54 protein-coding genes and 2 pseudogenes (1 of these 56 running past the window's edge) are annotated in these 56,120 nt (G+C 66.8%); 23 read left to right on the forward strand and 33 right to left on the reverse strand.

Translation table 11 applies throughout. The features are described from left to right. On the reverse strand, positions 1 to 430 hold the 5' portion of the coding sequence (locus AB0269_RS07730) for a hypothetical protein (protein WP_366210663.1). 617 nt of this gene lie to the left of the window's left edge; only the first 430 of its 1,047 coding nucleotides appear in the window; its start codon is at positions 428 to 430; its stop codon lies off the left edge, out of view. 101 nt (positions 431 to 531) lie between these two features. Between AB0269_RS07730 and AB0269_RS07735 the strand changes: the two genes are divergently transcribed. Next, positions 532 to 1,305, forward strand: coding sequence for a hypothetical protein (locus AB0269_RS07735; protein ID WP_366210664.1), 774 nt, complete (start codon positions 532 to 534; stop codon positions 1,303 to 1,305). 190 nt (positions 1,306 to 1,495) lie between these two features. On the opposite strand, the gene cydC is transcribed toward AB0269_RS07735, so the two are convergent. The 5 genes from cydC to AB0269_RS07760 are packed head-to-tail and all read right to left on the reverse strand — an operon-like array spanning position 1,496 to position 7,952. After that, on the reverse strand, positions 1,496 to 3,211 hold the full coding sequence (gene cydC, locus AB0269_RS07740; RefSeq protein WP_366210665.1) for a thiol reductant ABC exporter subunit CydC: 1,716 nt from the start codon (positions 3,209 to 3,211) through the stop codon (positions 1,496 to 1,498). Next, the gene (cydD, locus tag AB0269_RS07745; RefSeq protein WP_366210666.1) at positions 3,208 to 4,836 is read right to left on the reverse strand and encodes a thiol reductant ABC exporter subunit CydD; all 1,629 of its coding nucleotides are present in this window, start codon (positions 4,834 to 4,836) and stop codon (positions 3,208 to 3,210) included. The genes cydC and cydD overlap by 4 nt, the downstream gene beginning before the upstream one ends. After that, complete coding sequence (gene cydB / locus AB0269_RS07750; protein WP_366210667.1) at positions 4,833 to 5,858, reverse strand: cytochrome d ubiquinol oxidase subunit II; 1,026 nt, start codon at positions 5,856 to 5,858, stop codon at positions 4,833 to 4,835. Before cydB ends, cydD begins: the two co-directional genes overlap by 4 nt. Positions 5,859 to 5,874: 16 nt before the next feature. After that, a complete protein-coding gene (locus AB0269_RS07755) occupies positions 5,875 to 7,290 on the reverse strand; it encodes a cytochrome ubiquinol oxidase subunit I (protein WP_366210668.1) in 1,416 nt (471 codons plus the stop codon). Between the two features lie 44 nt (positions 7,291 to 7,334). Further along, positions 7,335 to 7,952 carry an ArsR family transcriptional regulator gene (locus AB0269_RS07760; RefSeq protein WP_366210669.1) on the reverse strand — a complete coding sequence of 206 codons (618 nt, stop codon included), beginning with the start codon at positions 7,950 to 7,952 and terminating at the stop codon, positions 7,335 to 7,337. A gap of 101 nt (positions 7,953 to 8,053) precedes the next feature. On the opposite strand from AB0269_RS07760, the gene radA reads away from it, so the two are divergent. Beyond that, positions 8,054 to 9,433 (forward strand): DNA repair protein RadA, encoded by a 1,380-nt coding sequence (radA, locus tag AB0269_RS07765; protein WP_366210670.1) that lies wholly within the window; start codon positions 8,054 to 8,056, stop codon positions 9,431 to 9,433. A gap of 75 nt (positions 9,434 to 9,508) precedes the next feature. On the opposite strand, the gene AB0269_RS07770 is transcribed toward radA, so the two are convergent. The 4 genes from AB0269_RS07770 to AB0269_RS07785 form a co-directional block, all read right to left on the reverse strand. After that, positions 9,509 to 9,910, reverse strand: a complete 402-nt coding sequence (locus AB0269_RS07770) for a dehydrogenase (RefSeq protein ID WP_366210671.1) — start codon at positions 9,908 to 9,910, stop codon at positions 9,509 to 9,511. Positions 9,911 to 10,097: 187 nt separating this feature from the next. Further along, positions 10,098 to 10,745: a hypothetical protein gene (locus AB0269_RS07775; RefSeq protein ID WP_366210672.1), complete on the reverse strand. Its 648-nt coding sequence runs from the start codon at positions 10,743 to 10,745 to the stop codon at positions 10,098 to 10,100. 13 nt (positions 10,746 to 10,758) lie between these two features. Beyond that, on the reverse strand, positions 10,759 to 11,256 hold the full coding sequence (locus AB0269_RS07780; RefSeq protein WP_366210673.1) for an amino-acid N-acetyltransferase: 498 nt from the start codon (positions 11,254 to 11,256) through the stop codon (positions 10,759 to 10,761). A gap of 211 nt (positions 11,257 to 11,467) precedes the next feature. Continuing rightward, on the reverse strand, positions 11,468 to 14,002 hold the full coding sequence (locus AB0269_RS07785; protein ID WP_366210674.1) for an ATP-dependent Clp protease ATP-binding subunit: 2,535 nt from the start codon (positions 14,000 to 14,002) through the stop codon (positions 11,468 to 11,470). Positions 14,003 to 14,175: 173 nt separating this feature from the next. Between AB0269_RS07785 and AB0269_RS07790 the strand changes: the two genes are divergently transcribed. From AB0269_RS07790 to AB0269_RS07805, 4 genes are read left to right on the forward strand one after another with little or no spacing between them, the layout of a single operon-like run. Then, positions 14,176 to 14,937 (forward strand): hypothetical protein, encoded by a 762-nt coding sequence (locus AB0269_RS07790; protein WP_366210675.1) that lies wholly within the window; start codon positions 14,176 to 14,178, stop codon positions 14,935 to 14,937. Next, on the forward strand, positions 14,937 to 15,611 hold the full coding sequence (locus AB0269_RS07795) for a hypothetical protein (RefSeq protein ID WP_366210676.1): 675 nt from the start codon (positions 14,937 to 14,939) through the stop codon (positions 15,609 to 15,611). Before AB0269_RS07790 ends, AB0269_RS07795 begins: the two co-directional genes overlap by 1 nt. After that, positions 15,608 to 15,868 (forward strand): helix-turn-helix transcriptional regulator, encoded by a 261-nt coding sequence (locus AB0269_RS07800; protein ID WP_366210677.1) that lies wholly within the window; start codon positions 15,608 to 15,610, stop codon positions 15,866 to 15,868. Before AB0269_RS07795 ends, AB0269_RS07800 begins: the two co-directional genes overlap by 4 nt. After that, positions 15,868 to 16,086, forward strand: a complete 219-nt coding sequence (locus AB0269_RS07805; protein WP_366210678.1) for a hypothetical protein — start codon at positions 15,868 to 15,870, stop codon at positions 16,084 to 16,086. Before AB0269_RS07800 ends, AB0269_RS07805 begins: the two co-directional genes overlap by 1 nt. 1 nt (position 16,087) lies before the next feature. On the opposite strand, the gene AB0269_RS07810 is transcribed toward AB0269_RS07805, so the two are convergent. The 12 genes from AB0269_RS07810 to AB0269_RS07865 all read right to left on the reverse strand — a co-directional run bounded on the left by AB0269_RS07810 (position 16,088) and on the right by AB0269_RS07865 (position 31,199). Next, positions 16,088 to 17,599: an HNH endonuclease signature motif containing protein gene (locus AB0269_RS07810; RefSeq protein WP_366210679.1), complete on the reverse strand. Its 1,512-nt coding sequence runs from the start codon at positions 17,597 to 17,599 to the stop codon at positions 16,088 to 16,090. Between the two features lie 59 nt (positions 17,600 to 17,658). Beyond that, positions 17,659 to 18,813 (reverse strand): Wadjet anti-phage system protein JetD domain-containing protein, encoded by a 1,155-nt coding sequence (locus tag AB0269_RS07815; protein WP_366210680.1) that lies wholly within the window; start codon positions 18,811 to 18,813, stop codon positions 17,659 to 17,661. After that, positions 18,813 to 22,136, reverse strand: a complete 3,324-nt coding sequence (locus tag AB0269_RS07820) for an ATP-binding protein (RefSeq protein ID WP_366210681.1) — start codon at positions 22,134 to 22,136, stop codon at positions 18,813 to 18,815. The genes AB0269_RS07815 and AB0269_RS07820 overlap by 1 nt, the downstream gene beginning before the upstream one ends. Next, positions 22,123 to 22,815, reverse strand: coding sequence for a DUF4194 domain-containing protein (locus AB0269_RS07825; RefSeq protein WP_366210682.1), 693 nt, complete (start codon positions 22,813 to 22,815; stop codon positions 22,123 to 22,125). Before AB0269_RS07825 ends, AB0269_RS07820 begins: the two co-directional genes overlap by 14 nt. Then, positions 22,812 to 24,260 (reverse strand): DUF3375 domain-containing protein, encoded by a 1,449-nt coding sequence (locus AB0269_RS07830; RefSeq protein WP_366210683.1) that lies wholly within the window; start codon positions 24,258 to 24,260, stop codon positions 22,812 to 22,814. Before AB0269_RS07830 ends, AB0269_RS07825 begins: the two co-directional genes overlap by 4 nt. A 119-nt stretch (positions 24,261 to 24,379) precedes the next feature. Next, positions 24,380 to 24,733, reverse strand: a complete 354-nt coding sequence (locus tag AB0269_RS07835; protein WP_227529444.1) for a HepT-like ribonuclease domain-containing protein — start codon at positions 24,731 to 24,733, stop codon at positions 24,380 to 24,382. Then, positions 24,723 to 25,028: a nucleotidyltransferase domain-containing protein gene (locus AB0269_RS07840; protein ID WP_175985033.1), complete on the reverse strand. Its 306-nt coding sequence runs from the start codon at positions 25,026 to 25,028 to the stop codon at positions 24,723 to 24,725. The genes AB0269_RS07835 and AB0269_RS07840 overlap by 11 nt, the downstream gene beginning before the upstream one ends. 144 nt (positions 25,029 to 25,172) lie before the next feature. Continuing rightward, a complete protein-coding gene (locus tag AB0269_RS07845; protein ID WP_366210684.1) occupies positions 25,173 to 25,421 on the reverse strand; it encodes a hypothetical protein in 249 nt (82 codons plus the stop codon). A gap of 92 nt (positions 25,422 to 25,513) precedes the next feature. After that, positions 25,514 to 26,686 carry an ATP/GTP-binding protein gene (locus AB0269_RS07850; RefSeq protein WP_366210685.1) on the reverse strand — a complete coding sequence of 391 codons (1,173 nt, stop codon included), beginning with the start codon at positions 26,684 to 26,686 and terminating at the stop codon, positions 25,514 to 25,516. Between the two features lie 22 nt (positions 26,687 to 26,708). Then, a complete protein-coding gene (locus AB0269_RS07855; RefSeq protein ID WP_366210686.1) occupies positions 26,709 to 29,261 on the reverse strand; it encodes a GIY-YIG nuclease family protein in 2,553 nt (850 codons plus the stop codon). Next, positions 29,248 to 30,870, reverse strand: a complete 1,623-nt coding sequence (locus AB0269_RS07860; protein ID WP_366210687.1) for an Eco57I restriction-modification methylase domain-containing protein — start codon at positions 30,868 to 30,870, stop codon at positions 29,248 to 29,250. Before AB0269_RS07860 ends, AB0269_RS07855 begins: the two co-directional genes overlap by 14 nt. Then, a complete protein-coding gene (locus AB0269_RS07865; protein ID WP_366210688.1) occupies positions 30,867 to 31,199 on the reverse strand; it encodes a hypothetical protein in 333 nt (110 codons plus the stop codon). Before AB0269_RS07865 ends, AB0269_RS07860 begins: the two co-directional genes overlap by 4 nt. A 249-nt stretch (positions 31,200 to 31,448) precedes the next feature. Here AB0269_RS07865 and AB0269_RS07870 point away from each other — a divergent pair, with 249 nt between their 5' ends. Genes AB0269_RS07870 through AB0269_RS07885 form a run of 4 tightly spaced genes read left to right on the forward strand, consistent with a single transcriptional unit; the run spans position 31,449 to position 37,186 of the window. Next, positions 31,449 to 32,864 (forward strand): tyrosine-type recombinase/integrase, encoded by a 1,416-nt coding sequence (locus AB0269_RS07870; RefSeq protein WP_195692253.1) that lies wholly within the window; start codon positions 31,449 to 31,451, stop codon positions 32,862 to 32,864. Continuing rightward, positions 32,861 to 34,675 carry a hypothetical protein gene (locus tag AB0269_RS07875; RefSeq protein WP_195692254.1) on the forward strand — a complete coding sequence of 605 codons (1,815 nt, stop codon included), beginning with the start codon at positions 32,861 to 32,863 and terminating at the stop codon, positions 34,673 to 34,675. Before AB0269_RS07870 ends, AB0269_RS07875 begins: the two co-directional genes overlap by 4 nt. Then, positions 34,672 to 36,777, forward strand: a complete 2,106-nt coding sequence (locus tag AB0269_RS07880) for a hypothetical protein (RefSeq protein ID WP_195692255.1) — start codon at positions 34,672 to 34,674, stop codon at positions 36,775 to 36,777. The genes AB0269_RS07875 and AB0269_RS07880 overlap by 4 nt, the downstream gene beginning before the upstream one ends. Then, entirely contained in the window at positions 36,770 to 37,186 is a 417-nt protein-coding gene (locus AB0269_RS07885; protein ID WP_195692256.1) for a hypothetical protein, read from the forward strand. The genes AB0269_RS07880 and AB0269_RS07885 overlap by 8 nt, the downstream gene beginning before the upstream one ends. Before the next feature lie 21 nt (positions 37,187 to 37,207). Here the strand turns inward: AB0269_RS07885 and AB0269_RS07890 are convergent, their stop codons facing one another. Continuing rightward, the gene (locus tag AB0269_RS07890) at positions 37,208 to 37,849 is read right to left on the reverse strand and encodes an NYN domain-containing protein (protein WP_036295197.1); all 642 of its coding nucleotides are present in this window, start codon (positions 37,847 to 37,849) and stop codon (positions 37,208 to 37,210) included. A 213-nt stretch (positions 37,850 to 38,062) separates the two neighbouring features. Between AB0269_RS07890 and AB0269_RS07895 the strand changes: the two genes are divergently transcribed. The 6 genes from AB0269_RS07895 (at position 38,063) to AB0269_RS07920 (ending at position 42,137) form a co-directional block, all read left to right on the forward strand. Continuing rightward, entirely contained in the window at positions 38,063 to 38,344 is a 282-nt protein-coding gene (locus tag AB0269_RS07895) for a helix-turn-helix domain-containing protein (protein ID WP_036295200.1), read from the forward strand. A gap of 18 nt (positions 38,345 to 38,362) precedes the next feature. After that, the gene (locus AB0269_RS07900; RefSeq protein ID WP_292873472.1) at positions 38,363 to 38,797 is read left to right on the forward strand and encodes a hypothetical protein; all 435 of its coding nucleotides are present in this window, start codon (positions 38,363 to 38,365) and stop codon (positions 38,795 to 38,797) included. Positions 38,798 to 38,844: 47 nt separating this feature from the next. Further along, positions 38,845 to 39,252 (forward strand): hypothetical protein, encoded by a 408-nt coding sequence (locus AB0269_RS07905; RefSeq protein WP_195692258.1) that lies wholly within the window; start codon positions 38,845 to 38,847, stop codon positions 39,250 to 39,252. Continuing rightward, a complete protein-coding gene (locus AB0269_RS07910) occupies positions 39,245 to 40,054 on the forward strand; it encodes a hypothetical protein (protein WP_195692259.1) in 810 nt (269 codons plus the stop codon). The genes AB0269_RS07905 and AB0269_RS07910 overlap by 8 nt, the downstream gene beginning before the upstream one ends. 48 nt (positions 40,055 to 40,102) lie before the next feature. Continuing rightward, positions 40,103 to 40,285 (forward strand): helix-turn-helix domain-containing protein, encoded by a 183-nt coding sequence (locus AB0269_RS07915; protein WP_036294314.1) that lies wholly within the window; start codon positions 40,103 to 40,105, stop codon positions 40,283 to 40,285. A 367-nt stretch (positions 40,286 to 40,652) separates the two neighbouring features. After that, complete coding sequence (locus AB0269_RS07920; RefSeq protein ID WP_366211444.1) at positions 40,653 to 42,137, forward strand: DEAD/DEAH box helicase; 1,485 nt, start codon at positions 40,653 to 40,655, stop codon at positions 42,135 to 42,137. Here the strand turns inward: AB0269_RS07920 and AB0269_RS07925 are convergent. Both AB0269_RS07925 and AB0269_RS07930 read right to left on the reverse strand, forming a co-directional pair. Then, a pseudogene (locus AB0269_RS07925) lies at positions 42,089 to 42,262 on the reverse strand (zinc-binding alcohol dehydrogenase family protein); the annotation flags it as partial. The gene AB0269_RS07920 and the pseudogene AB0269_RS07925 sit on opposite strands and share 49 nt — an antisense overlap. Then, the gene (locus AB0269_RS07930) at positions 42,217 to 43,023 is read right to left on the reverse strand and encodes a zinc-binding dehydrogenase (RefSeq protein WP_366210689.1); all 807 of its coding nucleotides are present in this window, start codon (positions 43,021 to 43,023) and stop codon (positions 42,217 to 42,219) included. The gene AB0269_RS07930 and the pseudogene AB0269_RS07925, both read right to left, overlap by 46 nt. Positions 43,024 to 43,094: 71 nt before the next feature. On the opposite strand from AB0269_RS07930, the gene AB0269_RS07935 reads away from it, so the two are divergent. Beyond that, on the forward strand, positions 43,095 to 43,445 hold the full coding sequence (locus tag AB0269_RS07935) for a helix-turn-helix domain-containing protein (protein WP_024476679.1): 351 nt from the start codon (positions 43,095 to 43,097) through the stop codon (positions 43,443 to 43,445). Positions 43,446 to 44,482: 1,037 nt separating this feature from the next. Here AB0269_RS07935 and AB0269_RS07940 read toward each other — a convergent pair. From AB0269_RS07940 to AB0269_RS07950, 3 genes are all read right to left on the reverse strand, one after another. Then, the gene (locus AB0269_RS07940; RefSeq protein ID WP_005054941.1) at positions 44,483 to 45,397 is read right to left on the reverse strand and encodes an alpha/beta fold hydrolase; all 915 of its coding nucleotides are present in this window, start codon (positions 45,395 to 45,397) and stop codon (positions 44,483 to 44,485) included. 16 nt (positions 45,398 to 45,413) lie between these two features. Further along, positions 45,414 to 46,136: an alpha/beta hydrolase gene (locus tag AB0269_RS07945; protein WP_005054944.1), complete on the reverse strand. Its 723-nt coding sequence runs from the start codon at positions 46,134 to 46,136 to the stop codon at positions 45,414 to 45,416. 161 nt (positions 46,137 to 46,297) lie between these two features. Continuing rightward, positions 46,298 to 46,747 (reverse strand): IclR family transcriptional regulator C-terminal domain-containing protein, encoded by a 450-nt coding sequence (locus AB0269_RS07950; RefSeq protein ID WP_084423838.1) that lies wholly within the window; start codon positions 46,745 to 46,747, stop codon positions 46,298 to 46,300. Between AB0269_RS07950 and AB0269_RS07955 the strand changes: the two genes are divergently transcribed. Continuing rightward, complete coding sequence (locus AB0269_RS07955; RefSeq protein ID WP_024476682.1) at positions 46,629 to 47,078, forward strand: aldo/keto reductase; 450 nt, start codon at positions 46,629 to 46,631, stop codon at positions 47,076 to 47,078. The genes AB0269_RS07950 and AB0269_RS07955 overlap by 119 nt on opposite strands. A 46-nt stretch (positions 47,079 to 47,124) precedes the next feature. Then, positions 47,125 to 47,256: pseudogene (locus AB0269_RS07960) on the forward strand (hypothetical protein); the annotation flags it as partial. 208 nt (positions 47,257 to 47,464) lie between these two features. Here the strand turns inward: AB0269_RS07960 and AB0269_RS07965 are convergent. The 5 genes from AB0269_RS07965 to AB0269_RS07985 form a co-directional block, all read right to left on the reverse strand. Next, on the reverse strand, positions 47,465 to 48,043 hold the full coding sequence (locus AB0269_RS07965; RefSeq protein WP_174524654.1) for a relaxase domain-containing protein: 579 nt from the start codon (positions 48,041 to 48,043) through the stop codon (positions 47,465 to 47,467). Continuing rightward, on the reverse strand, positions 47,935 to 48,252 hold the full coding sequence (locus AB0269_RS07970) for a type II toxin-antitoxin system RelE/ParE family toxin (RefSeq protein WP_024476684.1): 318 nt from the start codon (positions 48,250 to 48,252) through the stop codon (positions 47,935 to 47,937). Before AB0269_RS07970 ends, AB0269_RS07965 begins: the two co-directional genes overlap by 109 nt. Further along, complete coding sequence (locus AB0269_RS07975; protein ID WP_024476685.1) at positions 48,249 to 48,485, reverse strand: addiction module protein; 237 nt, start codon at positions 48,483 to 48,485, stop codon at positions 48,249 to 48,251. The genes AB0269_RS07970 and AB0269_RS07975 overlap by 4 nt, the downstream gene beginning before the upstream one ends. Positions 48,486 to 48,588: 103 nt before the next feature. After that, positions 48,589 to 52,032 (reverse strand): MobF family relaxase, encoded by a 3,444-nt coding sequence (gene mobF / locus AB0269_RS07980; protein ID WP_200951266.1) that lies wholly within the window; start codon positions 52,030 to 52,032, stop codon positions 48,589 to 48,591. A gap of 239 nt (positions 52,033 to 52,271) precedes the next feature. Next, on the reverse strand, positions 52,272 to 52,856 hold the full coding sequence (locus tag AB0269_RS07985; RefSeq protein ID WP_024476687.1) for a TetR family transcriptional regulator: 585 nt from the start codon (positions 52,854 to 52,856) through the stop codon (positions 52,272 to 52,274). A gap of 105 nt (positions 52,857 to 52,961) precedes the next feature. On the opposite strand from AB0269_RS07985, the gene AB0269_RS07990 reads away from it, so the two are divergent. The 4 genes from AB0269_RS07990 to AB0269_RS08005 are packed head-to-tail and all read left to right on the forward strand — an operon-like array spanning position 52,962 to position 55,769. Then, entirely contained in the window at positions 52,962 to 53,921 is a 960-nt protein-coding gene (locus tag AB0269_RS07990; protein WP_199732620.1) for an MFS transporter, read from the forward strand. Positions 53,922 to 53,951: 30 nt separating this feature from the next. Continuing rightward, entirely contained in the window at positions 53,952 to 54,179 is a 228-nt protein-coding gene (locus tag AB0269_RS07995; protein WP_197425747.1) for a hypothetical protein, read from the forward strand. After that, a complete protein-coding gene (locus AB0269_RS08000) occupies positions 54,176 to 54,865 on the forward strand; it encodes an NAD(P)H-binding protein (protein ID WP_024476688.1) in 690 nt (229 codons plus the stop codon). The genes AB0269_RS07995 and AB0269_RS08000 overlap by 4 nt, the downstream gene beginning before the upstream one ends. Before the next feature lie 49 nt (positions 54,866 to 54,914). Continuing rightward, positions 54,915 to 55,769, forward strand: a complete 855-nt coding sequence (locus AB0269_RS08005) for an AraC family transcriptional regulator (protein ID WP_024476689.1) — start codon at positions 54,915 to 54,917, stop codon at positions 55,767 to 55,769. Positions 55,770 to 56,120 lie beyond the last annotated feature (351 nt).

The raw sequence follows: 56,120 nt of genomic DNA on the forward strand, positions 1-56,120 counted from the left end.
GATCGTCGCCTGCGAAGAACGACGAGATGATCGCGACCGGCGTCGGCAGCGACACCTGGAAGCGGATGCCGGCCGGCACCTCACCGGCATCGCGCAACCCCGTGAACACGACGTAGGACTCGATCGCAGCATCCGCATAGCCGAGTGGGGGAAGCGCGATGGATGCCGCATCCACCCCGTCCGCGATGCGGAGAGGACGCGCGTCCAGCCCGGCCGGGAACGGGATCGGCTCGTCCCCCACCCGTTCGATGCCGTCCGCCTGCCCGAGCACATCGGGCTGGAACATGATCCAGTGGAACCTCTTGCCGACCTCGCCGTCGGGGATGCGGCGGAGGTGCCCGCCGAGGACGGATGCCGCGGTGCGGATCGTCGTCTCGGCGTCGTCATAGTTCACACTGCCCACGAGGAGGGCGCCCTGCGGCTGAGTCATGCGCCCAGGCTAGCCACGCTGCCCGCCGCTGAATACCCCCGGCGACACATCCCGTCACGGATCACCGCGCTGGTTAGGATGACCTTACGGAGGTTGTTCCCATGAGCTTCATCACGTCGGCTGCGCTGGCACAGACCGGCTACGTCGTCCTCTCGCCTCTCGCGAGCCCGATCGATTCTGCCGAATGGCTGAGCCTGGAGTACGTCGGCTGGCGCTCGTCCGGCGTCACCCGCTTCGCGCCCCTGGCCAGTTACGCCGGCGAGATCGAGTGCAACGGCTTCTGGAACCAGACCCCGCCGCGCACCGACAAGGACGGTGTCTGGATCACCTCGCAGACCGAACACGCCCCGACACTGACCCAACTCGCTCAGGAACCGGGCGCGAACGTCGGGCGCTGCCGCGTGATCGAGCTGCAGCCGAACACCTACGCCGACGCGATCTACAACCTCCACCAGGACGACAACAACCGCCTCAACGACGACGGAACGGGCTGGGTCGTCCGCTCCTACGTCAACCTCACCGACGACTCGGACTCGCTGCTCATCCTCCGCGAGGACCGCTTCGACCCGGCGACCGAGCAGAGACTGCCCCTGCCCGCCGGTACCCGCATGGTCGTCGACACGCAGCGCTTCTGGCACGCGGTCTGGCACCGAGGCAGCACGCCGCGCTACTCGCTCATCACGTCCCTCACCTCAGGGCCCGAACTCGACGCCTACATCGCCGAGAACAACGGCACCCCGCACGTCGAGAGCGTTCCGGTCGACCCGGCGCTCATCGAGGACGCCCAGCTCGAGCAGCACCGCCGCATCGAGGAGCGCCGGCGCGCCTTCGAGGCGCAGGGGATCGTCATGGAGCCCCCGGTCGAGCTTTACTGAGGTCCCTGCGACCGCGGCAGGGGTCGCGAATGGCCGCCAAACCCTGCACGTGAGCGCCGAACACGCCCCCTCTCAGGAGCCGCCACACCGCTGCACGCGATGAGGGGGGCGCAAACGGTCGCCACCGCGTTGGAATAGCCGCACAATACGCCCCCTCCGCGCGCGCCGTCGTGCTGTCTGAGCGGCCCGCTCACACGGTGCGGCCGGCCTCGATCCGCACGACCCGATCGACCGTCCCCTCCGGCGGTGCGACGTGCGAGATCAGGATCACCGACTGGTCGCCCGCCGCCCCGAGCAGATCGCGCAGCAGCGCATCGGATGCCTCAGGATCGACCCCGGCCGTCGGCTCGTCGAGCACGAGGACGGGGAACCCGCGCAGCAGCGCCCTGGCGAGCGCGATGCGCTGCGCCTGACCGCCCGACACCAGTGCGCCGCGGTCGCCGACGCGGGCGTCGAGCCCGCCGCGCTCCCGTACCCACGCCCCGAGCCCGACGCGTCCGAGGACGGCGAGCAGGTCATCGTCGGTGGCCGTGTCGCGCGCGAACAGCAGGTTCTGCCGGATGTCCTCGTCGAAGAGCTGCGGATGCTGCTCGCACAGTCCGATGGTCCGACGGAGCGCCGGGCCACTGAGGGCGGCGGCATCCGTCGCGCCGATCGTGAACTCACCCTCGGCGCGCAGGAACCCGACGAGCACCGCGGCGAGCGAGCTCTTGCCGGCGCCGCTGGGGCCTGCGACGAGCACCCGCTCCCCCGGCGCGACGTCGAGCGTGACGCCGCGGAGCGCCGGCGCGCCCCCGGGCCACGAGGCTCGCACGTCCCGCAGGTGCACGGCTGCCCCCGGCGGCACGTCATCGGCCCCGGCGTCCGCCCGCAGCTCCCCCGGAACGGATGCCGGCAGCACGTCGACCACGCGCTCGGCGCTCGCGCGCACGCTCCGCCACGACGCCGCCGCCACCGGCACCGCGCCGAACACCTCGAACACGACCATCGGCACGAGCACGACCACGGCGAGCCACGGACCGTCGATCGCACCGGTTGCCAGTCCTGGGGATGCCGCGGCCACCGCCCACGCCGATGCGATGCCGGCGAGCACCGACACGACGCCGGCGGCGATGGCCTGCGCCAGCGAAGCGCGCGTCACCGTTCGACGCACGGCGGCGTCGGCGCGATCGATGCGTTCGCGGGCCGCCGGCTCCGCACCGTACGCGAGCAGGACGTCGAGGCTGCCGAAGTAGTCGACGAGGGATGCCGAGAGCTCGGCCCGCTCGTGAGACACCCGCTCCTCGGCGCGGGCGCCGAACACCCAGCCCAGGCCGATCGCGACGGCAGCCGCTGCGATCAGGCAGACGGCGAGCGTGAGCGCGGCGGGCGGCGAGACGAACGCGATGAACCCGACAGCGCCGACGGCGACGACGCCGGCGACCGCGAGCGGCTGAACGACGCGCAGGGGCAGGTTCTGCAGGTTCTCGACGTCGTCCACGAGCGCCGAGAGCACACGCCCGCGGTCGGTGCGGCCGAGCCCGGCCGGCGAGAGCGGGATGAGTCTGCGCACCATGTCGGACCGGGTCGTCGCGAGCTGACGCAGGGCCGCGTCGTGTCCGGACAAGCGCTCGAGGTAGCGGAAGACCGCCCGCGAGACGGCGAAGAAGCGCACGCCGACCACCGCGACCGACAGCGGCACGAGCGAGTCGACGATAGAGGCGCTCACGATGAGCCAGCCGCTGACGGCGAGCAGCGACACCGCCGCGACCGCCGAGAAGACGCCCCAGATGAGACCGGGGACGAACCTCCGCGTCGGCGGCTGTGCCAGGCGCAGGATGCCGCGGGCGCGGACGGTCGATTCTTCGATGGGCTCAGTGATCGGCCCCCGAGCCCGTCGAAGGGTCCGATCACGGGACCGGGTCATGCGCTCACCCCCAGCGAGACGACCTCGTCGGCGATGTCACGGGCGGTGCGGCGGTGCGAGATGAGGAGCACCGTGGCTCCGGCATCCGCCCGCTCGCGCAGCGTCGCCCACAGCCGCGCTTCGGTCTCGGCGTCCAGGGCGCTGGAGGGCTCGTCGAGCACGAGCACCCTGTCGGGGCGCTGCGCGTGCCGATACAGCGCGCGGGCGACCGCGACACGCTGCGCCTGACCGCCGGACAGCCCGCTCCCCTGCACTCCGAGCTCGAGGTCGGCGTCGAGGTCCTCAGCGCAGGCGGCGTCGAGAGCACGGCGGATGCCGGTCGCATCCGCCGTCGAGCCGAGTGCGACGTTGTCGGCGATCGTCCCGCGGATCAAGCCCGGAGTCTGCCCCGCCCAGGCGATCCCGTCCGCCGGGGCGAGCTCGCGGATGTCTCGGCCGCCGAGGGTCGCCGTGCCCGTGAACGGGGCGGCGCCTCGGAGAGCTGCGATCAGGCTGGACTTGCCCGAGCCGCTCGGTCCTTCGATGAGCGTCACGGTGCCCGGGCGCGCGGTGAACGAGACCGGTGCGAGGTCGCGGACGCGGACATTCTCTGCGCGCAACTCCTCAGAGTTGGTCGATGTGCGCGCTCCCCAGCCCCGATCGGCGTCATCCCCGCTCGTTTCTGAGGAGTTATGAACGCGAGCCGCCTCATCCAGCACGGCGAAGACGTCATCCGTCGCCGCCACTCCTTCGGATGCCGCGTGGAACTGCACCCCGACCTGACGGATCGGCAGGAATGCCTCCGGCGCCAGCAGCAGCACGAACAGCCCCACCTCGAGCGACAGGTCTCCGGCGAGCAGCCGGAACCCCACCGCCACCGCGATCAGCGCGACCGCGAGCGATGAGAGCAGCTCCATCGCGAAGCCTGACAGGAACGAGAAGCGCAGCACCTTCATCGTCTCGCGGCGGTACTGATCGGCCGTCGCCTCGATCTGCGCCGCCGCCCGCCGCTCGCGGCCGAACAGCCGCAGCGTCGCCAGCCCCTGCACGGTGTCGGCGAACCGGGCTGCGAGATGCTGCAGCGTCTGCCACTGCTTGCGCTGCACCGTGCGCGTCGCGATGCCGATGAGGATGAGGAACAGCGGGATCAGTGGCAGCGTGATGATCGCCGTGAGCCCTGACGGCCAGTCCTGCCACCACATCACCACGACGATCACGGGCGTCGCGATGACCGTGAGCACGAGCTGCGGCAGGTACTTCGCGAAGTACTGGTCCAGCGCCTCGAGCCCATGCCCTGCGGTGACGGCGAGCGACGCCTGGTTGCGTGAGGCGAGCCACCCGGGGCCCAGCCGCCCCACGGCGCCGATCAGCGCTCGGCGCAACTGCGTGCCGGTGGCCGCCGCCGCACGCATCCCGGCGAAATCGGATGCCGCGATCAGCGCGCCGCGCACCAGCGCGAGTGCCAGCATCCACCCGAGAGAAGACACGACAGAGCGCCCGGCGAGCGCGCCGGTCACGGCATCCGTCAGAAACCAGGCGAATGCGATCACCACCGCGGTCTGGAGCACGCCGATCGCCGCGGCGAGGACGAAGAATCCTCGCGCGGCGCCGGCGTACTTCAGAAGACGCGGATCGACGGGCTTCACGCGTGCACCGGCGCTCCCTCGATCGAGGCTCGGGTGACGCGCTTGCGGAACACCCAGTACGTCCACCCCTGATACAGCAGCACGAGCGGCAGGGCGACCAGGGCCGTCCACGTCATGATCTGCAGCGTGTACTCGGTGCTCGAGGCGTTCTCGATCGTCAGGCTGAACGCCGGGTCGATCGTCGACGGCAGCACATTCGGGAACAGTGCCGCGAAGAGCGTGACCACCGCGAACAGGGTCGTCAGCGCGCCGAACGCGAACGCCCAGCCCTCGCGTCCGCGCAGGTTCGAGACGATCGAGAGCACGAGCGACACGGCGGCGAGCGCGGCGAGGATCAGCACGGCGATCGAGAAGTGCGCGGCGACCGTCCACACCAGGAACGCGGCGGCGACGACCAGCGTCACCAGGCCGGCGCGGAAGGCCAGACGACGAGCATCCGATCGCAGCTTCCCGTCGGTCTTGAGCGCTACGAACGTGGCGCCATGCGTGAAGAACAGCAGGAGCGTGGTGAGGCCGCCCAGCAGCGCGTAGGGATTCAGCAGATCGAGCAGTGTGCCCACGTGGATGTGGTTCTCATCGAGCGCGACACCCTGAACGATGTTGGCGAACGCGACTCCCCACAGGAATGCGGGCACGGCAGAGCCGATGACGATCATCCGGTCGAAGCCGGCCTTCCAGCGCTCCGACTTGCCCTGGTGGCGGTACTCGAACGAGACGCCGCGCATGATGAGCGTCAGCAGGATGAGCAGCAGCGCGAGGTAGAAGCCGCTGAACAGCGACGCGTACCATTCCGGGAACGATGCGAACAGGCAGGCACCGGCGACGATGAGCCAGGTCTCGTTGAGATCCCACACCGGACCGATCGTGTTGATGATCTGCCGGCGCGTGACGTCGTCGCGGTTCCTGCCGATGCCGCCGAGGAACGGCAGCGACATGCCGACACCGAAGTCGAAGCCGTCGAGCACGAAGTAGCCGACGAAGAGGAAGGCGATGATGCCGAACCAAAGTGCCTGGAGATCCATGTCTGCATCCTTCCGATCAGTACACGACCGACGGCAGCGGGGCCGTCTCGTCGGCGGGCTTCTCGTCGGTGTCGGGCCCCTTCTGCGCGGCCTTGATGATGAGGCGGACCTCGACCACCGCGAGCGCGGCGTAGATCACCGTGAAGGCGATCAGCGAGATCAGCACCTCGAGTCCCGTGGTGCCAGGCGAGACGCCGTCACGGGTACTCATGAGCCCGAACACGATCCACGGCTGGCGGCCCATCTCGGTGAACACCCACCCGACGATGTTGGCGAGCAGCGCGAGCGGGTACGACCAGATCGCGATCTTCCACATCCACTTCGCGACGGGCTTCTTCGCGTTCTTGCGGGTGACCCACAGTCCGACCAGCGCGATGAACGCGTGCAGCATGCCCAGGCCGATCATCCAGCGGAACGCCCAGTAGGTGATCCACAGGACGGGAGCGAAGTTGTCGATGCCGAGATCGGCATATGTCGCGGCGTACTCGGCGTTCAGGTCGTTGATGCCGTGCACGCACGAATCGAGCGTGTGCGTCGACAGCAGCGAGAGCAGGTACGGAACGCGGATCGAGAACAGCTCGGACGAGCCGTCCGGGGTACCGAGCGTGAAGAGACTGAACGAGGCATCCGCTCCGCACACGGTGTTGAACGTGGCTTCGGCGGCGGCCATCTTCATCGGCTGCGCGGCGTACATCGCGAGTCCCAGCTGGTCGCCCGACAGCGCGACGCCGGCGGTCGAGACGAGCATCGCCCACAGTCCGAACTTCAGCGAGACGCGCATGGTCTCGAGGTGCTGGCCGCGGTAGAGGTGCCAGGCCGAGACCGAGATGATGACACCGGCCGCGAACATGAACGCGCCGAAGATCGTGTGCGGGAACGCGGCGAGCGCCACCGGGTTCGTCAGCAGCGCCCAGATGTCGACGAGCTCGGCGCGATTGGTGACCGGGTTGTACTCGTACCCGACCGGGTTCTGCATGAAGGCGTTCGCGGCGATGATGAAGTACGCCGACAGGGTGCTGCCGATCGCAACGCACCAGATGGATGCCAGGTGGAGCTTCTGCGGCAGCTTGTCCCAGCCGAAGATCCACACGCCGATGAACGTCGCCTCGAAGAAGAACGCCAGCAGCCCCTCGAACGCGAGCGGGGCGCCGAACACGTCGCCGACGAAGCGCGAGTAGTCCGACCAGTTCATGCCGAACTGGAACTCCTGCACGATGCCGGTCACGACGCCCATGGCGAAGTTGATGAGGAAGATCTTGCCGAAGAACCGGGTCAGGTGCAGGTAGTGGATCTTGCCGGTGCGCACCCACGCGGTCTGGAAGATCGCGGCGGCCAGCGCCATGCCGATCGTCAGCGGGACGAACAGGTAGTGGTACACGGTCGTGAGACCGAACTGCCACCTGGACAACGCCAGGGGATCCAGCCACTCCATCAGATGACTCCCTCTCTCAGGCGGCGCTCACGCCGCGACGGCCGTCAGGCCGCAGTGTCCCTCAGGTGGACGACGCACTCCTCGGGCAGAGCGGCATCCTGCACGAAGTCGGCGGAGAGCGGCCCGCCGGCCTCGGTCAGCACCGACTGCATGAGGCTCAGATGCACCCGGCACAGCACCGGGCGGTCCTCGGGTCGCGCCGCGGCGTGCGGGCACGGGGTGAGGTCGATGGTGAGCCTGCGGTCGTCGATGACGGGCTCGAATCCGCTTTCTTCGAGGTGCTCGACGAGGGCGTCGAGCTGATAGGTGGCCTCGCGGCCGAGATCGGATGCCGTGGACGGCAGCGCCCGGCGCATGAGGTCGCCGCGGCGGGCGGCGGCGCTGACCTTGTCGCGAGCGATCGGGCTGGATGCCTCGGGGGCGCCGGTGGCCGCGCTGTACAGCGTGCGCGGGCGACCACGGGTCGTGCGGTGCTCGGTCTCGGCGAGCACGTAGCCGCCGTCGATCAGGCGCTGCAGGTGCTCGCGCACCGTGTTCTGGTGCAGGCCCGTCGCCTCGCACAGCTCGCCGATCGTGCGGCGGGATCGCGACTGCACCAGGTGCAGGATCTGCACCCGGGAGAAGGTCGAGATCGGGCCGCATGCGGGCCGGGCGGTTGCCATACCTCGATTATGACGAGTTGCTGATCAGCCCGTGATTCTCAGGCCGTGAATAATGCCGGTCCGGTGATAGGGATGTCGGATCCCGTCGATAGCCTTGCTACATGGCAACCCGTCGTCCCGCTCCCGCCCCCTTCAAATGCTCCGAATGCGGGTGGACGACGCCGAAGTGGGTCGGGCGCTGCGGCGAGTGCCAGCAGTGGGGAACGGTCGAAGAGGTGTCGACCGCCGGTGTGCCGCGGGTGAGCGCCGTCGCCCCCGGGGCGGCGCGCGCAGCCCGGCCGATCACCCAGATCACGACGGCCGAGACTCCGCGCCGCTCGAGCGGGGTCGGCGAGTTCGACCGTGTGCTCGGCGGCGGCATCGTGCCGGGCGCTGCGATCCTGTTGAGCGGCGAACCGGGTGTCGGCAAGTCGACGCTGCTGCTCGAGGTGGCGGCCCAGGCCGCGCGGGGCGGCCGCCGTGTGCTGTACGCGAGCGCCGAGGAGTCCCAGGCCCAGGTGCGGCTGCGCGCCGAACGCACCGGCGCTCTGCACGACGAGCTGTATCTGGCGAGCGAGACCGACCTCGCGACGATCCTCGGGCACATCGACGAGGTGAAGCCGGAGCTCGTGATCGTCGATTCCGTCCAGACCGTGTCGTCGTCGCTGTCCGACGGGGCGGCCGGTCAGCCGAGCCAGGTGCGCGAGGTGGCGGCGACCCTGATCCGGGTGGCGAAGGAGCGGCATCTGCCGATCGTCATCGTCGGCCACGTGACGAAGGACGGTCAGGTCGCCGGCCCCCGCATCCTCGAGCATCTCGTGGACGTCGTGTGCCACTTCGAGGGCGACCGGCAGACCGCGCTGCGGTTCATCCGCGCGCTGAAGAACCGGTTCGGTCCGACCGACGAGGTCGGATGCTTCGAGATGACCGGCGACGGCATCGCCGAGGTGCCCGATCCGTCCGGGCTGTTCCTCGGGCACGGGTCGACGGAGCCCGGCACCTGCGTCGCGATCGCGATGGAGGGGCGCCGGGCGATGCCCGTCGAGGTGCAGGCGCTGACCGTCGAGACCGCCGCTCCCAACCCGCGCCGGGTGGTGTCAGGCCTGGATGCCGCGCGCGTCGCGATGGTGCTGGCGATCCTCGAGAAGCGCGGGCAGATCGCCACCTCGAAGCTCGATGTGTACGTGTCGACGGTGGGCGGCGTGCGATTCACCGAGCCCGCTGCCGACCTCGCGATCGCGATCGCCGTGGCGGGAGCCATCACCGGGGTCGCCGTGCCGCGCACGGTCGCCGCCGTGGGCGAGCTGTCGCTGGCCGGTGAGATCCGGCCGGTGACGCAGGCCGCTCAGCGCCGCGGCGAGGCGTCGCGGCTCGGCTACACGCGGGTCGTCGACGAACGGTCCGAGAAGCTGGCCGATGCGCTCGATGCCGTGCGCGTGCGCAGCCGCCGGTCAGCGCCGACTGAGCCGCGGCGCCGCGAGGACGCGGTTCCGCCGTTCTGAGCCGCGCTCGACGGGTCTTTGAGCGAGCGCAGCGAGACGAAACGGGCTGAGCGAGCCGCAGGCGAGTCGAAGCCGCTACGCCAGTGCCTTCAGCAGCTCATCCGGCGAGGCCTGCATGGGGTGCGGGCCCGCGATGTCGAGGAAGACGGTCGTGATCGTCTCGCGGTGCGTGGTGAGGAACTTCTCGAGCCATGCCGGCGAGTAGATGCCGATGTCGGGCGGCAGGTTTGCCGGCTTGTTCTTCGCATCGCTGAACAGCAGCAGCGCGACCTCTCCGGTGTTCGGGTCGCGGAAGGTCCACACCTCGCCCCCGTCGAGGGGGTTGTCGCGCGCTCCGGGGCGCAGCAGCGGTACGACCGTGTTGCCGTGACGGAGGGCCAGCGCGACGGCGGCGACATCCTGCTTCTCGAGCGCCGCGGCGAGCGCCTCGGAGCGGAACTCCTCGGGGCGGGGCTTGGGGGACTTCTTGGACGCCATGCCTCCAGCATAAAAGAGGGGCCCTTCCGAGAAATCCATTGGGGATTGGATGACTCGGAAGGGCCCGCGAGCTCTCGACCGGCGAAATGTCGAAGCGCTGGGGACGCTGAATACGACGCCACTGGGGATGGCTGACACCGGTATGTGCCGAGAGCTATTCCATGGTATCCCAAAGAATGGGTACCAGCTAGTAAAGGAAGATCTGCCGCGTCGTCGTGGCGTCGAATCCGCCGATCGATACGGCGACGTGATACGAGGCGCCTCCGCCGGGTGCTCGCGGCCGGTTCTCCTGCTCGCACGTTGAGGTATCGGAGCGTGTGCGGTCCCATGTGATGGGCTCTGCGCTGGTCACTTCCTGGCCCGCTGCGAGGGTCACGACCATGCTGCTGGGATTCTCCTGGCAATCCGTGGATCGCCACCAGATGTCGTCTCCGCTGGAGATCGTGAACACCTGGGTCGCCGACCCCACGTCGATCGTGCAGTCCGAGGAGCTGGCGTTCTTCAGCGAGATCGACAGCTTCGGATTCGTGCCGGCCTGGTAGCCCTCGGCATCCGTCACCGCTTCGACGACGACGTCGGCGGCGCGGCACGGCGCGGGTCCGGATGCGGTGGGCTCGGGTTCGGGCGTGTCCGAGTCCTCGGGTTCCGGTGTCTCGGAGCCGGTCGCGCTCGGGCTGGCGGACGGGGAGTCGGTCGGGGCCGCCTGCGTGTCCGCGCCCGCCCACGGCTGGGCGATGAGCAGCCATGCGCCGACCGCGATCGCCGCGACGACGAGGATGAGGATCGTGAAGAAGGCGAGGCGCCGGCGCCGGTAGACCGCTCTGCTGGGTGTCATCAGGTCCGCACCGTCACAGGTTCTTCAGCATCCGGGTGTTGCCGAGGGTGTTCGGCTTCACATGGGCGAGATCGAGGAACTCGGCGACGCCCTCATCCGGGCTGCGCAGCAGTTGCGAGTAGACGTCGGGGTCGACGACCTGCTCCCCGATCGGCGAGAACCCGCGACGGGTGAAGAAGTCGACCTCGAAGGTGAGGCAGAACAGCCGGGTGAGCCCGAGGTCGTGGGCGCGCCCCTCGAGAGCCTCCACGATCGCGCGGCCGACGCCGTGGCGCAGCCAGTCGTCGCGCACGATGAGGGTGCGGATCTCGCCGAGGTCCTCCCACATGACGTGCAGGGCGCCGCATCCGATCAGCTGCCCGTCCTGCTCGGCGACGACGAACTCCTGCACCGCGCCGTACAGCACGGCCAGGTCCTTGCCCAGCAGGATGCGCCGCTCGACCAGGGGCGCCAGCAACTGGTGGATGCCGAGGATGTCGGCGCTGCGCGCAGATCGGACGGTGTAGCTCACCCCTCAAGCCTAGAACTCGCCAGCCCGGTGACCCGGGAACCCGTCCGGCGACGACGGGAGCCGAATCCCAGACGACTGCGGTCGAGGACGGCGTGTCGCGCCGCGGACACGCCGCTCACCCCGGACATCGTCAGGGATTCAGGACGGGTCCGGACACGCGAGAGGGGCGGATGCCGAAGCATCCGCCCCTCCGTCGCTCAGGGAGCTGTCGTCAGTCGCCCGAGGCCGCCGCCAGGTCGGGGGTCGCGGTGATCGCGCCGCCCGAGGTGTCGACGCCGACCGCGACCTTCTCGCCGCGCGGGCCGGTCTCGAACAGGAACTTGCCGTCCGCGGCGTCCACCTTCACGTGGTCGCCCGGGTTCAGCTCGCCGTGCAGTATCTTCTCCGACAGCAGGTCCTCGATCTCGCGCTGCATCGCACGACGCAGCGGGCGGGCGCCCAGCGCCGGGTCGAAGCCGATGTCGATGAGCCGCTCCTTGGCGGCGAGGGTGAGCTCGACCGTCATGTCGCGGTCGAGCAGACGCTCGCCGAGGCGCTTGACGAACAGATCGACGATCTGGACGAGCTCGTCCTTCGACAGCTGCGGGAAGACGATGACGTCGTCGACGCGGTTGAGGAACTCGGGCTTGAAGTGGCGCTTGAGCTCTTCGTCGACTTTGCCCTTCATCCGCTCGTAGCTGGTCTGCGCGTTGCCCTCGATCTGGAATCCGACAGGACCACCGGCGATCGCCGACGAGCCGAGGTTCGTCGTCATGATGATCACGGTGTTCTTGAAGTCGACCACGCGGCCCTGGCCGTCGGTCAGGCGACCCTCTTCGAGGATCTGCAGCAGCGAGTTGAAGATGTCGGGGTGGGCCTTCTCGATCTCGTCGAACAGGACGACCGAGAACGGCTTGCGGCGGACCTTCTCCGTCAGCTGGCCGCCCTCTTCGAATCCGACGAATCCGGGAGGGGCTCCGAACAGACGCGAGACGGTGTGCTTCTCGCCGAACTCGCTCATGTCGAGCGAGATGAGCGCTGCCTCGTCGTCGAAAAGGAACTCCGCGAGCGCCTTGGCGAGCTCCGTCTTTCCGACGCCGGTGGGGCCGGCGAAGATGAACGAGCCCGAGGGACGCTTCGGGTCCTTGAGGCCGGCGCGCTGGCGGCGGATCGTGCGGGAGAGGGCCGCGATGGCCTCCTCCTGGCCGACGACGCGCTGGTGCAGCGCCTTCTCCATGAAGACGAGGCGGCTGGACTCCTCCTCGGTGAGCTTGAACACCGGGATGCCGGTCGCCTGGGCGAGCACCTCGGCGATCAGACCCTCGTCGACGACCGCCTGGGTGGCGACGTCGCCGCTTCGCCACTGTTTCTCGAGGCGCAGGCGCTCGGCGAGGAGGCTCTTCTCCTCGTCGCGGAGGGCTGCGGCCTTCTCGAAGTCCTGCTCCTCGGAAGCGGCTTCCTTCTGCTCGCGGACGGCGGCGATCTTGTCGTCGAACTCGCGCAGCTCGGGCGGGCTGGAGAGGATGCTCAGGCGCAGGCGGGCGCCGGCCTCATCGATCAGGTCGATGGCCTTGTCGGGCAGGAAGCGGTCGGAGACGTACCGGTCGGCGAGGTTCGCCGCGGCGACGAGTGCGCCGTCGGTGATCTGCACCTTGTGGTGCGCCTCGTAGCGGTCACGCAGCCCCTTGAGGATGTTGATCGCGTGCGGCAGGCTCGGCTCGTTCACCTGCACCGGCTGGAAGCGGCGCTCGAGAGCGGCATCCTTCTCGAAGTGCTTGCGGTACTCGTCGAGCGTGGTGGCGCCGATCGTCTGGAGCTCTCCGCGTGCGAGGAGAGGCTTGAGGATGCTGGCGGCGTCGATCGCGCCCTCGGCGGCGCCTGCACCGACGAGGGTGTGGATCTCGTCGATGAAGACGATGATGTCGCCGCGGGTGCGGATCTCCTTGGTGACCTTCTTCAGGCGCTCCTCGAAGTCTCCGCGGTAGCGGGAGCCGGCGATGAGCGAGCCGAGGTCGAGCGAGTAGAGCTGCTTGTCCTTCAGCGTCTCGGGCACGTCGCCCTTGACGATGGCCTGCGCGAGACCCTCGACGACGGCGGTCTTGCCGACGCCGGGCTCGCCGATCAGGACGGGGTTGTTCTTGGAGCGGCGCGAGAGGATCTGCATGACCCGCTCGGCCTCCTTCTCGCGCCCGATGACGGGGTCGAGCTTGTTGTCGCGCGCGGCCTGGGTGAGGTTGCGGCCGAACTGGTCGAGGACGGCGGATCCGCCCTGGGCTCCGCTCTGCGCGTTCTCGTGCGCCTGCGCGCCGACCGCGGCGGGCTCGCGGCCCGGGGCGCCGGAGAGCAACTGGATGACCTGCTGGCGGACCTTGTTCAGGTCGGCGCCGAGCTTGACGAGCACCTGGGCTGCGACGCCCTCGCCCTCGCGGATGAGGCCCAGGAGGATGTGCTCGGTGCCGATGTAGTTGTGGCCGAGCTGGAGCGCTTCGCGCAGGCTCAGCTCGAGCACCTTCTTGGCGCGCGGGGTGAAGGGGATGTGGCCGGTGGGCTGCTGCTGACCCTGGCCGATGATGTCCTGCACCTGCTCGCGCACGGCGTCGAGGGAGATGCCGAGACTCTCGAGAGCCTTGGCTGCGACGCCTTCACCCTCGTGGATGAGGCCGAGCAGGATGTGCTCGGTGCCGATGTAGTTGTGGTTGAGCATCTTCGCCTCTTCCTGGGCGAGGACGACCACACGACGGGCTCGGTCCGTGAATCTCTCGAACATGTCAACTCCTTTGGGCACTCTCCTGTCCGGGAGTGCTTGTTTACGAGAGTAACGACCAGGCGAGGTGCGCAAGGCCGTGTTCGCCGTCGGCATACCCGACCCTTGACGGAGTTATCGAGAGTCGTTATGTTAACGAAAAGCGATAACAACGAATGTCGATATGGAGGCTTCTGATGGGCATGTTTCTGTGGTTCGCCGCTGCCGCGCTCGTCGTCGCGCTGTGCATCGCGGTGATCGTCGTGTTCCTCCGTCCGAGTGCGCGCAGACGCATGCTGCCGGATGACGTCCCCTCGCTCGTTCGCGTGACTCTTGCCGTCGCGGTGCTGTGGGCGGGAATCGCGCTGGTCGGCGCGATCGTCACGACGATCACGACGCTGGTTCAGACGGCGGTGCCGATCACCGTCCCGACGCAGACGTACTGGCCGACGCTGCCCGACGGCGCGTTCGTGGAGGGGACGACGGCGACGCGAGAGGGCGGTGGGTTCGTGTCCGCCGATGTGGTCGTGAACGGTCTGAGCTTCGGGGCGCGCATCTGCTGGGCGATCGGCCAGGCGCTGTGGTGGATCCTGCCGGGTGCGATCGCGAGCATGGTGGCTCTCGCCTGCTTCCAGTTGATCCGCGGGCGCGCCTTCGCTCCGGTCCTGGCGCAGGCATCGATGGTGATCGCGGTCATCATCAGCGCAGGCGGCGTCGCCGCTCAGGTGCTGTCTGACATCGCCGGGAGCATGGCGTCGGCAGAGCTGCTCTCGTATTCCAGCGGAGGCTATGAGGAGGTGGCGGGCGTGGAGGACGTGCTCGCCGCGTGGTGGCCGCAGGATGCTTTCGTCGTGAACTTCCCGTTCTGGCCGATCGCGGCAGGCCTCGCATTCGCTGCTCTCGCGGCGGTCCTGCGTCACGGCGCGCATCTGCAGCGCGAGACGGAAGGACTGGTCTGATGAATACGACAGCTTCTCGGCCGGGGCGCAGCGGCGCACTGATCGTCGCGCTGGTACTCGGCGGGATGCTGCTGATCGGTTCGGCGATCAGCGCCATCCCGAGGATCACCGGCTTCTTCACGAGCTACTGGACCGGACACAGTGATCTGCTCACCGGACGCGAGCCGTCGATCAGCGCTACCGGCCCGGCGAGCGACGTCGACCGCGTCGACTACAGCGGGGTCGTGATCGTCAGCGACCAGCCGTTGCTTCTGCCGCGCGTGCTGCAAGCGACCGCGGAGGGGCTGGGCGTCCTGGTGATCATCGCCGGTGGTGCGCTGGCAGTGATGCTCGCGGTCCGGATGCTGCGCGGCAGGCCGTTCGTGCGGATGCTGGCGTGGGGTCTCGGCTCAGTCGGCGTGCTGACGATGCTCGCCGGCGCGATCGCCCCGCAACTGGACGCCTGGGCCGTGGATGCGGCCGTTCGTGCGCTCGGGTACGAAGTGTCGGCCGACGCCGACGGCACGCTGACTGCTGACGGTCCGGAGCTGATCGCGCTGCCGCAGTGGGATGTGCTGTGGGTGCTCGATCGCGTCGATGTGACGCTGCTGCTCCTCGGCGTCATCATCGCGATCGTCGGGATGATGGTCGCGGACGGCGCGCGGCTGCAGAAGGACACGGAGGGGTTGGTATGACCCCCGCGTCCACCGACGAGGAGGAGACCGGCATCCACTGCCGGCTCGATGAGCTGCTCGCCGAGCGGGGCATGACACTCACGGAACTGAGCGCGCGGGTGGGCGTCTCGATCGTGAATCTGTCGGTGCTGAAGAACGATCGGGCTCGGGCGATCCGGTACTCGACGCTGCGAGCGATCTGCGACGCGTTGCAGTGCGAAGTGGGCGAGCTTCTCGTGCTGGCGCCGGCGGGGCACACCACCGGAGGTGGCATCTGATGGGCACGCCGGGCGGGTTCGCGTTCGAGGAGCGCGGCGACGGGAGCATCCTCATCACTCACCACGGGAGCAAGGCGACGGTGCTTCGGGGCGCTCGCGCCGAAGAGTTCCTCGAAGACGTGCGCGCCGATCCGCAGGGTGTTATGGCTCGCTGGACAGGCAACTACAAGCGCGGCAACGAGCGCGCGGCGCGGCAGCATCCACGCAACCAGCGCTGAGTCACGCGGCAGGTCTGAAGCGTTTCGGGGGTGGGTCGATCCCTGCCCACGCATAGCTCAACACCGCGCGTGGCCGCATCGGGAATACCTCACCCGAGGGGTGATGCACGACGAAGTCATCCGTGCCGTCGCTGGTGATCCACCACCCACCATGGTGGAGAGTCATGTGGTGGTATCTGCAGAGCAGGATCCCGCGATCGATGTCGGTTCGGCCCTGATCTCGGTGCCACTCGTCGATGTGATGGGCTTCACAGTACGACGCGGGCCGGTCGCAGCCTCGCCACCGGCATCCACCGTCCCGGATCGCTAGCGCGATGCGCTGCTTCGGCGTGAACAGACGCTGCTCGCGGCCGACGTCGAGTGGATTTCCGCACGCATCGACCGTGACCCGCACGATCCCGGTGTCGCAGATGCGCTGGTCGGCGGCTGCGCCCGGTATCGCGACGAGGTGATCTTCGCTGTGCGCGACCGGGGCACGCGTGCCGGCAGCGTCCACCACCTGCACGAGACGCACTCCCGGCTGGCGGGTGCCGAACACCGCAGCCGCATCGGCGAGAGCACCGGCCCGGATCACGTCCATGATCAGGTCGTATGCGAGCTGATCGGTCGTGCGGGGATCGTCCGTCAGCGATGCAGCCAGTTCCTTCTCGTCCGGATCGACGAACCGCGGTCCGCCTCGCCGTGGACGCAGCGCGGCCGCCACCATCGTCTCGACGAACAGGTCACCGTCGTCTTCGAATACGATGCTCGCGCGCTTCTGCCCGTCCTGCCCGCGATAGGTGCGGAACGACCGGTTGTCGAACCGCGCCAGATATCGCGCCTCCGCACCTTCCGGGTCGAGCAGGTCACGCACCGTCCGCGCCGCCTGCCACAACTCCTCAACCGTTCGCTCACCGGCCTCACCGACCAGCTGCTCCGCCGCCCGCGACCACGCCTCACGTGCAGCATCCTGCGCATCCGCCCGCGCCGCAGCATCCAGACCGTCACTCGATTCATCGCCCGAGTTCGCATCGATCAGGGGCGGGTCTCCGAGCCCGCGTTTGATCGCATCGAACTGCGCCGACGTCACCCGACCATCGCGGAGTGCGTCGCGCAGCGGCTGATGCCAGGCGCGCGGTGCTGGCCGAGACTCCGGCACGCCCTCCCCGATGGGTAACTGTTCCTCGAGCTCGTTGTCGAGCAGCGCTTCACCCACCCGCACCTTCCGATTCGCATCCGCCTTCGTCGACCCCGTCACATCCTGAATCAGCGACGCCGCCGACCGATGCCCACGCGACTGCGACAACCCGGAATGCCCCCGCTCCCGCGAGGACCGCACCGCGATCACACCGGATGCCGCGACCTGGATCTGCTCCAGCTGCTTCGCCACTGACGCCGCCTCACGCAGAATCGCGACCACATCGGCATCCGGCATCAGCATCAGCACACCGTGCGCAGCGGCAGCATCATCGACCACGACGCCGCCACCGCACAGGGTGGGGATCAACGCCGCGACATCGGTGAAAGTTGCCATACCTCATACTCTCAGAGGCCACAGACATTCGAACAAAGATTCCTATGCCTGTGGAGAACTCAGTTCCCCAGCGACCGCCCCACCGCCGCGCGCAACGCTTCCAGCGCCATCGGCCAAGGAAGGCGCTCCTGTTCGAGACGAACGCCGCCCTCCGCAGCGATCCTCTCGAGGGCCGTCTGCTCCGACGCGCTGAGCGACGGCAGCGTGCGCGCCGCGGCACCGTTCGGGTCGGGTACCCACAGCTCTCGGTGCGCGAGAAGCGTGCCCTCATCCATGAGCACGCTGACCGCATCCACGCCGTTCGAACGCAACCGATGCAGGATCGCGAACCCGTCGGCATCCAAGTCGCCCCAGTACAGTACCCGCGCCGACAGCGCCCAGGGCAGTCGGTGGATCGGAACCGCGTACCCGCCGCCGTGGACGGCGACGACGCCCGGCCACTCGGGCAGAGCCAGTACCGATTCGAGGTTCTCGCAGACGATGATCGCACGGGGCTGGATCGCCAGCGCGGCGAGTTCCTCGAGAGGCGCGGTGACGTCGATGAGACCTCCGGGCCGCATCCCGGGGTCGAGAATTCTGATCCGCAGCCTCTCCGGCGACGGCACAAGACCGAGATCCTGTTCGCCGCTGATAGCCGCATACAGCGACTCGACCATCGCCCGGTGGGCACCGAGCCATTTGGTGTGCATCCCGGGTATCGGCACCTGCCTGAGGCGATAGCCGGAGGATGGATGCTGGCGCAGCCAGGCCAGCACCTCGAGCAGAAGCACGAAGTCGACGCCCGTCAGACGATCGATGGCGGTGCCGCGCGCCCGGATCGCCGCGACGATCTCATCGTGAGCGCCGAATCTCTCGCGGAGCATCGCGGCGCGGTCGCGGATCCGCGCCCAGTCCCGGTTCACGTCGCGTCCGGCGAACCGCGCGATCGCGTCCGCCGTATACAGCGTCAGCCGCTCCGGAAGCTCTTGCCTGCCGACGCTGGGCCAGTTCTTGTGCGCCCAGCGCACCAGAATGTCGCCTCCGTCCACGGCACGCCAGGAGTCGGCCCATTCGCTCGCCGCGCGCGGACCGGCGAGCACAGCGGCCTCCGTCGGCGGTTTCAATGGAATGTCGAGCACCGCATCATCGCCGTCCGCACGCGCCGCCCACTCCCGCCGCCCCTTCTCAACCGCCTTGGCCGCTCGGGCTCGAGCCTCCGCGACCGTGACCGGCATCAGTTCACCTGCTCGAACGGCACGTTCGACAGCAGCGACTGCCTGCGTGTCGGGTTCGAGACCGAGGTGACCGCCCCGACGTAGCTCTCGATCGTCTGCAGCAGCTTCTGCGGGGTGGCGAGGATCATGTGGAACCCGAACTCGTGGAACACGTCCATCGCCATACGCGTGTACTGGCTGTCGGCCTTGTCGAACGCCTCATCGAGCACGATCGTGCCATAGGTCGGGATGTCCTGGTCGTCGTCCGTGAGCTGGTAGCGCAGCGCTGCGGCGAGACAGAAGATCACGAGCTTCTGCCTCTGCCCTCCCGAGAGGCCGGCGCTCGAATCGTGCACGCTGAGCACCCGCCCGGCGCGATCGACCTCCTGCGCCTGGAATGTCACGTGCTCGCGGGTGTCGAGGCAGCGCTGGCGCCACACATAGTCCGCGCGTTCACCGTTCTCGGCCGACTCGAGCCGGTCCATGATGCGCTTGAGCGCGGCGAACCGCTCCTCAGCGCGCAGGTCGTTCTGGTCCCACGAGCCGTCGACGATCCCCTTCAGCTCGGTCATGAACTCGGCGGCCTCGGGCGAGCGCTTGGTCCTCACCCGGATCCGCAGGTAGCGGTCGGCGTCGAACAGCGACCGGCCCAGCGACGCGTTCACCGGATCGATGCGCTCCTCGATCTGCTTCGGCGCATCCCGGATCTCGCTGAGCAGATGCCCGATCAAGTCTCGCGACTTCTCCCGCAGCAGTCGGCGGAAGTTCTCCTCGTGCGTCGGCAGACCCCGGGTGCGGATGCCGTCGAGCAGCGCGCGGTAGCCGGCGCGGTCCTCGATCTCCGGCGTGAGGTTCGGCGCCGCCGTCGGCCACGTGCGCTGGAAGTCCACGGTCAGCCGGGCGAACGAGGCCATCGAGCGCGAGCGCGCCTCGTCGGCCTCCTGCGCCGCGGCGTTCAGGACCTTGACCACCTTCGCGCCGATCTCCGCGATGTTCGCGGTGTCGATGCGCCGCTGGACCGAGCGGTAGCGGGCTTCGAGCAGGGCGGAATCGTCATCCGACACGGTGACGCCGTCGAGCCGCCCGGTGAGGTGCTGGATCAGATCGTCCGAGGCGTTCAGAGCGCTCTCGGCCAGCGCCCGCGCGGCATTCGCCGCATCCGCCTCCCGATCGGCGACGCGCTTGTGCTCCTCGGCATCTGCGACGGCACGCGAAGCGTCCGCGAGATCGTGGCTCTTCGCCGTGAGCCGCGCGAGCTCCGCCTCGCGGTCGGCGATCGTCTGCTCTGCGGCCGTGGCATCGAACTCGGTCCAGGCGCGCTCGATCACCCGCTGCAGCAGAAGGCGCCTGGTCAGTGCGGCCTGCCCGACGGCCACGTGCTCATCGCGAACGGCACGCGCACGGTCGAGGTCGCGCTGCGCATCGGCGCGGCGATCGAGCAGGTGATCGATCTTCGCCTGGTTGTCGGATCCGAGGACCCAGTGCTCCCTGTTGTCGATCGCCACCCGGTCGTTCTTCTCGTACCGGCGCGCGGATGTCTTGATCTGGCCGCCGATGGTCACGCCGCGTTCGACGTCGTCGAGATCGTCGGGTCCGGCGACGCAGGAGAGGTCGAAGGATTCGGAGAGCCGCGACTGCATCCACGTCTGGAACGGGCCGTCGGAGACACGGATGCGGTGCAGCAACGAGTCGCGAGCCGTGGACGGTCGAGGCGCGGCGGCCTCCCTCGGCACCGCCTCGATCACCAGCCGCGTCCCGAGCGAGCGCTTCTCGATGAGCCGCCGGACGCGGACGAGGTCGCCGTCCGGCACCAGCAGAGCCGATGCGAGAGGACGCAGCACGCGCTCGATCGCACCCGTCCACTCCGCGAATTCGGGGAGCACGTCGATCAGCTCGCCACCGAACGGAAGGCTCTTCTCGCTGACGCGCAGCTCGCCCGCCAGCCACTCGCGCACGGCGATCAGTCGCGGCTCGATGTTGCTGCGGCGATTCCTCAGCGCCGTCAGCTGCTCGTCGAGCTCGGCCACCCGACGGCGCGCGTCGGCATGCCGCTCGTGCACGGCGTGGCTGTCGTCGGCCTCGGGAGCCACGGCGAGGTCGGCGCGCGCGGATTCCTGCAGAGCGGCGAACTCGGCGGCATCCGTCGGTGCGTGCTCGATGCCGGCGGCACGCAGCTCGGAGGCGAATCGCTCGGCATGGTCGCGGATGCGGTCGGCTTCGCGGCGCGCATCATCGATGCTGCGGCGCATGAGGCCGGCATCCCCTCCGCCGAGCCGGGCCTCCCGCATCCGCGCCTCGTTGAGGATGCTTTCGGCCGCGACGCGTGCGGCGCCGGCCGCAGCCGCACGCTCGGAGGCCCTCGCGAGCTGCGCCGTCTGCTCTTCGCGCTGAGCCTGGGCCAGCTTCAGATGCATACGGTCCTGGAACGGCTCCTGCACCTCGATGAGATGCTGCAGCTCGGTCACGGCCTGCGCTTGGCGCTCGTACTCGGCCATCGCCTCGTCGACGCGTTCGAGATGCTCGGCCTGACGGCGCAGTTCGACCACGTGCACGTGCGCGGCGTTGAGCTCGCGGAACTGCTCGGTGGCAGTGCGGGCCTGATCGAAGGTGCCGGGGCGATCGAGCATGAAGGCGCGGAACAGCGTGTCGAGGTTGCCGAGGTTCTTCGCCGACTGCGTCTTGTGCAGCAGGTGCAGGGCGTTGTCGCTGCCGATGCCGAACAGGCGTCGCATCCGCGTGAAGAAGCCGCCGTGGCTGCCCGTCGAGACGACGCCGTCGGGGAACGCAGCATTGAGCCTGCGCGCTTCGATGCCCTTCGCGACGAACGGGGCGAAGTCGGTGAGGACGACCTCGCTGCGCAGTAGGACGAACGCGTCCTTGAGCTCGGCACGGGCGGTGGACGCGCCCGGCAGATGGAACAGTCGAACGAGGGTCACCGGCGCATCGCCCTGGTTCTCGAAGCGCAGCAGGATGCCGCTCCACGTCGCACGCGGGCGGAGATAGGTGCTGACGGCGCGATCCTCGAGTTCGTCGGCCTCTTTCGTCCAGGCACCGCGCACGTAGCTGACGAGGCCGCGATCGTCGGCGCGCGAAGACGTGTCCTGCGCGGCCGCGTTGAAGCGCAGCCACCGCTCGGGTGTGAGGACGGCCGCGATCGCGTCGAGCAGCGATGACTTGCCCGACCCGGACGCTCCGGTGATCAGGTGCCCCTTTCGGGACACGTCGATGCGGTGGGCGCCGTCGAAGGTGCCCCAGTTGACCACCTCGATGCGCGCGAGGCGCCACTGACCCGAGTGCTGCTCGTCGGCAGCCGTCTGATCCGGGCCCAGATCAAGCAACGTCATCGTTCGCCTCCTCGTCGTCGGCTCCTGACTGCGCGGATGGGGCGCTCTCGCCCGCGCGGATGCGCTCGTACTCGGCGGCGATGGTGCGCACCTGGTCGGCGTCGACCAGCATCCGCAGCACCGGGGAGATCTCGACGCGCTCGTCCGAGAGCGCGTGGACCACCCGCAGCTTGTTGCGCATCTTCAGCCACGAGGCGTTGAGCCGCTTCGCGAAGTCGGTCTCATCGCGATCAGCGGTACGGAACGGTGCGAGCTGCTCGAAGACGTCGTCTCGCCCGACGATGACCCGTCCGTCCTGTTCGCCGCTGAGCAGCATCTGACGAAGCACGAGCAGCATCGCCGTGTCGATGAAGGTGAGCTGCTCGGAGCGGACGGCGACGGGGGCCTCCTGCTCCCCTGTCGCCGCGTTGCGCACGAAGGCGAAGCCGGCATCCCGATCGAGGACGAGATCGAGGAAGAGGTCGTGCAGCCGCGAGCGGATGCGCGATTCGTCGGCGAGCAGCGCCGACCACGGGCCGGGCGCTCGAGCGGCCGAGAGATACGGCCCCTGGATCAGCTTGAGCAGTGCGCGCCGCGCGTCGATGCTCAGGGTCCCGGTGTCTCCGGGCCACGCCCCTGGTTCCGCAGCCGGCTGCTCTTCGGGCGTCGCCGTCTCCGGTATCCCGTCCTTCTCAGTCACAGAACCCTCCCGGTGAAGCGATAGCTGGGTATCCATGCAGCGCGTGCGACGGCATCCGACCCCACCCACTCGACGTGTTCGGATGCGCTCGCCACCCCCTGGGCCGCGCCGAGCGCCAGCAGACCGACGACGCTGGCCACGCCCTGTGTGGCCGGAAAGCGCTCGAGCACCTCGGCGATCGAGATCTCATCGACGTCCTGCAGTGCCGCATTGATGTTGCCGGTGAGCTCGTCGAAGTCGATCTCGGTCTCGCGGGCCAGCGCGCGGAGTCCCTCGATACTCACGGCTGCGGCCTCGTGTGTGACGACCTCCTCAGGAGCGTCATACGCGGCGGGGTCGTGCAGCCGGAGCGACCCGGCGCTGTGCATCGGCACGGCCGACAGCGACAGGCCGACCCGGGTCGGCTTGTAGGGCTTGATCCGGCCGCTCGCCGCGTGACCGGTCGCGAGCGCGCCGCGCAGCTCGCGACGCAGCACTCGGTCGCGCTCGTACTCCTGCGACTGGACGTAACGGCGCAGGCCCCGGGCGAAAGTGGTGATGACGTCGTGGATCTCGCCGCTGCGCTCTTTCAGCGTTCGCAGCAGTCGGCGCAGGAAGCGGCGTTCGGCCGCGCTCAGCGCGTTCGTGAAGTCGCGCTCGAGCACGCGGCGGATGTCTTCCTCAAACTCCTCGCCGCGCTCCGGGTCGAGCACCAGCCCTGCGAAACCACTGAAGCTGCGCCCGGCGTCGGACTCGTCGATCATGTTCACGCCGCGGAAGATGTCGTCAAGCACGGCGCGCTGCGCGGCATCCGACTCGAGCACCCGGGCGCGCAGGTCACGGTTGAGTCCTTCGAACTCGGCGCGCACGCGGGCGAAATCACTCGGGATGTCCTCCGCCATCGCGAGCACGTCGCGCACCCGTTCGACAGCGCGCTCCTGATCGAGGGGAGGCGCCTCACCGCGATTGATCGCCTCGATCTCGGCGTCGATCTGCGCGCGCTGCTCTTCGAGCCGGGCGATGCGCGTGCGGGCGTCCGGATCGGAGTCGACCGCGAGACGATGCAGTTGCGCCGCGATGCTCGTCAACCGCGATTCCGTGGCCGACTGCCGTGGCTGCGCGAGCTGGGCGAGAAAGCGCGTCGCCGTCAGCGCGGCCGGCGACAGCTCGAAAGTCTCGCCTCTGCTCGTCTCGGCCGGGCGCCGCACGAGGTAGCCGGATGCCCGCCACTGCGCGCAGTACGCCTTCGCCGTGCCGGGCAGATCGAATCCGTGCGCCCGCAACTCGTCGAGATCGGCATCGATGCGCTCATAGAGGTCCTCGCTCTCGATGCGCCGCTCTTCGCCGCCGAGGTGGTCGCTGAGGATGGCGACGATGACGGGCGCCATGTCCGCTCGCAGCATGCGCCACGCGACGTGCTCGTCGAGCAGGCGCGAGAGCGCGTGCGCCTGCACGAGTGCCGTCATGATTCTCCCGGGGGTCGGATACGACTATCTTGACGGATGCCACGGACATGAGTCGACGCGGCGGATGCCGTGACACGGCTCTGCGTGTTCACGAGCTTCGGCCCAGGCCGGACGACATATCAGTTGGGAGGGTCGGCTTCTGCCAGTAGGCGATCGAGGTCGGAGATCAGCGGTCCGATGTACCTCGTGACGGCGACCCAAACCGTCTCGTAGTCGATGTCGCCGTATTCGTGTGCGATGACGTTGCGCATACCGATGATCTTGTGGAGTTCCGGGATCCGTCCAGCCGCCCCGAAGTCGTCGCGGCGGAGACGGACGAGCGACTCGCCCAGGATCTCGAGTTGCCGCTCAACGGCCGAACGCAGAAGGAGATCGGTGAAGAACTGCTCCTTGGTCACGCCGTCGGTGAATGTGCGCACGGCGTGTGCGGCCTGGCCCGCATCCCAGAGCAGCTTGGCGCTCTCAAGCCGCATAGATGTCCTGCGCGCTCCCGAAGGCGGCTTTCTTGAAGTAGGGATTCCGCACCGCGTCGGCGACGACGAGGTCGACGTCGCGACCGACGATCTCGGCAAGCGCGTCTCTCAGGCCGAGGTAGTCGTCCAGGCGGTCCTCGCGATTCGGGTGAAAGTCCACGAGGAAGTCCACGTCGCTGTTCTCCGAATCGAACCGATCCGTCAGCACCGATCCGAAAACACGGAGCCGGCGCACACCGAAACGCTCACTGACGCGAGCGATCGCCTCAGAATCGAACAGCACGGCGGTGACCATGTCTCCAGTCTCCCAGATCAGAGGCCCGGGAGCCATGCCGTGTACAGCACACGATCGCGCTCAACACAAGACCGCGGGGATCAGCTCCGGATGATCGGGCTGGCGCCGTTGCGCGGGTCGGATGCCGGACTGTGAGGTCCGCAACTACCTGAGTGGATGCGGCGCCCTCGGCAGATCCCAAACGCGAGCGAAATCATCGGCGACAAGCGGCCACACCTCGCGCAGCCCGTCTTCGACCGTTTCGACCCGCTCGGTAAGTTCGTCGTAGAGCACGAAGTTGTGCGGAATGGGTCGGCCCGAGCGGTCCGTGCGCCGTTCGGGATCATGGAACCTCAGCGCCACCGCTTCGCCGACGCGCACGCAACCATTCGATGCTGATCCGAGTCCGGACATGACTGCTTCGTAGGAGAGGAGCGGGTCCTGCAGACCTGCTGTCGAGAGGAATGTGAACCCCCACGTCCGCCCGCGGGTCGCCCAGATGAACCTCACCGCAGGCTCCGAAGCAGCACGTCATCGGCCTCACCGGCCTCGAGGTCGAGGCGGAATCGTGCCAGTACCGCGGCGAGGTAGTCACGTCGCGCGATCGCGACGCGCTCGACCTCTTCCAGTTTGTCGCGTCCCATGCGAATGAAGCGCTCGACTTTGTCCTTCGAGAGGATCGCGCTCAGCAATGCAGCAACGGGACGAACCGGGCCGGGCGCCTTGACCGCCAGAAAGCCGAGCAGCCCACTGATTAGGCTCGAGAACACCTCGACGTTGCTCAGTAGGTCCTTGCCGACCTTGGCCGGCAGGTTCATCGTGTCTGCCCAACGCAGGTGCCGCTCGAACGGCAGCACAGACGCGATCGGAAGGATGAGGTCCAGCCCAATCCGCTCCGTCAGATCGATCTCGTCTGGCGTGAACTTCGCCGACGAGAGCAGCACAAAGTCGTCACCAACGGCGAGCGCCTCTGGCGACTGAACCATCGACTTGATCGCCTCGGTCAACTGGGCGAGATCCGCGCCGGCCTTGCCGATGACGAGGTCCCTGAAGGCGTGCACGTCGAGGTCAGGGAGCAGATCGGCTTTCGACAGGGCGATCATCCAGATGCGGGGGAATCGTATGAGCGGGGCCCCGTCGTCGAGGATGTCGTCCTGCAACGCTGCGATGCCGTCACGGTAGGTGTGAAACAGCGACTTGAGGTACGCGTGCTCCTGCCCTTCGTTCTCGATCAGTTGTTGTGCGTCGACGAGCAGGATCGCGACGTCGGACCTCAGGAGTGAGCGGAACCCGGCCACGCGACGCTTCGCCTCTTCGCCCGAGAGATCTTTGGCGAACCACTCCCCGGGGTAGTCGTGCCAGACAACGCGCATCGTGTCGTGCGACGTCTGCTGTTTCTGTCCGCCCGAAGGGCCCTGAGCCATCTGGATCTTGAACGAGTACGCCGTCGATGCGAACTGCGTGCTTTCGGGCAGCGTACGGTAGTCCCGCATCCCGACATAGTTCTGATACACGGCCTTGGACTGCTCGCGACTGTCGGCCACGACGTCGTAGCGGTTGCGGTCGCCGAAACCCTTCTCCTGCGTCGGTCCATAGAACGACGACAGCAGCACTGTCTTCCCGCTGCCGCTCTCGCCGAAAACCGCGATGTGCTGTTCGAGCATCTTCTTCGCTGCCATGGAAACGTCCCTCTCTCCTTCGTCACTCCACGGCGACAACCGTGTCGTACAGCCCGTACCGCCGCAGCCCCTCATGCGATTCGATGCCGGTGTACGACAGCGATGCGTCCTCGTACCGACGGAACGCGAACACGGCCTGATTCATGTGCGCCGCGTTGAAGACGCCGAGCGAGACGAGCAGGTTGAAGTCCTCGACGGTGAGTCCGGTGACGGCCTGGAACAAGTCGGGCTCGATCTTCGTGATCACGTCGTAGAGCGTGTTCTCGCGATAGTCGGTGAGGTACATGAACGCGGGGATCCGGGTCGCGAACTTGATCAGCTTCTCCTGGATCTGCTTGCGCTTGGACTTGTACTCCTTCTCCTCCTCGCTCAGCTCCTTCTTCTCCGAGGGAGTGAGGTCTTCGCCCTTCTCCTTCTTCGTCTTGCTGCCCGCCTCGCTCTTGTTGACCACGGTCTCGAACACGTTGGCTCCGAGCGCACGGAAGCCCTCGATGTTCATGACGGCAGCCATCGCGGCCTGGTCGTCCATGATCTTCTTCAGCGTCGCGTTGTCGACGTTGACGAGGATCGCCGACTCCCACTTGCGCGCCAGCAGCGTCGCCGAGGTGCCGGCCATCGCGATGTCGAGGATGCCGCCGGCATCCACCTGGGTCATGTTCGACCCGTCGTAGGCGAGCACCGGCAGGAACTTCACGAGTTCTTCAACGGCCTTCTCGGGGTTGCGTTCTTCCGGAGCCAGCCCGATCCCGTACTCGCTCATCTGACGAAGTGCCCGCGTCGGCGCGAAGTCGAACACGAAGCAGACCGGCTTGAGGATCTCTTCGCGAGATGGATCGTCTCCGTCGGGGTTGCGGATCGTCCACGGCGACTGCACCCGGAACGCCGCCTGGAAGTAGGTCTCGGGAGCCTGGAGGTTCCTCAGCATGAGGATCGACGACCACTGCGGCACCGTCACGCCGGTCGTGAGCTTGCCGACGGTAAGGGTGATCGTCTTCGTGTCGAAGCCGCTGCCGATCGCGTTGCGGACAGGCGGCAGCGCGTCAAGCCCGACTCCGACGCCGGGTGCGGAGACATTCACGACGGAGTAGTCGTGCCAGAACGTGTTCTGCTTCTCGGCGAGCAGGTTCGCCATGGCGGCGCAGGATGCTGTACGCGGGAGCATCCAGATGGAGTGCTGAAGGTACGGCAGCAGGCGCGTGTCAGAGTATGGAAACGGCGGGCGCTGCCCCGCCTTGAGGTGATCGATCTGGGTCGGAGCGTACTGCCCGCGGATGATGTCGAGCCACTTCTGCACGTCATCCTTGTGGACGAACTCGGCCACGCCGTCGACGACCTTCGCCTCGAAGAACGCGTTGAGGTCGAACTCATCGAACTCGCCCTGGCTCGCGATCGCGATGAGTTCTTCGGGCATCTGGTACGTCAGCAGCCGCATCTCGGGCAGTGCGGCGTACGGGTTCGGGGCGTCCGGATGCTCCGTGGCGAACGCCGCCTTCGCGCGCTGCTCGTCGGTATAGGTCCAGTTGAAGATCTGTTCCTCGATGAACCTGCCCTCCTTGAGCACCTTGAAGGGCGTGCCGGAGAGGTAGAGGTAGGAACGGGCCTTGATCGGCACGAAGGCGTCCTCGTCGAGGCCGATCTCTTCGAGGTTCTCAGCGAAGGTCTCGAGGTCCTTGCTGAACTCGTCTTCGGTGGCCTTCTTCTGCGCCTTGACGTCTTCGCCCTCGAAGAGGTCTTTCGCGGCGTCGCGCCACGCGCCGAAGTGGTACTCGTCGAAGACGACGAGATCCCACGTCAGGTCGGTGAGCCAGGCGTGCTTCGCCTTGAACATTCCGGTGGCCTTGTCGCGCCCCATGAGGTCTTGGAATGATCCGAAGAAGACGAGGGGCTTCTCAGGATCGACGGATGCCGGGTCGCCACTGGTCTTGCGGGAGAGGTACTGCCACCCGTCGAAGTCGACGTGGGTCCTCAGATCGGTGTCCCACGCGTCTTCGACGGCGGGCTTGAACGTCATCACCAATACTCGCTTCGCCTCCATGCGCTTGGCGAGCTGGTAGGTGGTGAACGTCTTGCCGAAGCGCATCTTTGCGTTCCACAGAAATTCCGGCACGGCATCGGAATCCTCGTCCCAGCGACTGAGGAAGTACTCGAGAGTCTTCTCGACGGCGGACTCCTGTTCGGCGCGCATGCCGAAGGTCGCGTTATGGATGCCTCCGTAACGCACCCCGTCGCGAAGCTCGGCGATCGCCGTCTTCACGTCGTCGGCGGTGCAGCGCATCCACTCCTTGCTCGACTCGAAGACGACGTTGTCGAAGCCCTTCTCGATCAGTCGACGCCGGACGTCGACGTCAGTGATGAGCGTGCCGTCCGGGCGTTCAGCCGGCTCGTCGACTTCGAGCAGGTAGTCGACGCGAGCCTGCCCCTGCGACTCCTTGATGCGTGTGTTGACGTCGCGGCTGGTCTGACCGACCTTGAGGCAGCCGCGCCAGCGGCGGGCGAGTTCGTCGGATGACCAGGCGTACAGACGCGGGCGCGATTCGGGTTTCGTGGGGAGGAGGTCGGACTCAGGCGTCGACATCGGCAGCCTCCATCGGGCGAACCATGCTCTCGATGAACTCAATCTCCTCGTCAGTGATGCCGTACTTCTCGTACAGGTCAGCGTCTGTCCACGGGCGCGAGAAGTCCTGCGAGGGCACAAACTCGTACACTTTCTTTGTCGCATTCTGAGAAGGCTTCTTCTGCAATACCAAGAATCTGAAGAACCGGGTCGAGATGTACGACACAACACTGCGGCATTCGGCTTCGCTCTCGAAGGGTCCGATAGCCAGGTAGGTCTCAGTCGAGACGCTGCCAGGAACCCCGACAAGCGGCTTGCCCAGAATGACGTGAGGGAATGCATCGCTGCCGCTGGCCAGAAAAGCGATGAAGACCTTCCAGGCGTCAATTAAATCCACCCCACGTGATACCTTTGCTCGCTCGATGCGCGCCGTCCCGCCAGCCTGGTACAGGAGCACGTCCCCCGCATCGGACCCTCGCACCGAACTCTCGAGCCCGAACGGCCGTCGTACGCTGACAAGCTCCGAGAATCGCTTGCGGGCAGGAGGAAATAGTGTCTGCGTCTCGCCTCCGTGCTCGCGCCTAGCGACCTTCCGCAGGATTGGCAGAGCCTCGTTGTAGCGAATGAACACATCGGTGCCCGGTTCAACAAGGGGTCTCGTTGCGATCGACACAACCTCACCCTTGTCGTGGGTTGAGACGCGCACGTCTCCCGGAGAGTCACGGTCCCACAACCAGAATGCGATGCCGCCCTTGATCTGAGTTCCAGGGAAGACATCGTTCGAATCCGGATAATCCTCGATGACTCGCAGACGATCATCCTCAAGCATCGACTCACGGAAGTCATCGAGGCCCTTGCCCCCAGAGAACCATCGCGCCGGAGTCACCATGCATACGAGCCGAGGATCCATCCGCTTGGCCTGCGCTACGAAGCGGTGGTAAAGCGGACCGGCACTCGTGCCGCTTCCACCTCCGTCGTTTAGCTGATACGGCGGGTTCCCGATGATGACGTCGAACTGCACGTCGGCTCCAAACATGCGTGCGAGCATCGCCCGCGGGTTGGTGGTGTGAATGAACGCGTACGCGTGCGTCTCGAACGCGTCGCCGCGCCCGTACGAAGCCTTCCCGGCCCCGCAGTACCCGCATCTGTCGCCGGCCCACGTGTGCTCGGTCCGCTCGAACCAGATGTTGCCCCAGTCGCGGTCGAAGCTCCTCGCAACAGAGTGCGGTCCGGTGGCATCCTTCGAGCAGTAGACACTGCGCCGTGCGAGCAATGCCGTCAACTGCGTGATGCCGATGCCGTAGACCTGCTTCGTGAGGATGTGGTCGACGCGCTCCTGCAGGTCGGGAATCTTGTCCGCAAGCCCCTCCGTCAGCCGCGCGGTGATCTCGCGCAGGAACACCCCTGACTTCGTGAACGGGTCGAGGAACGTGACATCCGGGTTCTGCCAGATGATCTCGCCGCCGTTAGCGTCCGCCCACGCATCCGCCACGGTGTCGAGCATCTGGCCCGCGAGCTCAGGAGGTGTGAAGACCTCGTCATTCGAGAGGTTCGCGATGCACGTGAGAACGTCAGGATTGTGAGCGCGCAGCGCGAAGCTCGCCTTGCCTTCGAGAACGGGTGTGGTCATGGTTTTTCGGACCCTTCGACAGGCTCAGGGGCCGAAGCCGCCGCCAGATTCTGAACAGTCATGGCCGGGTAGGTCCGCACCGGCGTGAAGATCTCGTGCTCCTCGAAGGCATCGAAGAGCGTCCCCGACGCCGCGGATCGCTGCGTCAGCGCGTCGAAGCGGAAGTCGCGGCGCTGGAACTTTCCGCGCCCGAGGTAGCCCCACTCCGGGAAGACGATCGGGTCGCCTGCGGCATCCGCCATCGCCAGCGCGTCGCCCTGCACGATGTTGACGTCGAGCACCACGCGCGCAGCGGGAAGAAGCGCGTCATCGGACGCGAGTTTCAGCACCCGGGCGAAAGTACCCTGCAGATTCTCGCGGCACTCGGCCGCGTTGTCTTCCAGCAACTCGATGCCGTAGATGCACATCAATCCGAACAGCGCGTAGTTGCGCCTCTCGAAGTCGCTCTTCCCGTAACGCGCCTGGACCGCGGCCAGTTTGCGCTCGAGAACAGGAACGAGAAAGTTTCCGGATCCGCACGCCGTTATGTGTACGTTCGGTCAGTGTCTCAACGACCCACCCGACTGCACCCCCGGAGCATGATGTATCTGCGTTTCGTCGACCACCAACTCGCCCCCTCAACCGACTTCGACGCGCGCGCCAGCGACATCTACTCGCGCACCCGTTCGCTCCCCGAGGGGATGCCGATCCTTCTTGACGATCGGTGGCGGCCGGTTGAGCCGTGGTTGACGTACTTCCGGATCGTCGCAGCGTCGACAGACCCGGCGACGCTGCGCGCGTACGCATACGACGCCAGGCGGTTTGCGTCGTTCCTCGCCACGCGACAGACCGACGTGATCCATGCGTCGAGCGACGACATCGTCGCGTTCCGCGAATGGCGGCTGAGCGGCTCCGAGCGCCCGGTGTCGCCGGCGACGTGGCGACGCGACGTGGTCGTGATACGCGGGATCTATCAGCTGCTCACTCAGACCGGGCAGATCCAGCGCGAACCGTGGATCACCATCGGAAGGTCGTCGCCGCTCCGGATGCGTTGGAGGAGCGAGCCCGACATTCGGCCGCTGACGCAGGCGCAGTGGCGCACGTTCCTCGACGTCGGTCTCGGCGGACGAACCGCCGCGGGCGATCTGGACGAGAGTTGGCGGGGCACAACGAGCCTGCGTTCAAAGGCGGGCGCGCAGCTGGCCGTGACGACGGGGATGCGCCTCGGTGAGTTCTCCACACTGCTCGACGCTGAAGTCCCGCCGCCGACGGGCACCGGCATCTCCGTCTTGCTCGAGGCGTGCGCGAAGTACCAGAAGCGTCGACGCGTCCACGTCCCCCTCACGACGCTTCGGGCGGTCGATCTCTACCGGCAGACGGAGCGCCGAGCGGTCGTCCGCGCGTCAGCTGCCTCCCTCTGGCGACGCCGCTCCGAGCTGTTCGTCGTCGACGAGATCGACGTGTCGGCAGGCATCCTGCGAGGCCGGGTGAATGGGCGGCGATCGAGATGGCGGCTGCACCAGCTGCCTCCGCACCTGCGACGAATTGCCGTCATCGAGCGGGACCACGGGATGGAGGCGCTGGGGCTGTTCGTCGGTCGAGGCGGTTTGCCGATCAGCCGCAGGCAATGGCACGCGACGTTCGAGGCTGCAAGCGGGCGTGCTCTGAGGCTCGCTCAGGACGAGATGGGCGGTCGCCGTGCACGGATCACTCCGCACGATCTGCGCCACACTTTCGCTGTCGTGCTCCTGAAATCGCTGACCGATGTGGCGCTGGCCCGCGAGGCGGAGCGACGGGCAGGCAACGTGGGACCAGCCACGATCTCCGAGCACATCGCCATCAACCCGCGACTTACAGTGCAGCGGCTGCTGGGGCACTCGAACCCGGCGACGACCATGGTCTACCTGCGCTACATCGAGGACACCGATGCGCTCATCCAGGACGTATTCGAGAGCTGGAGCGACGAGGGCATGACATACGCGGACGCAGTCCTCGCTGATCGGAACGTCGCGTGACGAACATCGACCTCACCCCGCGGCAGATGCTGTTCGTTCTTCCGACCGCGAACGTCGATGGAACACTCGCCCCGCTCGACTTCGCACACCCCGTCCTTGCGGCTGAGCTCGCGGACGCGCTGATCGACATGCGTCGAGCCATGGGTCACACCGACGGCACCGCGTATCAGTACCGCCGGGCGCTGATGAGCCTTCTGCGCGGTCTACCTGACGCTTGCCCGCGAACTGTGAGTCTCGCAACGCCGGGACTCGCCCTCATCGACGCGTTGCACGCGTGGGAATCCGCGTTGGCCGGCAACTACCCGCCAGAGAGCGCGATCCCGTACAAGTACGGCAGACAGATCCGCGCTCTCGTCCGCGTCCACGCAGCGAACGGTCGTGACGTCAGCGACGCCACGCTCCGTTGGGCGCAGGCGCACGTGCTGCACCAGGGCGGCGACTCCACGCCGCTCGATGAGTTCTCGAACGCGGAGCGACTCGCGATTCGCAACGCCTGCCGCGCCCGAATCCGCGAATTGGAGGCTCGTCTGGCAGTCGGACGTCGGCTGCTCGCCAGCGCAGACGATCCCCGAAGCACAGGGTGGGAACGAAGCGCCGATGTCCTGTGGGGCATTCGCCATCTCGGACGACGTCCCGGAGCATCGATCGAGGCTGATGTCCTCCGCGCGTGCGCATCGGGTGTGCTCGACGACCTCCACGACGACTTCGCGCTCGAACAGTCACCGGTCCGCGCCAATGCCGGCCGGATCACGCGACGACTACTGACCCACCTCTATCCGTCCAGCGAGGACCTCGTTGCGTTTCGCACACTCCTGCAGTTGGAGAGTGGTGCGGCGCCGGAAGAGTGGTCGGACGTTCGACTCACAGACATCGAGCACACGACAGACTCGGTCCGCGTACGGCTCCACAAGGCGCGAGCCCACCGAACTCGAACCGTGCGATGCGCGATCACCGGGTCTCGCGATGGCACCGGGTGGAGAGCAGGGGATCTCATACTTCGCCTGATCGCTGTCACCGAGGCAGCTCGGGAGGAGGCAAAGGAGGTGGGCGGCTCCGACGCGGACGCCTTGTTCATCACCGTGCAGCGCACCGCGTCCAGGCATCTCGTCGCGCGCCAGGAGTCATTCTCGCGCCGCCCCTTCACGTCGCTTCTGATGGCGATCTCGCCCGAGATATCAAAGCCATACGATTCCCGCCGGCTACGCAAGACAGTGAAGAGTGTTCGTGCAGCAGTGCTCCGCAGCGCTGACGCCGCGGCGGGAGACGACCACAGCATCGCTGTCTACCAACGCCATTACGCGCAGTCGACAACCGTGCATGTTCTGGCCGGCAACGCAGTCAACGCGGCGCAGAGTCAGGTGTTCGATCGAGTACGAGGGCCGGTCTTCGTTCGTGCTGCGGCCAGCACCGTCGACGACGCAGCAGGCGACCTGGGTGCTGCCGCAGCCGCCGAGTTGGCCTCGAGCGCCACTGACCAGGGAATCAACGTGACTCAGTGCACGTCACCGTACGAATCGCCCTTCACGCCGGCGGGGCGGCTCTGCGAGCATCGGCCATCGATGTGCTTCGCGTGCCCGAACGCGATCGTGTTCGCAGATCACCTGCCGCGAGTCCTCGCGTACCGAGAGATTCTCCGCGGTCACGAGAACGAGATGCCCCCGGCCCAGTTCGCGGCGGTACACGGTCAGCAGTTGGTCAACGTCGAACGCATCCTCCACGAGTTCTCCCCGACGGAGATCGAGAACGCGCGGACGGCGTGCGAGACCGCCTCTGTCCATGTGCCGCTCACCCAGAGAGGAGTCCACCTGTGAGCGTCGATCGCGAGTACTCTGCCGAGCCGGTGTCGCTGTTCGCGAGCGACTACTGGGCGAGCGACACGGCGGTCATCTCAGATCGACACCTCGAACATGACTTCCCCATCCCCTTCTTCGGAGATGAGGATCGCTGGGACCTCAGCGCCCTGGGGTGGAACCCTGCTGCGGGCCGCCATTCCGCGGTGCTGTTGTTCGACTCGTTCATCGGTGAGTGGAACCTTCGTGCTCGCGAACTCGCAATGGCACTTCTCAACCCTGTGCATCCCGTGCTGCGCGGGCAGATGATCTATCTGCGAGCAACGCCCGCCCATGTGAAGACGATCCGTTCCAAGCTCGAGGGCCTGAAGCGGTTCGCCGCGTGGTACGCCGACAACCTCCCTGACACTCCACTCCGTGATCTCCATCAGTCGCACCTCGACGGCTTCCTCACTGAGGTCAAGACGATGGGGATCCCCTCCAGAACGCGACAAGCAGTCGATGCTGTTCGCGAACTGCACACCTACGCGGCAGTCCTCTCTGGCGGAGGCATCCCATTCCGTCCATGGGGAGATCTCCACACGATCGCGCTCAGCGGGCAGAAGTCCAGCGCCGAGCTGAGCACGCCGGTGATTCCACCGCAGGTGTGGTGGCCGCTCCTGCGGGCGTGTTGGCAGTACATCAACGTGTTCTCGCACGACATCTTTGCGGCCGCCGCGGAATGGTCGGCGCTCGACCGCCCCAAAGCCGAGCGCGTGAAGGTACGACACCCCGAGGACACGCTCGCGCGATGGATCGTAACGCCCGGAAATCGGGTGCCCCTGCATCGGATGACGTACGGCAGATTCCGCGAGGGCGAGATCCACTGGACACTTCTTTCCTTGCTCGTCTCCGATGGGCACAGCAAGCAGATGTTCTCCGAGTTGGACCGTCCTGACGTCCTCCGCCGACGTCAGGACATCGTCGACGCGATCGGCTCCGGCACGCTCGCGACCGCGCGCGGTGGGCTCGCCACAAAAGCGACGGCGATCGAACGCGCCGATGGATCCGTCGGTCCGTGGATCGACGGATTCGACCCGGCGACGATCCGAGTCCAACTGAAGCTCCTCCGCAACGCGTGCTACGTCTTCTGCGCGGCTCTCACGATGATGCGCGACTCGGAACTGCTGAGCATCAAGAAGGGAGCGCTCACCACTTCGTACGGGGCGCCCGCCGTCACCTCCCAGCTCCGGAAGGGTCGGCGTGGGACCCAGCGACGCAACTGGTGGATCATCGAACCCGTTGCGCAAGCAATCGCCGTCGCGGAACGACTTGCTCTCGGCGACGACGTCTTCAGCTCTGTTCGACGTGAACATCGAGCGCACGACGGAGCAGGTCGGTTCGATCGTCACAGCGAGCTGAAGCAGTTCATCTCTCAGCTCAATGGTCAATCCGCGGATGCCGGTCTCGAACCGATCCCCGCGTTCCAGCTTGCACCGCACATGTTCCGGCGGACGATGGCCGTGATCACCGCGCAACAGCCAGACGGCGAGATCGCCCTCGGCATCCAGCTCAAGCACGCAGCGCGACGCGCCGTCGCGAACGGCACGACCTCCGGGTACGCGAGCGAGACGCCGGAGTGGGCCGCGGAGTTCGAGCATGAGCTTCAGGAAGCTGTCGCGTCACGGTTGGTCGGCGCCTGGTCTTCTCACCAAGACCACGAGATGAGGCTCGCAGGCGCAGGCGCACAGCGCTTCCGAGACGAGCTCGAGAAGGTCGAGGCCGTCGCAAGCAACGAGGTCAAAGTCGGCGACGAGCGCACACTGCGCGCACTCCTGCGCGATCGCTTCAGCACGCTCCGATGGGGAACCGTCAACCACTGCCTCGGCATCCCTGAGCAGGCGGCGTGCTTGAAGGGGCTGCCCGCCGAAGCGGCCGCAGGAGGCGTCATGCCTAATCGCTGCCAACCCACCGCCTGCGGCAATTCCGTCGTCACCGAGGAGCACGCGCCGATCTGGATCGCGGAGGAACGCGACCTCGTCGCGAAGCTGCGCGACCGAAAGATGGCACCACACAATCGCGAACAACTCGAGACAGAACTTGAAGACGTTCGCCGTATCACGAGGAAGTTCACGGATGCCTGAGATCTCTGCCGCGACCGAACGCCGACTGCGCGACGCGATGGAGCGCCTGCTCACCGGCGCGGCGATCCGCACCGACGGACGCCTCATCAAGGAGAACCTCTATCGCGAAGCTGGCGTCAGCCGCGCCACCATGAACCGTGCGACTGCGGTCATGGATGAGTGGGCACGTCGCGTCGACGGGTCCCAGCCGCGAGATCGTGAGATCGAGTCGTTGCGAAGCTCGCTGGCCGATCGTGCAGCCCAGATCAAACAGCTCCGCGAGCGAGTGAGCAGCCTCGAAGCACAGCTGACGATCGCCGCGACCGCCATCGCCGAGCTGCACGTCGAGAACCAGTTGCTGCGTGGCGATGACCCGAGCCACAACGTCACTCCGATGAAGCGCCCGAACGCGGACTCACGCCGGGGATGACGGGCGCTGCTGCTGCTCGTGTCATCGCCACTTCGGAGGTCGGGTGTACGTGGTCGCGCCGACGGTGAAGCTCTCGGGCAGAAGAGCCTGGCGGATCTTGTCGCGACCGATCTGCGACGACGCGGGCATCAGCTGCTTGAGTTCGCTCGAGAACCGCTTGGGTGGGAAGGCGGCGCCGATGAACATGTGCGGGCGGAATTGTTTGGCCGCCCTGACCGCGGGCGCAAGATCGCTGTCGGCGCTGATGATCAGTGCCGAGTCCATCGCGTTCGCAGCGGCGTCGCCCACAAGAGCAACGGCGATGTTGACGTCGGTCTCCTTCTCCTCGTGCACCGTACGCGTTGCGCGACAGTTGAAGCACGTCACGGTCTTCGCTTGATATCGGCCCTGCGTGACGCTGAAGACGTTGGTGTGACGCGCAGCGACGGCTGCCTGATGGTAGGCCTGACGACTGGCCGCGCCCGCATCGCCCAGCACAGGTGCGGTGAAGTACTTCACCGCGACGATGTGGCTGCGTGGGCGCAGGCTCTGCGCGAGTGCGACGAAGTCGATCCAGAGCGTCGAGCGTCCGAACTTGTCGTGCATGCCGTGATAGAAGTTGAAGCCGTCGATGTAGACGATGAGGCGCTCGTGCGGCGGTCCAGGAACGGGTGAGGCTGACAACAGACGACTCCAAATCGGTGCACGAGGTGATCACCTTCCTACCAGCGATCGTGTGTATAGTGTGGATACACCCCGCCCGGTTGTTCATCCCAACCGTGGCCCGACGCCCTCCCTCGTGGAGGGCGTCTTTGTGTCCGAGCCGGGTTGTCGAGCCATCGAGATTGCCATACAGATTAGGCCTTACTGCAGAGGCCTACTCGTGACGCTTGATGGGTGCCTTCCCCCGCGACCTCGCCTGATGCGTGGGACCACTACGCTCGCGAGCTCGGCCAGAACATCCAGCGGGAACGAGCGCGTGTCGGATACAGCCAGGACCGTGTGGCGTACGAGTCCAACCTGAGCCGCTACACGTACCAGAAGCTCGAGAAGGGTGAGTCGAAGCCCGGAACTCCCGCGAATCCGACCGTCAAGACTCTGCTGGCGGTAGCTCAGGTGCTCGACGTTCAGCTCACCGACCTCTTGCCCAGCGTGACGCCCGACCTCACGATCCGCTGAGGCACTTCGGCGTTGCGGGTGACAGCCCGCGACTACCAGGAGAGGCCTAATCTGTATGGCATTCTGCACTGTATGGGCGCTGCGGAACTCAACCAGGAGTCGTTCGTCATGGCGGTGGAAGATCCCTACCTCACCGCCCTGATCGGAACGATCGAGGAGCCCGCCGGATCCAGCACCGCAGCCCAAGCCGGCAGGCTGACGATCGCATGGTGGGACACACATGGCACTGGGCCGTCGTGCGCCGAACTCTTGAACGCGATGTTCACGAGCATCGCGTGGGACGACGTCATCGAAGACCCGGGACGGACACTCCTCGAACGCCGTGAACAGACCGAGCTCATCCAGCGCTGGCTGATCAGCTACTGGACCCGACTGGGCGCGATCGCCTTCATCCCCGGACACGACGACGTCGTACGGCCGGGACGAATCTATCCCGAGCCGGAGACTGACTGATCCATCACCGCCTGATAGGTTGGCCGGTTCTACGTCGAGGAGGAAGCATGCGCGAGATCTCAATCGCAGGCCGTACGGTCACGGTCTCGCTCGTCGCGACCACGCACGGCGAGGATGGCGATATCCAGCGCTACCTCGTCGAGGTGTCGGGCTCGGACGCCGCGACCCACCTCTCGATTCTCCGCATGACCAGCGCAGTCGATGCACGCGCAATGGCGTCGGCGATCGAGACCGAGCTCCTGCTCGACTATCCGGGCAGTCGTGACGACGGAGTCCTCCGCGATCCGAGCGTTCGCGCCTGGCGCGACGAGCATCGGACCGCAATCGAGGCCGCTCTCGGTCAGCTGCGTGACGAGATCGCTGGGATGCCGCCGGAGCCGGTCAGCGACCTCGAACGAACGCTGCTTCGCGCCTTCGAGATGGATCCCGACGCCCCGGATCCTGGCGATGCGTGAGTACCCCTGGTTCGACTTCGACCAAGTCGACTTCGTGACCTCTGACACCCACTTCAGTCATGCCCGCATCAGCGAGCTCGCCGACCGTCCCTTCTCAACCGTCGCGGAGATGGATGCCGCGCTGATTGGCCGGTGGAACGACGTTGTCGCTCCTGACTCCGTCGTGCTGCACCTGGGAGATCTCGCGCTCGGAGCGATCGCTGAATCCCTTCCGCTCACCGCACACCTGCACGGACGCCGACTCCTCGTCCCCGGCAACCACGATCGTGTCTCGCCCGCGACGCAGTCGAAACGGGCGATCGAGCGATTCCTGCCCATGTACGAAGCGGCGGGCTGGGAGATCCTCCCAGAGGTCGTCGAGGGCACCCGCCGCGGGTACCGGATCATCGCTTCGCACTACCCCTACGCCGGCGACAGCCAGGAACAGGATCGACACACTTCGCATCGCCCGCGCTGGGACGACGGCATCCCGCTCATCCACGGGCACACCCACGCACGGGACCATGGCCCGAATGGGCATCAGTTCCACGTCGGCGTCGACGCCCACGACTTCTCACCAGTCCCGTTCAGCGTGATCGACGGCTGGATCCTGAGCCTGCCGGGAATCGAGACTCGGCTGCAGACAGCGGTCCGCGAGGCTCGAGAGGTCCTCGCCGACCTGGACGATACGCCCCCACTCAACATGGACTTGATGTTCTTCATGCAGGCGTACGACGAAATTCACATGCACCTCGAAGAGCTGCTGGCGGCCGTTGACGAAGTCGGGCACCTTAATGGCGACGAGGGCAAGGGGTCCCGATAGGATCGGCCATACCCGGATAAATCCGGTTCAATCCGCATGGGGGCGTGAATGTCCGAGCCGTGGCTCTCTGCCGACGACATCGCTGAGCACTTGGGCGTGACCAAGGACACGATCTACGCCTGGATCTCCGACAAGGGGATGCCGGCGCACAAGGTCGGGCGTCTGTGGAAGTTCCAGGCGAGCGAGGTCGACGACTGGGTACGCAGAGGGGACGCAGGATCTCCGGACTGACCCAGTCGGCCGCGATGTCGGCGGCACGACGTATCCTGATCGACTTGCCATTTTCCAGGGGAGGAACCACGTGGACGCACCTGCGGTGACGCTGGCATCGCTGCGCGCCGGGCAACGCCTGCGCGGTGTCCTGCCCGGGCAGCCGGTGACACTCGTCGGCGTGACACCGCTGGACGACGCGCTCGTCGAGATCTTCTTCCGCGATGACTCGGGTCGGACCGGCGAACGCACCATCACCGAGCTCGATGCCGGCAAGCTCGAACTAGTCACGGAGCTGGGTAACGCGCCCGCGTTCGACGGCGACCCTGATGAGTTCCGCCTCGCGGCCGAGGCGCTCCGCATCAAGTACGCCGCGCTCTACGACCCGATGGCGGCGGTGAATAGCTCGGACGTCGATCCGTTGCCGCATCAGATCCGCGCAGTGTACGAGGAACTCCTCCCGCGAATCCCGCTGCGGTTCCTCCTCGCTGATGACCCCGGCGCGGGCAAGACGATCATGGCCGGCCTCTACCTCAAGGAGCTCATCCTCCGCGCCGACTGCGAACGAGCGCTCATCGTCGCGCCCGGCGGCCTCGTGGAGCAGTGGCGGGAAGAGCTGTCGCAGAAATTCGACCTCTCGTTCGAGATCTTCAACCGTCAGATGGTCGACGACGCGCAGGGCCGCAATGTGTTCGACGAGCACCCGTTCCTCATCGCACGGATGGACCAACTCTCCCGCAGCGATGACCTGATCGAGCAGCTCTCCGACGTCACCTGGGACGCTGTCGTCGTCGATGAGGCGCATCGCATGTCCGCGCACTACTCGTCATGGGCGGGTCAAGTCGACGAGACGAAGCGGTTCCGGCTGGGGCGGCTGCTCGCCGAGACCGCGCACAACTTCCTCCTCATGACCGCGACCCCGCACGCAGGCAAGGAAGAAGACTTCCAGCTGTTCATGTCCTTGCTGGACCGCGACCGGTTCGAGGGCCAGTTCCGCGCCGGCGTGCACCGCACTGACACGCGCGGCCTGATGCGGCGCATGGTGAAGGAAGAGCTCCTCACCTTCGAGGGCAAGCCTCTGTTCCCCGAGCGTCGCGCGTACACGGTCGAGTACGAGCTGAGCGACCCCGAGCGTGAGCTATATGAGCTGGTGACCGGCTACGTGCGCACCGAGATGGGTCGTGCGGAACGGCTCGCGCAGGCGGGCGACAAGAAGCGCGGCAACAACGTGGGGTTCGCGCTCACCGTGCTGCAGCGACGCCTCGCCTCAAGTCCGGAGGCGATCCTCCGATCGCTCGAGCGACGCCAAGTGCGACTCGAGACCCGTCTGCGGGAATGGCAGCGCGCGACCGACGAGGCCCGCTACAGCACCTCCATGACTGCGTCTATTGACGAGTGGTCAACCGGCCGCGTCGCACTCGACTTCGAGGACGCCTCCGCTTCGGCGCCAAGCTTCAACCCCGACGAGTTCGATGACCTCGATGAAGAAATCTCCGAAGAAGAACGAGCACAGTTCGAGGCCCGTGTCGACCAGGTGGTCGACCTTGCCACTGCGGCCGAGTCGATCGGTGAACTCCGCGCTGAGATCGCGATCCTCGAAGACCTCATCCGCGTCGCGCGCCGCGTCCGGTTGCTGGATGACGACAAGAAGTGGGTGGAGCTGCGCACGATCCTCGACGACCAGCTAGCCGAGGTTCTGCAAACGCACTCGCCTGTGAACATGCGCGTGCGCGCGGTTTCAGTCTACTCCCATCTGTGGACGGTGACCTTGCCGACTGTGCGGCCGTTCTCGACCAACTCGTGCGCCTCGCGGAGTGTGGTCGGTGAGATCGGCGCGAGTGTCGTTGTGGCCGTGGTGCGGATGCGGCCCTGATCTACAAGGTCAGCGACAGTGTTCAGGAGCTGGTGCTGTTCAATCATGTCCGGGGTCTGCCTGAGCGGGCGGGTGAACATCAGTTCCCAGTGCCAAGCGATGCTCTTGCCCTTGAGCGGGAACACGTCGCGCGGACCGTCGTCAATGGCGACAATATGCCCGAACGCTCGAACGCTCGAACGATCCGCGCATAGGTTTCGATCTGCCCCGCGGAATGCGCGGTGAACAGCCAGTCCACGCCATCCTGCGCGACGGCGAGCACCTGCTCAGCCAGGTCGTCGCGGTGGTTCACCACATGCTCCGCGCCCAGGTTGCGCACCCAGGCGGAGCGTTCATCGTCGGAGGCGGTGGCGATCACGGTGACGTTCGGCAGGAGCGCGTCGGCCAGTGCCAGCATGATCGATCCGACTCCGCCGGTCGCGCCGATCACCAGCAGGGTGCCGGTCGAGTCCTCGGTAAGGGCGAGCCGCTCGAACAGGGTCTCCCAGGCGGTGATCGCCGTCAGCGGCAGCGCAGCAGCGTCGGCAAACGACAGCACCTGCGGCTTGCGCCCCGTAATCCGCTCATCCACAACATGCAGGCGCTGGTTCGTACCTGGCCGGTCGATGCTGCCCGCGTAGTACACCTCGTCACCCGGAGCGAACAGCGTCACCGCTGAGCCGACCTCGCGCACCGTACCGGCGGCGTCGAAGCCGAGCACCTTGAACCCGTTCGCAGGAGCGCCTTCCCGCAGTTTCACATCGACCGGGTTCACCGAGACCGCCTCGACCTCGACCAACAAGTCATGCGGTCCAAGTTCGGGCACCTCGACCTCGCGGGCGGTCAGCGCCTCGGGGTCGGTGGCGGGGAGGTTCTTCTCGTATCCGATCGCAGTCGTAGCCGTCATGCCAATTATGGTTCCCCAGACCTACTGGTTACCGTCAAGGCAACCTAGTACCCATCGGATACCATGAACGTATGAGTCAGACCGTGGATGAGTGCGACCGGAACGACGTGTACGCGGCCATGTGTCCGTGCCGCGACATGCTCGACCTGCTCGCCAACAAGTGGAGCGCCCTGGCCATCGGTGCGCTCGAAGACGGGCCGCAACGCAACGGGCAACTCAAACGACGCTTGGAAGGCGTCAGCCCCAAGGTGCTGTCCCAGACCCTCAAGCGTCTCGAAGACCACGGCCTGCTCACTCGCACCGTCTACCCCGAGGTTCCCGCTCGCGTGGAGTACGAACTTACTGACCTCGGACACAGCGCAGCCGCCCCGTTGAAGCATCTGCGCGACTGGGTTGAACACAACGTCGGAACCGACCAGTAGCGACCCCCTCGGCGCTACATCGAGCCAGGAGTCCCGGCCTCCGCGTAATACCGCGTCAACACAGACGAGGCGTCGCGGTCGCCGTCACCGGACACGACAGAGTTCAGCAGGTACCGGTACCCGTCACCGGTCGTCATCACCCTAATTGATAACGTCACACCTAGAAGGTGCGAAGTAACCGACGCGCGAGCACAGGAGCGCTTCTGTCATTTCGAAGGCGAGACTTCGCGCGATTGGGATTCGCCGGGCCATCCTTCTTCTCTTTCGTCGAACGTCACCGCAACACCGTGTCGCTGGGGTTCGTGAAATCTTCTTCCGGAAGCGAAACCCAGGTACTGCGCCATGAGGAACTCGCCGCAGCGATGCACAGGCGTTCGACAGTTCGGTCGCACGAACCGATCGTTTGTTAACGGACGGCACTGTACGTCGATCGAAAGTCGCGCCGACACCCCCTGCGAATTCGCGTCGCGGGATAGTTTGCCAGGATCCGGCGATCAGCGTGGTGCGCATCAAGGAGGTGCGCAGCGGCCTCAGCACGAGGAGCCTGCCCGCGAGGCCGACCACCCCGCCCCTAGGAACGGTAGGAGTGCGACGTCGGGGCGAGCTGGGGGCCACCCCCCGAGACCGAAAGTAGCACCGCAGCGACGATAAGCGCCACGCCAACCAGGGTGGTCGTCAGCTCCCCGACCAACGAACCGATCCATCCGCGTTCCTGGAGGTCTCGGAACATCCTTATGCTCAGCCCGAACGTTCCGTTCGAGCTGCGAACCGATCGTCTCGATGCGTCGTGGCAGACGCCTCAGCTGTCCACCGATGACCTGGAGTTGCACGCGGCCGTCGGCGAACATCTCCCTTGAGTCCATCGCCAGACGTATGAAATGAGGAGTTCGAGCAAGGGCCCGATCGACCAAGTCGTAGTCGGCAACGAGCTGGCACAGCGTTCCCTCGAGTGACACGAAGGAAACGACTGGCGTTCTCCTCCGCTGTTGGGGACGTCGGGTCGGCTGAAATAATGGCCGGGACGATACGGTGGCGAGTCAGAGCGCCGTGATCCACCGCGCGATCTCGTCAGCGATCTCGTCGCTATTGTCTTCGACCATCAGCGAGTGGCCGTTCCCAGCGAGAAGAGGCAGTTCGGACGACCAGAAGGTGACGGCGGCGCCCTGATCGGTGAGCCAGGCCACGATGTCCTGATCCAGCTGCGAGGGGTGGTCGGTATCGGCTCCACCCGTGAAGACGAGAATCGGCTTGTTCGTGAACGCGTCGGTCGGCCCGATCCTCATTTGGCTCCCACCGATGTTCTGACGCTGATAAAGCATCCGGGCCGGGATCGGCCGAAGGGTGCGGCGGAACACCTCGATGCACTCGCGGGGGAACCGCCGGCTGGGTCCGATGGCCTTGTCGTTCACGAAGGCGCTTGTGGGTTCCCAGAAACCCATCTTCGGGATGGTCCAGTCGATGGCCGCTCCACGGATGGAGACCTCCTGGTCGGACTCCCTCACGATCTCGGGCACCGCCTGTATATTTCCAGGCGGGCCCGGAGCGACGGCTACGAGCCCGTCGATGAGATCGCCATGCGTCTCTAGGAGGCGGAAGCCAATCGGACCTGCCATCGAGTGCACGACCAGCACGACGTTCCGGCCGAGACCAGAGAGGAACACGCCCATCCCTCGGCACACGCTCTCATAGTCCAGCCGCGCAGACGCCGCACGATCATCGACGTGTTGGGCCGCCTCATAGGACAACCCCAGCCAGTCCACCACCAGCACACCGTAGCCATGCGATACGAATCGTGCCGCCCAGCCCTGTCGGCCGTCGGGCGTCTCGAGATAGTACTCGTTCGAGGCACCACCCCCGTGCACGAGGACGATCCACCGAGCAGGCGCACCCGACGGCGCCAGTTCGGTGTACGAGATCGGCGCGACGTCGTCTGGGCGTGAAATCGAATCCATAGCTTCCCCAGGCCTGTTAGGCAATGACGGCGTCGAGGGCCCGTGCGAGCCTCTCCGGATGCGTGAGCATCACCAAATGGCTTCCGTCGATCTCGATCGTGCGCGGACTATCAAGCCGCCCGGCCGCGGCCTGGTAGATCTCAGCGGGAACGGCCTGGTCCTGAGCGAGGAACACATAACTTGACGGGATGCTGCTCGCCCAGAACCGGTCGAGGCGGATCGGCTCATCGGACCAGCCTGCCGGCGCTGGGACGAGCCTCGGCTCGAGCGCGGCGAGCTGCTGCTGCTCGAACGGGGACATGTCCTGCATAGACGCGGCCCAGAGCTCAGGCGGCATGACGATGGTGTTGTCGTCGGACTGACTCGCAAGCGCCTTCGTCGCTGCGACCAACGGATCGGGGAGCACGTCGTTAATGGTCTCGCCGTCGCGCAGCACCCAGGCGTCGACGAAGACGACCCGGCCGATGCGCTCGGGCATCGCCTCAGCGACGAGTTGGATGAGCGGACCTCCGCCGCTATGACCGACGAGCACGATGTCGAGCTGGGTGAGCTCTCTTACCTGATCGATCAGATCGCGCGCCATCATGCTCATCGTGACGCCGGAGCGGTCCACGTCACCGTCTTCGAGACCGCGCAGCGTCGGCGCGATCACCTCGTGCCCCATTCTGCGCAATTCGTCGGCGACGCCGTCCCACACCCAGCCGCCTACCCATCCGCCGTGCACCAGTACGATCTGCATTGATCATCCTCTTCGCATATTTATCTGCTGAGCAGAACTTGTTCCTAACTAGAAGACACAATAGCTTGCGCGGCGCCAACAGTCCAGCATGGCTCGAGCTCTCTTCAGAACGCGCCGAACGACCCCTGCACCAGGTCGCAGGGGAAAGAGACGACGAGCCTTCAGGAGGTCAGGTCGGCCAGACGTACGGCTGCCTCATCGAGGAGTGCGACGAGGGTCTTCACCTTGCGGGGAGGCAAGCGGAACACCGGGGCAGATGCGTTGATCGCCAACCGCAGCCCGCTCGCCGAGGGAACGGCCACGGCCACCGAGGCCACGCCCTCCTCGCTCTCCTCCCGGTTCGTTGCATAGCCCTGCTTCGCGACAAGATCCAGTTGTGCGAGGAGCTCGGTCTTGGTACGGATCGACTGCGGAGTCACCTGTGAGAGTTGCTCGTCGGGGTAGAGACGGTCCAATTGTTCTCGCGGGAGCTGCGCCAGGAGAACCTTTCCCGTGGAGGTGCAATGGGCCGGCATCTCCTTGCCCAACCGTGAAGCGACTCGCACCGCCGTCGTCGGTTCCGCGACCGGGGTCGTGCCCGACGTGAACCAGATCCAGCTCAGCCCCGACATCGCCCGTACCGTTCCTCGACGCGCGCACGAGGTGCTCGGTATCGTGACCGAGAGCTGGAGCCCGCTCGGCCGCGGGCCCGAGCTGCGGGAGAACCCGACGATCGTGCAGATCGCGGCGGACGTCGGACGAACGGCGGCACAGGTGGTGCTCCGCTGGCACGTGCAGCAGGGCCTCGTGCCGGTGCCGAGATCGTCAGACCCCAAACGCCTGGTCGAGAACCTCTCGGTCTTCGACTTCCGCCTTAGCACCGACCAGATGGCCACGCTTGCGTCCCTCGACAACGGCGAAGCCGCCGCGCGGGACTCTGACCTGCCCGAGAACGGTCATTAGTCCACCAAGAACACCAAAATCGTCACCGATCTGGTAAATTCAGCGCGCTCTGGAGACGCAGCAGAACGCCTCGCGCGGCTCCTGGACATTCGACTACACGCAGGACCGGCTCTCCGCCATCATGCGCTGCACACACGACCGCTGCCTCGAGACCGCCGACGAATACGGCTCGCCAGGCTTGCCCGGTGGACTTCGGCGACTGCGCGAAGCAACTGACCGGCGGCGAAGGTGATGGCTCGAACGTAGGCGCGATCTGCCTTGCTCGCCTCACCTTCGGCTCGCTCGACAGCCGCGTCCAAACCATCGCGAAGTCGCGTGCACTGCAGATGGCGGCGAGGGAGAGAGTAAGTTCTGCAGTGTGCCCGATCGGGAACAGGGGGTGGGCTTTAGTACCCCTGCCCGAATTCGCGAAGTCTGGGCCACAGATCGCCGCCGACGACGCCGAAGACCCCTACGTCCGCCAGCATGCCGCCGAAGCCCTGCTTGAGATCAACGAAGACCGGAAAGTCAACGGCCGCTACCTCGCCGTCAAGACCCGACAGAACCTCGCCCGCCTCACCGACTTCGCCGAACACACCCGTCGGTTTCCCTGCCTCTTCCGCCTCGATCAACGCCACCTGTGCACCCCTATCAGCGGGAGCGAGGGTCTCGGGAAGCTTCTCAAGCCGACGGGCAACTCGCTCGGCAGTGCTTGCGAATCGGCGGTACGGACGACCCAACTGTTCGCTCGTGTTGGGGTCCTGGCCGTGCCCCATGAGACGGCGGAGCTGCTCCTCGCTGACCTCACCACCGGGTTCGACGGCGCCAGAAATGTACGCGAGACCCGATCCGAGCCATGAGCCCGGCGGCGTGCTGTTCAGTCGTTCAGCCGGTGGAGCCAGTAGCCGGGTTCGCGGCGCTCGTGGGCGTAGGCGAGGATCAGGATCGTGTCCGGCTCCACCGTGTAGACGATGCGGTACGGGTATCCGCGAACGGCCTTGCTGCGGATCACGGTGCCATCGTCAGCGGTCGTGAATGGTGGGGCGGCGTTCGGCCATTGGTCGAGGTCTTTCCGGGCTTGCCTTGCTCGGTCGATGAGCGCAAGGCCGATCCCTGGCTCCTGGTCTTCGTACCAGCGCACGGCGGCGTCGAACTCCGCGACGGCCTCGGGGTGCTCTCGCTGGGCCAAGGTCATGCGGTGAGCAAGGCGCGCAAACGCTCGTAGTGCTCGTCGGCATCCACCAGATCGACCGCACCCTCACGCACCTCGGCCAGTCGCCGGGTAGCCTCGGCACGCCAGGCTGCATCGACCTCGCTCTCGTCGTCTGCATCATGGAGGCTTTCGAGCAGGGCGTTAGCGACGACCGCGCGCTGATCGGCGTCGAGCGCGAGGCCGTCTCGGATCAGAGTTGCGGTGTCGGGTGTCATGTATTCAAGTGTACGTCGAACGGCCGACAATCGCGCTGGGCGTCTGTGGCTCGGGTTGCGGGGCTGCTGTGAACGTCACGCCGACGCGACGTGCTGCTGATGCTCATAGGCCGCGTGCTGGCCCGTCATGTCGCGGGTCGTTGCGCCGCGGGTCGCGTTCGGTCGGCTCGCGGAGTTGCCGTTCGCGTTCGGCGAGTGCTTGCTGCCTTGCTTCGTGCTCGGCGCGGGTGGTTTCGATCCGTGCGGCGGCGTCGCGGATCGGTAGCGCGCGGAGGTAGTCGGCCTCGGCTCGGAGCGCGGTGGCTTGCTGGTGCGCCTGTCCTGCTTGCTGTGCTGGGTTCGGCAGTCGCATCCCGACCCGGTGGCGCATCACCGCCTGCGGCCCGTACTCGCTGACCAGCAACGCCCGGCGTTCCTGCTCGTGCCGCTGCCGCAACTCGTCACGGTCGGCTCGCGCGGCCTCGACGTGCTGGGCGGCGTCGATCACGCGGGGATCGGCCTCGGCGCGACGCTCGGCCTGTCGTGCCGCCCACTCGGGCAGGGTGTCGGTGGTGCGGGGTGGTTCGCCCCATGTTTCGCGCACCCGTGCCCGAACCGTCCGGGTGTGCTCGCTCGTCTGGCGGTGCTCCGCGCGGGCCTTGCGCCTGCCGAGCCTGCCGACGGTGGCGAGTCGGCTGCTTGCGGCGGCCTCGCGCTCGACAGCATCGAGATAGGTGGTGCCGTCTGCCTCGGCCTGCACCGTCAACGGTTCCGCGATTTCGGCACGGATGCGCGCCGCCTCGTCCTCGGCGTGGCGGAGCACGTCGGCGTGCTCGTCGTCCTCGGTCTTGTGTGTTGCGCGCTGGGCGTCGAACCTGGCAGCGGTCTGCTCCCAGCGTTCCGCCGCACGTTCGGCTCGTTCGGCTTCGGCGGTGAGGCGGGCGAGTTCTTCGGTGATGAGCTGCACGGGGCCATCGCTGACGAGGCCTTGCACGGCGTCGATGGCTTGGGCGGTGGCGTGGTCGAGGCCACGGTCTGCCGGGTCGCGTTCCATCGCCTCAACGAACCGCGCCCGCGCATCCGCCATATCAGCGGCGACGACGTGGAGTTGGTTCTGTTGGCGGCCTCTCGTCATGCCGACGTAGACGCCTGCCGCGCTCGTCGCCTCCGACAAGGCCGTGTGGGAGGCATCGACGGTTGCGCCTTGGACGCCGTAGGCGGTCGCGGCATACGACAGGTGCGCCCACTCGCTCACGTACTCGGCGGGGAGGGCGACGGTGCGGCTGTGCTTGCCTCCGCCGCTGACTTCGCGGGCGTAGACGCTGCCCTCGTCGGTCACATGCTGCACGATCCATTGCTGCCGGTTTGCCACGCCGAGGTCGCTGCTGTTCTTCCGGGTCTGGATCAGGTCGCCAGCGCCGATGCTCAGCCCGTCGCTGCCGGTCGTCGTCATAGTGTCGTCGACCTCGCCGCGCTCGACCCGCCCGGCGCGGATGTGCTCGTTCAGCTCGGTGGCCTCGTCGTTGGTGGCGACGGTGATCGCTTCGCCGTCGTGGGCGTGGGCGGTGATGTGCTCGCGGGCCGCTTCCTCGTCGGCATGCAAGGTCACGAGGCCCATCGTGGCGAGTCGGTCGAACACGTCGCCGGGGTGCTCCCGGTCACGCATGACCAACGTCAACGCCGCATACTCGGCATCGGTGAACCTGTGGAGTTCGGTCATGTCGTAGGTACGGCCACGAATCTGGGCGGCCATGTCGAGCACCCCGCCGCGCCCGACCGCCGGGAGCTGCGCCCGGTCGCCCACGAACGCGACCGACGCGCCTGCCTCGGCGGTGACGGTCAGCAGAGCGAGGGCGGTGTCCTGGTCGAGCATCCCCGCTTCGTCCACGATCACCCGCTCACCCCGCGACAGCACGGCGTCGTTTGGTGGGCCGGTGTAGATGTTCCCGGTTGCAGGGTCGGTGTCGCCGGGTGCGAGGCGTGTCCATACGCCGTCCTCGTTCCACCGCCACCCATGCGCATACACGAGCGCCGCGACGGAGGTTGCGGGCACGCCGAGTTCTTCGTGGGCGACCTGCGCCGCACGCAACGTCGGCGCAACCACCCGCGAGGATCGCCCGTGCTCGGCTGCAACCTCGATGGCGACGCCGAGCATGGTGGTCTTGCCTGCGCCCGCCGCGCCCTCGACAATCACGAGCGGGTTGGTCGAGGCGACGGCAGCGGCGGCCACGGTCTGCCCGGTGTCGAGTCCGGCGGCTTGCGCAGCGTCGGTCACGTCGGGGTGCTTCGGCTCCCGTTCCGGCGTCGCGGCGGTGAGTTGGTCGCGGAGTGCGGTCTCGGCGGCGACGACGCCAAGGCTGGTGAGGTGGGCGACGTGCTCGGGTTGCACCATGCCCGGCGGCAGCACCGAGAAACAATCCGAGGCGGCGAGTCCGGTGGCGAGGTCGATGAACTCGCGCAACTCCGCCGGGGTCGCTTGCACGCCTGCCTCGGTGGTGATGCGGGTGACGTGCTCTCGCACGGTGTGCGGTGTCCAGGTCGATGCAGCCGCCGCGCAGCGATCCAGCGCACGACTGGCGACCTGTTGCACGCTGAGGTCATCCAGCGATGCCGGCGCAACGGTGTCGGGGTGCTGCAAGCTCTCGGGGTGGTAGCCGGCGTCTCGGAGTTCCTGCTGCCACCACTGCTCGTTCTTCAAGTCCGCCGGTTTCTTGCCGGGCCGCTGGAACGCCCACGCCGCGTCCTGCATCCGAGCGGTCAACACCGGGCCGGGCGTCTCGCCGGGATGCTTCGCTTGCCACTCGGCCTCCATGCGTTCCAGGTTGCGTCTGATCTGCGCCGACCGCTTCGACATGACGGCGTTGAACGGCTCCAACTCCACAACCTCACCGCTTACGGGGTCGAGGGTCAGGCCATGCTCGGAGAGCGTGGCGGCGAGCTGGGGGTGCGCGGCGATCACCGCCGTACCGAGAGCACGGATCGCGCCCTGCTGCTGGAACAACGCCGCCGTGGTCAGCGCCCGCCACTTCCCGCCCGCCCACACCCTCGTGCCAATCTGGAAATGGATATGCCGGTGCGGATCACCCGCACGACTCGTCTTGTGCGTGATCGCGACGGTCTGCATGTGCTCGACCGGCAGCACCTCCTGCGCGCCGCGCGGCCCCGCCAACGTGACCGAATGCTGACCAAGGAAGTGCTGAATCTCCCGCGCCGCATCCCGCTGCGTCGCGTCCAACGCCTCGGACACGTCCGGGTGGAGTGCGGCGGCGACCGACAGGCTCTTCGGCGCGTTGATCGTCATCTCCGCGAACAACGGCGACCCCCGACGCACCTTGCCCGGCTTGCGCGGGGTACCCATCGACTCCCCGGTGTCCGGGTTCACCCAATCGACCCAGGCTTCGTACTCATCCGCCGACAGCGACCGAGCAGCGGTGACCTCGCCGGTCGCGTCGATCACGGCGTACTCGGCCACGGCCTGGTCTGCGCCGAGGTAGTACTCGTCAGCGCGGGAGCGGTCGGCCTCGACATAGGCGCGCGCGGCAGCACCGCTGCCGTGGAACAGCTTCACTCCACCCTTCACTCTGGCCTCCCTCACGAGTCGTCTCGTGAGAGAGGTGCGCACTACGGCCCCGCCGTAAAATACGTGCCTCACTGAGATAGGGGGCAGATGACTGATGGAGCCGAGCGTCAGCGCGAGAGCGTCGCACAGAGTGTCGCTGGCAAGAGTTGGCGTCACAAAGTTCGAGGGAACTTTCGGAGTTCGGTTCGATGAAGTGACTAGTCTTCTCGGCGAACTTCGTGACCTGATTACTGCCCGATGAGTCTTCGGGCAGCGGTGACGACGGAGGCACGGCGGCGTGCGTGTTCGGCGTCGCTCTCGGCTCCGGTGATCATGCGGGCGACCTGCGGTACCGCTGACCACCATCCGGCGAGTGAGAGCACGAGGAACATCAGGTGGTCGGCGTCGAGGTCGCTCGTTACTGTGCCCTTGGCCTGTCCGTCGGTCATGGCGGCGACTTTGTATCCGTAGTATTCGCGCCGCTCGGCCTCGTCGGGTACTTCGGTGTCGAAGACGAGCCCTTCCCAGCGCATGAGCCTGCCGAGTTCGGGGTGCTCGCGGTGGTAGTCGTAGACGCGCCCGGCGTAGTCGCCCACGTCCTCGGTTGCGAATGATTCGACGGGCACGTCGCGGGCTACCTTCGCCAGTTCCTCGCGCAGTACGGTGGCGAAAAGTCTGTCCTTGCCCCCGAAGTGCGTGTAGACGCGCTCCTTGTTCACCCCGGCGGCCTTGGCGATGCGCTCGATGGTCGTGCCGTGCGGCCCGTGCGCGGCGAACTCGGCCACCGCCGCGTCGAGGATGCGGCGCTTCCTGCCCTCAACATCCCAGCCCATCGTTCCCACCTCCCGTCTCGTGCGGTAAACCCAACGCTCACGTTGCGTCTTCGCGGTTAGCCTACTACAGTCAAATCCAACGGAAACGTTGGATTTGGAGTGGTGGTGTCTGCGAACTCGACGGAACAGATAGCGGGAGCAGGCGAGGCGCGCGAGCACCCGGCAGGGAACGGCGTGGTCGTGCTGCTCGTGGTCACGGCGCTGCTGGTGCTCACGCAGTTGTACGCGGCAATCCCGCTGATCGCCCCGATCGGTGCGGAACTCGGCTCTGATGTGACGTTCGCGCTCTCGACGGTGTTCAGCGTGTGCTATGCGGTCGGGTTCCTGATCTGGGGGCCGTTGGCCGATCAGTACGGGCGGAAGCGGATCATGCTCATCGGCCTGGTGTATCTCACCGTCGCGACCATCGCCTGCGGCTTCGCCTCCACGGTGCCGATGCTTGCTGCGCTGCGCGGGGTGCAGGGGGTGATGGCGTCGAGTTTCGCGCCGGTTGCGCTCGCGTATCTGGCCGAAGCGACCCCGCTGAAGCGTCGGGCAACGGCGATCGGGGCCATGTCGACGGCATTCCTCGTTGCCGGGATCGCAGGCCAAGTACTCGCCTCCGCGCTCAGCCTGACGTTGGGCTGGCAGTGGGTGTTCATCCTCTCCGGCATCATGCTCGGCCTCGGCATGATCGGCGTCGCCGTGCTCGTCACCGAGCCGCACAGTCGCAGAGACGATGCGAGCCTGGTGCGTCGCTTCGCCGTAGTCGGGAGGGTCGCCACACGCCCCTCGGTGCTGCTACTGAGCCTCGCGCACCTAACGCTGCTGTTGTCGTTCGTCGGCATGTACACCGGCCTCGGCCCGCACCTGACCGACCTCTGCCTGGACTCATCGCAGGTGATCTGGCTCCGCCTCGTCGGGCTGCCGGGCATGTTCGCCTCCCTCTTCGCGGGCGCTATTGCGAAGCGTCTCGGCGGCGCGGGGGTTGCACGTGCCGGGTTCGCCCTCGCCGCGATTGGGCTGCTGATCGAAGCCGCACTCTCGGCATCCCTCGCGGGCACGGCGCTGGCGAGTCTCGTGTGAGTCACTGGGGTCGCGCTCGCGGTGCCCGCGATGATCACCCTGTTCGGCGAGACCGCCGCCCCGAACCGGGCCGGTGGGATGGCGCTCAACGGATTCGTGCTGTTCCTCGGTGCCAGCGTCGGCCCACTCACTGCCTACCTGGGCTTGGACTTCCCGATCCTGCTCGTCAGTCTCGCCGCGCTCATGGTGCTCGCCGTCGCCAGCCTCACCGGGTTCGCCCGACTCACCCGCACGCCCGCTTCGGAGGTACCTGTATGACTCGCATCCTGATTCTCGGCGCGACCGGGCGCACCGGAGCCGCCATCCTCGCTCATCTCCCCGCAGGCATCGAGGCGACCGCTGCGCTGCGCGATCCGGCAGACACCACGCGGCTCGCCAAGACTGCTGCATCGCTGACCTCCACGGTCGTGAACATCGCTGAGAACGCCAGTCTCACGCAAGCAATGCACGGCATCGACGTCGTCATGAACGCGATCCGACTGCGTGAGGACATCGCCCCGACCGAACTCGTGGCCGTACATGATCGACTCATCGAGGCAAGCACCAAGGCCAACGGCGCTCCGGCCCGGATCGTCACGGTCGGCGGAGCAGGAGCACTCCGACTCCCTGGAGACAGACGGTTCTGGCAAGACCCCCGGTTCCCAGAACCCACACTGCCGCGCGGGAGAGCACACGCCATGCTGCGCGACCACCTCGAAGCGGGCAACGCAGGATCAGAATGGGCGTATCTGATCCCGCCGCCCGTCTACGAACCGGAGGGGCCGACGACAGCACGCTGGGAACGAGTCTCCCCTTCCACAGACGAGACTGCGTTCACCCGACAAGCGATCAGTTATGCCGACTTCGGAGCGGCAGTCGCGGAGACTTCCACCAAGGACGACACTCGCACGCAACTCATCGCATGGCCCAGTGAACTGACAGAAAAGCACCCGATGAGTGGATAGGCGCATCTCCCCGCCGTTGTCGGCTCGGACACGGACGACGCATCGACCTGTGGGCCTGGCGGCGTACAACGTTGTCCGGCTCGTTGTGATCCGTGACGGCACGGCCATCGTGTTCAGCGAGTTCGGACAGCAACCCGTCAGCTTTGGCGACGCGGTGCTGCTGGGGCCGAGCGTGCTGTTCGGCGTCGAACCCGAGGGGCGGGTCACCTATACGACGGTCTACATCGACACCGACATGGCGCTGGATCAGTTCTTCTGGCAACACTCCGCGATCTTGCACGACCGCCTCGACGCCCACGACTTCGCGGGAAAGGTGTACACCGAACCTGCCCAGGTACTGCACCTGGGCCGGGATCGAGCCGGGCGGTTGTTGCCGTGGCTGGACGAGCTGGTCGCCCTCACCGTCGAGGGCAAGTACCTGGAACGGTTCCATCGGATGCAGGCGCTCTGGTTCCTCATCACCGATGTGATCGCGCCGTGCATCCGCGTCTCGACGGTGCGGCTGACCCGGCTGCAACGTGCCCGCGCTCGCCCGTTCTCCGCTCGAAGTCGGGTGCCTGAACCGTTGCGTCGTGAGGCGATGCTGGTGCGCGACGCGCTGCACAGCCGGATCACGCACCCGTGGACGCTCGCGGAACTGGCAGCCCTGGTGCGGCTCTCTCCGAAGCACCTGGTGCGCGTGTTCACGGACACGTTCGGGAAGACCCCGACCGCCTACCTGGTGATGCTCCGCGTGCAAGAGATGGCGCGGCTCCTACGCGAGACGAACATCACCGTCACCGCCACCGGGCAGCGGGTGGGGTGGCGGAGCCGGTCGCGCGCGGTAGAAGCATCCACAGCGCACACCGGAGTGACACCGAGCCGCTACCGAGACATGCGCCCGCTCATGACCGACCTCCCATGACCGAGCCGGTCGCGCTGCCCGGCAAAGTGCCGGAGTGACCGGGAAACGCCCGGCCTGCTCGTCTCCTGCTTCGCCGCGACCGCCGGTGCTTGGTAGGCCGGTTCTTCCCCCTGGTTGCTCGGGGGTGGTCAGAGAAGGGAGGTCGTCATGTCGCTGCTACTCGAACGCCCGGCGACCACGCCGACCGGTCATGAGCCTACAAGGACGCCGCAGTCGCCGCACCCCGCGATAGTGCAGCCGGTCGAGCCGTGGAGTTGCGTCTATGTCACCAGCATCCGTCACCGTCGCATATTGGCGGCGACCGCCTATGACTGTGTGCGCTTCGTGGTCGTGCGCGACGGCTCGATCATC

Origin of the sequence: Microbacterium sp. NPDC077644, from assembly GCF_040702785.1 — a bacterium.
In the GTDB taxonomy this organism is placed as follows: domain Bacteria; phylum Actinomycetota; class Actinomycetes; order Actinomycetales; family Microbacteriaceae; genus Microbacterium.

Excerpts from the sequence above, each read along its gene's own strand:
- AB0269_RS07735 (WP_366210664.1), top strand. The coding sequence starts at position 532 with ATGAGCTTCATCACGTCGGCTGCGCTGGCACAGACCGGCTACGTCGTC.
- cydC (WP_366210665.1), bottom strand. The coding sequence starts at position 3,211 with ATGACCCGGTCCCGTGATCGGACCCTTCGACGGGCTCGGGGGCCGATC.
- cydB (WP_366210667.1), bottom strand. The coding sequence starts at position 5,858 with ATGGATCTCCAGGCACTTTGGTTCGGCATCATCGCCTTCCTCTTCGTC.
- AB0269_RS07755 (WP_366210668.1), bottom strand. The coding sequence starts at position 7,290 with ATGGAGTGGCTGGATCCCCTGGCGTTGTCCAGGTGGCAGTTCGGTCTC.
- AB0269_RS07760 (WP_366210669.1), bottom strand. The coding sequence starts at position 7,952 with ATGGCAACCGCCCGGCCCGCATGCGGCCCGATCTCGACCTTCTCCCGG.
- radA (WP_366210670.1), top strand. The coding sequence starts at position 8,054 with ATGGCAACCCGTCGTCCCGCTCCCGCCCCCTTCAAATGCTCCGAATGC.
- AB0269_RS07770 (WP_366210671.1), bottom strand. The coding sequence starts at position 9,910 with ATGGCGTCCAAGAAGTCCCCCAAGCCCCGCCCCGAGGAGTTCCGCTCC.
- AB0269_RS07775 (WP_366210672.1), bottom strand. The coding sequence starts at position 10,745 with ATGACACCCAGCAGAGCGGTCTACCGGCGCCGGCGCCTCGCCTTCTTC.
- AB0269_RS07785 (WP_366210674.1), bottom strand. The coding sequence starts at position 14,002 with ATGTTCGAGAGATTCACGGACCGAGCCCGTCGTGTGGTCGTCCTCGCC.
- AB0269_RS07790 (WP_366210675.1), top strand. The coding sequence starts at position 14,176 with ATGGGCATGTTTCTGTGGTTCGCCGCTGCCGCGCTCGTCGTCGCGCTG.
- AB0269_RS07795 (WP_366210676.1), top strand. The coding sequence starts at position 14,937 with ATGAATACGACAGCTTCTCGGCCGGGGCGCAGCGGCGCACTGATCGTC.
- AB0269_RS07800 (WP_366210677.1), top strand. The coding sequence starts at position 15,608 with ATGACCCCCGCGTCCACCGACGAGGAGGAGACCGGCATCCACTGCCGG.
- AB0269_RS07805 (WP_366210678.1), top strand. The coding sequence starts at position 15,868 with ATGGGCACGCCGGGCGGGTTCGCGTTCGAGGAGCGCGGCGACGGGAGC.
- AB0269_RS07810 (WP_366210679.1), bottom strand. The coding sequence starts at position 17,599 with ATGGCAACTTTCACCGATGTCGCGGCGTTGATCCCCACCCTGTGCGGT.
- AB0269_RS07815 (WP_366210680.1), bottom strand. The coding sequence starts at position 18,813 with ATGCCGGTCACGGTCGCGGAGGCTCGAGCCCGAGCGGCCAAGGCGGTT.
- AB0269_RS07820 (WP_366210681.1), bottom strand. The coding sequence starts at position 22,136 with ATGACGTTGCTTGATCTGGGCCCGGATCAGACGGCTGCCGACGAGCAG.
- AB0269_RS07830 (WP_366210683.1), bottom strand. The coding sequence starts at position 24,260 with ATGACGGCACTCGTGCAGGCGCACGCGCTCTCGCGCCTGCTCGACGAG.
- AB0269_RS07835 (WP_227529444.1), bottom strand. The coding sequence starts at position 24,733 with ATGCGGCTTGAGAGCGCCAAGCTGCTCTGGGATGCGGGCCAGGCCGCA.
- AB0269_RS07840 (WP_175985033.1), bottom strand. The coding sequence starts at position 25,028 with ATGGTCACCGCCGTGCTGTTCGATTCTGAGGCGATCGCTCGCGTCAGT.
- AB0269_RS07845 (WP_366210684.1), bottom strand. The coding sequence starts at position 25,421 with ATGTCCGGACTCGGATCAGCATCGAATGGTTGCGTGCGCGTCGGCGAA.
- AB0269_RS07850 (WP_366210685.1), bottom strand. The coding sequence starts at position 26,686 with ATGGCAGCGAAGAAGATGCTCGAACAGCACATCGCGGTTTTCGGCGAG.
- AB0269_RS07855 (WP_366210686.1), bottom strand. The coding sequence starts at position 29,261 with ATGTCGACGCCTGAGTCCGACCTCCTCCCCACGAAACCCGAATCGCGC.
- AB0269_RS07860 (WP_366210687.1), bottom strand. The coding sequence starts at position 30,870 with ATGACCACACCCGTTCTCGAAGGCAAGGCGAGCTTCGCGCTGCGCGCT.
- AB0269_RS07870 (WP_195692253.1), top strand. The coding sequence starts at position 31,449 with ATGATGTATCTGCGTTTCGTCGACCACCAACTCGCCCCCTCAACCGAC.
- AB0269_RS07885 (WP_195692256.1), top strand. The coding sequence starts at position 36,770 with ATGCCTGAGATCTCTGCCGCGACCGAACGCCGACTGCGCGACGCGATG.
- AB0269_RS07905 (WP_195692258.1), top strand. The coding sequence starts at position 38,845 with ATGCGCGAGATCTCAATCGCAGGCCGTACGGTCACGGTCTCGCTCGTC.
- AB0269_RS07910 (WP_195692259.1), top strand. The coding sequence starts at position 39,245 with ATGCGTGAGTACCCCTGGTTCGACTTCGACCAAGTCGACTTCGTGACC.
- AB0269_RS07915 (WP_036294314.1), top strand. The coding sequence starts at position 40,103 with ATGTCCGAGCCGTGGCTCTCTGCCGACGACATCGCTGAGCACTTGGGC.
- AB0269_RS07920 (WP_366211444.1), top strand. The coding sequence starts at position 40,653 with ATGGCGGCGGTGAATAGCTCGGACGTCGATCCGTTGCCGCATCAGATC.
- AB0269_RS07930 (WP_366210689.1), bottom strand. The coding sequence starts at position 43,023 with ATGACGGCTACGACTGCGATCGGATACGAGAAGAACCTCCCCGCCACC.
- AB0269_RS07935 (WP_024476679.1), top strand. The coding sequence starts at position 43,095 with ATGAGTCAGACCGTGGATGAGTGCGACCGGAACGACGTGTACGCGGCC.
- AB0269_RS07940 (WP_005054941.1), bottom strand. The coding sequence starts at position 45,397 with ATGGATTCGATTTCACGCCCAGACGACGTCGCGCCGATCTCGTACACC.
- AB0269_RS07945 (WP_005054944.1), bottom strand. The coding sequence starts at position 46,136 with ATGCAGATCGTACTGGTGCACGGCGGATGGGTAGGCGGCTGGGTGTGG.
- AB0269_RS07950 (WP_084423838.1), bottom strand. The coding sequence starts at position 46,747 with ATGTCGGGGCTGAGCTGGATCTGGTTCACGTCGGGCACGACCCCGGTC.
- AB0269_RS07970 (WP_024476684.1), bottom strand. The coding sequence starts at position 48,252 with ATGACCTTGGCCCAGCGAGAGCACCCCGAGGCCGTCGCGGAGTTCGAC.
- AB0269_RS07975 (WP_024476685.1), bottom strand. The coding sequence starts at position 48,485 with ATGACACCCGACACCGCAACTCTGATCCGAGACGGCCTCGCGCTCGAC.
- AB0269_RS07985 (WP_024476687.1), bottom strand. The coding sequence starts at position 52,856 with ATGGGCTGGGATGTTGAGGGCAGGAAGCGCCGCATCCTCGACGCGGCG.
- AB0269_RS07995 (WP_197425747.1), top strand. The coding sequence starts at position 53,952 with ATGATCACCCTGTTCGGCGAGACCGCCGCCCCGAACCGGGCCGGTGGG.
- AB0269_RS08000 (WP_024476688.1), top strand. The coding sequence starts at position 54,176 with ATGACTCGCATCCTGATTCTCGGCGCGACCGGGCGCACCGGAGCCGCC.